Origin of the sequence: Sedimentibacter sp. zth1 (genome assembly GCF_017352195.1) — a bacterium.
Taxonomy (GTDB): Bacteria; Bacillota; Clostridia; order Tissierellales; family Sedimentibacteraceae; genus UBA1535.
In genome coordinates, this window is record NZ_CP071445.1 from 1,499,456 (window position 1) to 1,557,126 (window position 57,671).

The following is a 57,671-nucleotide window of genomic DNA, read 5'->3' on the forward strand; positions in this document are numbered from 1 at the left end:
ATATCATCAAAGTTCAAATTAGCTCTCCTGTGCTCCAAATATAATGCTCTTAAGGTTTTTAACCTGCGTATTTACTCCTGCATTAATAACATTATCCGGAGTTTCTATAATTAATTCTCCATTTTCACTATCAGTCAAAACTTCAAGTTTGACATGTTCTGAAATTTTCAATAGCTTTTCCATAATGTCTTTATCAGTTGAAATTGTAATGTAATCTTTACTTGACAAATATATTTTTAGCCACTCAATGTTTTTGTAGCTATTAATTGATTCAGTTAGAAGATTTTTTATTACATCTTCATTTTGATTAACTTCTGTTTTTATTATTTTCTCTGCCATATTTATTGCAAGTTCAGATAACCCATCTTTGTAATTTTTAATTACTTCCTCTTTACTGTCTTCTACTAAACATATTTGTTTTAATAGTTCAGCAACTAATTCTTCCTTCTTATTAAGCAGTTCTTTTTCAGCATCTGTATAACCCTGCTTTTTACCATCCTCATAGCCATCTTTTTTCCCAAGTTCAAATCCCTCAGTATAGGCCTCTTTTTTCATCTTTTGTATTTCTATAATAGCTTCTTTTTGTATTTGTATTTTAGACTCATTAGCTTTTTCAATAATCTCTTTAGCTTCTTGAACAGAATTTGAAATAATTTTTTCTTTTCTTGCATTTACTTCTTCTAAAACTGTTTCTTCATCAACTACATTTATATTCAAAGACTTTATTTCTCCATAATTATTACTATGAAAGCCTTTAATAACAACATCACTGGATTTAATTATACTAGACAATTATTTCATCCTTTCCGCCTTTTGTAATTACAATTTCGCCTTCTTCTTCCAATCTTCTAACAATTGAAACTATTCTTTGTTGTGCTTCTTCAACATCTCTTAATCTTACATTATGAGTATACTCTAATTCAGACTTAATTGTATCTTTCATTCTTTGAGACATATTAGCAAAGAACGCTTCAGCTACCTCTGTATTCGAACCCTTTAATGCTAAAACTAAATCTTTAGTATCAACTTCACGTACAAAACGTTGTATGTCTCTACCACTAAGACTAATAATATCTTCAAATACAAACATTCTTTTTCTAATTTCGTCTGTAAGCTTCATATCTTTTTTACTTAATTCATCAAATATATATTTTTCATTTCCTCTATCCATATTGTTCATTACATCAGCAATATAGTTAATACCACCAATTTCAGCAAAGTCAACTGAAACAACTGACATAAATTTCTTTTCCAAAGCACTTTCTACTTGCTTAATTACTTCTGGGGAAGTTCTATCCATCTTTGCAATTCTCTCTACTACTTGAAGACGTTTTTCTTTTGACAATTCTCCAATAACTGCAGCTGCTTGTTCTGACCTAGCATATGATAATATAAGAGCTATAGTTTGTGGATGTTCATTTTGTATAATAGAAAGCAAATTTTTATAATCAGCTTTTCTAATAAAATCGAAAGCTTTTGTTTTCATTGTTTTAGAAACTCGTTCTAAAAGATTTGCAGCTGTTTGTTGTCCGAATGCTTTTTCTAGAACGTCTTTAGCATATTCTACTCCGCCCTCAGTTATAAATTTTTGTGTTAAACATATACCATAAAAATCTTCCAAAATTCGTTCGTTGATTTCAGGAGATATTGGTGTGATTTGAGCAATTTCAAATGTTAATTGCTCAATCTCGTCTTCTTTTAAGTACTTGTAAACCTTTGAGGCATTTTCAGCACCTAACGCAATAATTATGGCTGCAGCTTTTTGTTTATTGGATAAATCTTCTCTAGCCATTAGTTATCTTCTCCTTTCAACCAAGTTCTAATAAGTTGTGCTGTTATTTCTGGGTTAGTAGATGAAAATTCGGAAATTTGTTTTTTAAGTGCAACCTCTTTAGTTTCTTTAACTTCAATATCATCTTTAATACTATCCCATGAATCCTCTGATGTATCTTGATTAGGATTTTCAATCATTTCTTTTTCTAACTTTTTAAGCTTTGCTTTTTTAATTTTTTTAGAAATAAGTATTATAATAAATAAAATCAATATAAGCGCTACTATACCTACTGCAATTATCATTTTTTCTTTGTCAGTCAATGCTTTTACATTACCTTTATCATCAAATACTTCAACAATAGGTTCATTGAACTTAATATTATGTAACGCAACATCTTTTATATCAATACCTGCTGCATATGCTATCAACTCTTTCATATTCGACTTTTCATCATCAGTCATTTTTTCTTTGTTGACAATAACAGCAACAGTCATTTTTTCAATACTTCCGGGTTCATGTTGTACTTGCTCTTTAATTTGACTTACTAAATAGTCAATTGTACTTTTATCTTTATAATATATATCATCGCCATTTATAGTAACTTCCGGATATACTGGAACTTCGGAATTGTTTTCTGTTCCTACTACTCCGCCTTTAGCTTCACCTTCACCTACTATTTCAGTGTCATTATCCTCTTTATTGACAACGCCTTTGTTAGTATCCTAGTTTGGTATGTACTGTAAATTTTCACTGATTTTTTTATCAAGATTAATATTGCACTTTGCTGAAACTTCAACATTATCTTTTCCATAGCCTTTAGTTAGCAATTTAGCAATATTACTTTCAACCTCATTTTGTATTTCTCTTTCTATTTCAAGTTTTAGTTTAAGCGTATCTGTTTGCATAAGCTCATTAGAAGTTGTTAAATCATTTCCATCTGTGTCCGTAATAGATATATTTTCTGTTTTCAATCCGACTATACTAGTTTTAATTAAATTTTGTATGCCGCTAACTTGTGATTTAGTTAGTGCATAGCCTGAAAACATGTTTATTTTTACATTTGCAGAAGATTCATCCTTGTTTGTGTCCCAAGCGTAATTATCGTTTTCTGGAATTGCTATATTGACAATTGCTTCTTTTACACCTTTAATTGTTTCAATTGAAGCACTAATTCTTTCCTGTAACTGGTACAAATCATATTTCCTTTTCTCATAATCAGTAGTCATAAAATCAATGTTTTTTGTGAAAATATCATAATTAAGCCCTGAATGAGGATAGCCCTCCTCAGAAAGTTGCATTCTCACTAAAGATTCGTTTTTTTCAGGAATTAAGATTTGTCCACTTTTTTCATATTTGTATTCTACATTTTTATCTTTTAGCTTTGCCATTACCTCTGTTACTTCTTCATCCTCTAAATCAGAAAACAATACTACATAATTAGTTTTATTCATAATTATAGTTAATATAATTGCTCCAATGATAAGTACAGATGTAGCAGAAATAATTATTATCTTTACTTTTTTACTGAGTTTTTTCACAAACTCTATTATGTTTTTACCTGAATTTTTTAGTTGCTCTTCCATATTTGCTCCCAATAAATTTTATCATATAATTAAATCCACATATAAGCCCTTATCCTATATCCCCATTCCAATCAATTCTTTATATGCTTCTAATGCTTTATTTCTTATTTGAATAAATAGGTCTAAAGACATTTCAGCTTTTTTAGTATTTATCATTAAGTTATGTAAATCATCGCTTTGACCAGTTGATAACTCATAAATATCATTATTAACTTGATTTTCAGCATCTTTATAGTCGTTTAAAGCACTTGAAAATATATCACTAAATGGTAATTTTGTATTGTCATTCAATGCTTTATTAGTTTTTGTTGATTGTCCTATCTTGCTAATTTCATCTAATCCATTTATTTTATTAATTGGTGTTATAATCATAAAAATACCTACCTTCCAATTTCTAATGCTTTAGAAGCCATTTCTTTTATAGCATTTAAAGCTGTAATATTTGATTGATATGCTCTTACTACTTCCATCATATCTATTGTTTCTTTTAAAGAATCTACATTCGGCATTTCAACATATCCATCTTCGTTTGCATCTGGATGAGTAGGATTATATACTAATTTAAATGGTTCTTCATCTTCAATAATTCCAGATACTTCAACACCTTTGTTTGTATTAGCATCTTTAATTCCATCTATACCTTTTATATTATTTAACATTTGGCTAAAGATAGTATTAGTTTGGTCTTTAGACTCAAAAACAACCATTTTTCTTTTATACGGCCCACCTTTTTGTGTACGTGTTGTATCTATATTTGCAATATTTTCAGAAATAATATCCATTCGTAATCTTTGTGCAGTTAGTGCTGAACCACTGATATTCATTGATTGTAAAAAGCTCATGCTATGATCCTCCTATAAACTATTTGTTATTATTTCAAACCAGAAATAGCCATTTTCATTCTTGTAAAATAAGAATTCAATTCGCTAACTGTATAATTATAATTCAGCTGTGTTTTTGCAAGCTCCATATTTTCCTTTTCAACGTCTACATTATTTCCATCTAGTCTTGATGTCTTATCATCATTTTCTCCTAGTAAAATTCTACTATCATTAAGTTTATTTTTAATTTCTGATACCTTATTTATTTCGTTTCTATTTATTAACGCAATTTTATTCTGTAATTCATGTTCAAAATCTACATACTTACTTTTATAGTTTGGTGTTGACTGGTTTGCAATATTTTCCATTGTAACCTGTTGCCTTAGCCACAAACCATCAAGGTTTTTATTTAACAACGTTGTTGTGATATTGTCAAAATAGCTCATAATTTCCCCCTATAATTTATTAAATCTTTACATTATTCTACTTATACTACTATTATTATATAATATCTTGTATATTATATCAAGTATATTTACCATATTTTTATAATTTTATTAATAATTATAACCATTCTATTTTTTACAATTATTTAACACAATACCCCATTATTGTTTCATACAAGGGATATATATTGATATTTAAATAAATTACTACTTTTTATTTTTTACAAAATATTCTATTTTGTATTTAAAAAAGCAGTTCTTATTTATATATATGCTTTGTGTTGTATATATATAAACGATTATGCAAAGTTATATAATTTTATAAAATAGGACAATTTAATATATTTTTTGACACAAAATAACCATTTAGCAGTTTTAATCATGTATTAATAGCAAAACATATACATTTATCAATTTTGATTTAATTTTTAATAATTATTACTGTATAACATATAATATAGTATTTAAAAATTATATTTCTACAAGGAGAATGTTATGAAAAATAGAATTAGCAATTATTACTGTCTAACATACAATTCAAAATGCGCTTATAATTTAATAGATTCAAATATAATACAACTAGACAAAATATATGCGTTAAGGTGCAAATCAACAACTATAACCACTTATTTGCAAAATAAATTCAAAAAATACTTTATAGAAAACGATCATGTAATAGAAATAATTCATAACCCATTAGACAATACACAAATTGATGGAATAATCAACATAACTTTAAATATTGGAATTATTTGCGAATACGCTATTGATAAAATATTCGGAACTACTGTTTTTATTGACTTAAATAAGTCTATCAAACAATTCGGTAAAAACTCAATTGAAGAAATTGAACACACCAAAAATATTAATACTCATTTAAATTCTGCTTGTGAATATTTTAGAAAAGCAAAAGTAATACATGATGATTGGGAAGAAGTATATCTTGAATCTATGGATTTTGAAAAAGCTGATGAAATAGCCGATGATGTTATTAATGCCATTTTTAAAACTAAAGATATGTATGATACTAATAAAAATAGAAATGAAAACAATCCACTTGTGAGAGTTAGATTTTTTGGCGCAATTTCTCCAAATGGTGCTACAAACTATGTTGAAGAAATTATTGAAAATATCGAAAATAGATATTATATAAAGGGAAAACCTGGTACTGGAAAATCAACTATGATGAAAAAGATAGCCAATAAAGCACAGGATTATGGATTTGATGTTGATATCTACAACTGTGCTTCTGATGTTGATAGTGTAGATATGGTTGTAATTGATGCATTAGATACATGCATATTTGATAGCACATTTCCTCATGAATTCTTTCCAACTAGAGACAATGATATAGTTATAGATCTATATGAAAAATTATTGCCTGAAAATTTTGATGAAAATAATTCCACAATTTTAAACAATATATCTTCAAAATACAAAAAACAAATAAATGCAGGTATTCTTAAGCTAAAAGAAGTTCGTACAACTCAAAAAAAACTAGATAGTTACTACTCAAGTAGTATTGACTTTGATGAAATTGAAAACATATACACAGATATAATTGAAGAACTATCAAATTAAACACCTATTATTTAAAACAAAAGCCACATTACTTTAAAATGTGGCTTAACCTTTATTGAGTTTTTGTAGTTTTTCTTTTTCTTTTTGTCTTAAATTTTAAATCTTCATCTTCAACAGTTACCCTTATAGTATCAGTTTTATTGATAGTCCCCTTTAGAATTTCCTCTGATAACCTATCTTCTATTTTTCTTCTTATCTCTCTTTGCAACGGTCTAGCTCCATATGTTTTATCAAAGCCTTCACTTGCTAATAGTTTTTTTGCTTCATTGCTAACTTCTATATTTATCCCTAACTCGTTTAATTTATCAGATAACTTATCAACCATAACCGAAACAATACTTTCTATATTTTTCTTATTTAATGAATGGAAAACAATTATTTCATCAATTCTATTTAAAAATTCAGGTTTAAAAGATTCCTTAAGCAGTGCCATAACGTTTTCTTTCATTTTTTCATACTCAGATTTTTCTTCCTCAGTTATATTGGTGCTAAATCCTAAAGTTCTTTGTTTTGAAATTGTATTAGCTCCAACATTTGATGTCATAATTATAACTGTATTTTTAAAATCTACTGTTCTACCCTTAGAATCTGTTAATCTACCATCATCAAGCATTTGTAGCAATATATTAAATACGTCTGGGTGAGCTTTTTCAATCTCATCAAATAATATTACACTATAAGGTTTTCTTCTAACTCTTTCAGTTAGTTGTCCTCCATCATCAAAACCAATATATCCTGGAGGTGCACCTACCATTTTAGAAACAGAGTGTTTTTCCATATACTCAGACATATCAATTCTAATTATAGCATTTTCATCTCCAAACATTACTTCAGCTAACGCCTTGCAAAGCTCAGTTTTTCCAACTCCTGTTGGTCCTAGAAAAATAAATGTTCCAATTGGTTTATTAGGATCTTTAAGTCCTACTCTAGCACGTCTTATAGCCTTTGAAACTGATTCAACAGCTAATTCCTGCCCTATAACTCTTTTATGGATTATTTTTTCCATATCGAGTAATCTCATAGATTCATCTTCCTGTAACCTTTTTACTGGAATGCCAGTCCATTTTGCTACTACATCCGCTACTTCCTCATATCCAATAGATTTATCCTTAGAATTTTGGTTTGATTTCCATTGATCTTTTTCGTTATTCAATTGCTCAACCAATGCTTTTTCTTCATCTCTAAATTTAGCAGCATCTTCATAGAGTTGATTTTTAATAGCATCTTCTTTTTGTTGCTTAATTTCTTTAATTTTTTCTTCAATAACCTTAAGGTTTTTAGGCGCTGTTACACTTTTTAGCCTTTCCTTAGATGCTGCTTCATCAATTAAATCTATTGCTTTGTCTGGCAAAAATCTGTCAGAAATATACCTATGGGATAATTTAGCAGCTGCATCTATTGCTTCATCAGTTATTACTATTTTATGATGAGCTTCATATTTGTCTCTAAGGCCTTTTAAAATCAATTTCGTATCTTCAACAGAAGGTTCTTCTACAATTATTGGCTGAAATCTTCTTTCCAATGCCGCATCCTTTTCAATGTGTTTTTTATATTCATCAATCGTTGTTGCACCTATAACCTGAATTTCACCTCTTGCTAACGAAGGTTTCAATATATTAGATGCATCAATCGAGCCTTCAGTTCCTCCTGCTCCTATAATTGTATGAAGCTCATCAATAAATAATATAATGTTACCATTATCTTTAATTTCCTTCATACAATTTTTTAATCTTTCTTCAAATTCTCCTCTGTATTTAGCACCTGCAACCATTCCTGCTATATCAAGTGTGATAATTCGTTTATTTCTTAATATTTCAGGCACATCCCCATTCACTATTTCTTGCGCAAGGCCCTCTGCAATCGCAGTTTTTCCTACGCCAGGCTCACCAATTAAGCAAGGATTATTTTTTGTTCTTCTAGATAATATTTGTATAATTCTTTCAATTTCACTACTTCTTCCAATAACAGGGTCAATTTTATCTAAAGATGCTTGCTTGTTTAAATCTACGCCATACTTGTTTAGAGTAATTGTATTTTTTTCATCAAAGTCACCTTCTATACTTGAGCCTGAATCAAATTTTAAATTTACTTTATTTCTTATAGTTTTTAACACCTCATTGTAAACATCCTTGATGCTTGTTAAATTAGAGAGTATTTGTACACCAATACCTTCACCCTCATTGATTAACGCTAACAATATAGATTCTGTACCAGTATAATTCAGCCCTATTTTTCTAGAATAGCTATTTGCCATTTCTATAATATTTTTTGTTCTTGGGCTTATTGCAATAAAATTAGGTATCTGATCACCTAAACCAGACTTTTTTTCTACAGATTTTCTAACATCATCTATACTAATCCTACGTCTTAATATTTCTCCTGCAATTCCGTCCTTTTCAATCATTAGCCCCAGTAGAATATGCTCTGTACCTAGAACTGAATGCTTAAATCTGACAGCTTCATCTTGAGCATATTTTAAAACACTCTTAGCTGAATTATTAAATTCATTTGCCATTTTTTCCTCCTACCAACATATCTATACAACTTCTTTTCTTAATATATCTGCTCTTTTTAAATTTCTTTCCTTTTGTGTAAACCCTGAATCAAGTTGCATTTGAACACTATTTTCCTGAACCTTAACCATAAGGTTATCTATATCTTTACTCTCTAGAGTATTCAAAATACCCATTTCTATTCCCATTTTAACCATTGACAAACGCTGCATTGCCTCTTGATTTTGAATAATTCTAGCATTTTTCAATATACCATAAGCTCTATATACTTCATCTTCAATATATATTCTATTGTTTGTCAACAGTTTGTTTCTTGTATCAATTTCTTTTTCCACAAGTTGCATAGTAATCTGTCTAATTCTTTCTACTAATGTCTCTTCTTGTGCTCCTAATGTACCTTGATTAGATATTTGATACAAGTTCCCCATTGACTTAGTACCTTCACCATAAACTCCTCTAACTGCCACCCCAATTTGAGATACTGCAATTAGCATTCTCTCTAATTGATTTGTCATTGCAAGTGCTGGTAAATGAAGCATGGTAGAGGATCTCATTCCTGTACCTAAATTTGTAGGACAAGATGATATATAACCTAATTTTTTATCAAAAGCAAACTCAAGTTTTTCCTCTAATATATCATCTATTTCATTGGCAATTTTCAAACAACCTTCAATATTAAAATTATCATTTATCACCTGAATTCGAATATGATCCTCCTCATTTATCATAATGATTATTTTTTTATTTTCGCTAATCAAATATGCTGATTTATTTTTATTATTTACTAGCTGAGCACTAATAATATGTTTTTCAACTAAAATATTTAATTCTATATCCGGTATATCTTTTAAATAATATAGTTTAAACCCAAACTTAGACATTGTTTCATTCGAATCAATTATCAATTTTACGTCATCTATTATTTTATAAGCATCCTCTTGGCTCATTTTATTTAAAAATTTAATGTTCTTTAAATTTCTTGCAAGTCTTACTCTAGAGCTAATAACAATATTATTTTGATTAATTATATTATTTTGTTCCATATTATCACCACCTATTCTTCAATTATTCTAGTTTCTAAATCTTTTATCTTATCTCTAATAACAGCTGCATCTTCATATCTCTCTTGATCTATCATACTTCGTAGATCTACTTTTAATTTTTCAATATCATTTTGGTTTCTATATTTTTGACCAGCTTTTTTAGGTATTTTACCTATATGAGAATCATAGCCTTGCAAATTTTTTATAGTTGGCATCAATCTATCTCTAAACATTGAAATGCAATCACTACATCCAAATTTTCCAATTTTTTTAAATTCATCGAAAGTCATACCACATGTTTTGCAAGGCATTGCATCCTTGTAACTTTCTGTAAATGCTTCATTTAGCATACCGGCTAATAAATTTTCCATTGAAAAATTATTATTAAAAAAAGCTTGTTGTTTTTTTGCACATTCCTCACAGAGATGTGTTTCTGTTTTAACTCCGTTTATTATTTTTGTCACATGAACTGTAGCAGTATTCTTTTCACATTCATTACATAACATTATAAATGCCTCCTTTAATTATTCACTTTCTTCATTAATTAATGCTAACAATACTTCTTTTAATACATCTGCTCTTAATCTATTTCTATCTTCATAAAATATTCTATTTAAGGCTCTATCATTTATAGCCGCCTTTATTATATTTTGCTCTTTCAATGTAATAATTCCCTTTTGATTAAATACATTTAAAATATCATTGGCTCTATTAAGTGTTATGCTATCTCCTATACTTTTATTAAGTATGTTTTCAAGGTGTTCATCAGAAGATGTATCCACCTTAAAAATTTTAACATATCCACCTCCACCACGTCTGCTTTCAATTATATACCCTTTATCACTATTAAATCTTGTAGATAAAACGTAATTAATTTGTGAAGGAGAGCAATCAAATTGTTGAGCTAACATATTTCTTTGAATTTCTATAAAAGAATTATTGGTACTTTCTATTAATTCATTTATAAAATCTTCAATTATATCACTTAAGTTTGACATTATTCCCTCCCATTAATAATTAATTTATCTCCATCATAATCGATTATTAAGCTATCTCCCTGCTTTACATCACCACTAACTATTATTCTTGCAATTAATGTTTCAATCTTGCTTTGAATAAATCTTTTTAGTGGTCTTGCACCATAAACTAAATCATAGCCTTCATCAACTATATATTCTTTAGCTTTATCAGTTATAGATACATTTATTTGTTTATCCTTAAGTCTTTTTTGTAAATCGTTAATCAATAAGTCAACTATACTGTAAGTTTCATGTTTATTTAGTGGTTTATAAAATACTATTTCGTCTAATCTATTTAAAAATTCTGGTCTAAACTGTTGTCTTAAAAGCATCATAACCTGTTTTTTGGCGTTTGCGCTAATTCGACCATCGTTACCAATCCCATCAAGTATATTTGGTGAACCTATATTTGAAGTCAATATAATTATTGTGTTTTTAAAATCTACAGTTCTACCTTGTGAATCAGTTATACGTCCATCATCTAAAACCTGTAGCAAAACATTAAATACATCTGAATGAGCCTTTTCAATTTCATCAAACAAAACGACTGAATATGGTTTTCTTCTAACAGCTTCTGTAAGTTGCCCACCTTCTTCATATCCTACATATCCTGGAGGTGCTCCTATAAGTCTAGAAACCGAGTATTTTTCCATATACTCACTCATGTCAATTCTGATCATATTTTTTTCGTCATCAAAAAGAACCTGAGATAATGTTTTAGCAAGCTCAGTTTTACCTACACCAGTAGGCCCTAAGAATAGAAACGAACCAATAGGTCTGTTTGGATCTTGTATACCAGCTCTTGAACGCATTATAGCTTCACTAACTTTTTCAACTGCTTCATTTTGACCAATAACTCTTTGGTGTAAAATACCTTCCAGTCCTAGAATTTTTTCTCGTTCACCTTCCATTAATTTTGAAACCGGAATTCCCGTCCATCTAGCAACTATCCGAGCTATTTCTTCTTCAGTAACTTTATCTCTTAAAAGTATTCTTGAATTTTCAACTTTTTCGGCTATTTGCTCTTCAACTTCTAATTCATGTTGCAACTGTGGAAGTTTTCCATACTTTAATTCTGCTGCTTTATTTAAATCATAGCTTCTTTCTGCTTTTTCAATATCTACATTAACTTTTTCTATTTCTTCCCTTAGCTTTTGAACCTTTGAAATGGCGTCCTTTTCATTTTCCCATTTAGCTTTCATCTCTTTAAACTTTGCTCTCATATCAGCCAATTCTTTTTGTATATCACTTAAATGTCCCTTTGATAAAGTATCATTTTCTTTTTTTAGTGCCGCTTCTTCAATTTCATGTTGCATAATTTTACGAGAAATTTCATCCAACTCAGTTGGCATAGAATCCATTTCGGTTTTAATTAATGCGCAAGCTTCATCAACTAAATCTATTGCTTTATCAGGTAAAAATCTATCTGATATATATCTGTTTGAAAGTGTAGTTGCAGCAATAAGTGCTTGATCTTGTATTTTAACACCATGATAAACCTCGTATCTTTCTTTCAATCCTCTTAAAATTGAAATTGTATCCTCTACAGTTGGTTCATCTACCATTACCGGTTGAAAACGTCTTTCAAGTGCTGCATCTTTTTCAATATATTGCCTATACTCATTTAATGTTGTTGCACCAATACAGTGTAGTTCGCCTCTTGCAAGCATTGGTTTCAACAAATTACCTGCATCCATTGCTCCATCAGTTTTACCAGCACCAACTATAGTGTGAAGCTCATCTATAAACAATATAATTTTACCTTCGCTTTTTTTAACCTCTAATAAAACTGATTTTAGTCTTTCTTCAAACTCACCTCTAAATTTCGCTCCAGCAACTAAAGAACCCATATCAAGTGAAAATATTTTTCTGTTCTTTAAGTTACTTGGTACATCACCTCGAACAATTCTAAGTGCAAGTCCTTCTGCAATTGCTGTTTTACCTACGCCAGGTTCACCTATTAAGACTGGATTATTTTTAGTTTTTCTAGACAAAATTCTAATAACATTTCTTATCTCCGAATCCCTGCCTATAACTGGATCTAATTTATGATTTTTAGCAAGTTCTACTAAATCACTACCATATTTATTAAGTACATCATATGTATCTTCTGGTGTATCATTTGTTACTGTTGTATTACCCCTAACAGACATTAAAACTTTTAAAAAATTTGCTCTTTTTATATCATATTGTTTAAGTATTTCCTTTGATTTACCATTTGCAGCTTCTATGAGGGACAGCATAATATGCTCTACAGAAACAAATTCATCCTTCATTCTACTAGCTTCATTTAATGACATATTTAAAACTTTATCTACATCCTGAGAAACATATACAGAAGATGCTTCTCTGGCACTACCTATCACATGTGGCAAGTTTTCAACGGCTTTCTTAACTGAATTAATAAAAAGCTCACTATTTATATTCATTTTTTTTATTAACTGTAAAATAAGTCCATTTTCTTGTATTAATAGTGAATAAAGCAAGTGCTCTTGTTCTATTTGTGCATTTTGATATTGTGTAGCAATGCTTTGTGCATCTTGTATCGCCTCTAATGATTTTTGCGTAAATTTTTGTGGATTCATAATTTACCTCCTAATAATACTATTTAAATTTGACTTTGACTTTGACTTTCTTTGACCTTTATAAGATTATTATAACTTATTTATTTTCAAATTCAAGCTATAATTTATTTGAAATTCATAAATATATCTAGTATTATTAGTAATTTAGCTAGGTTTTATGCCTTTTTTAAAGAATTTATTAAAATATCTTTAATTTAATCGTATTTGCTATAATTTTTAATTTAGAAAATAAAATTTTTAGAAAACACTAAATAATTGAACTTCTTAAAAGTCTAACTTTTATAATTTCATATTTACTATTTTTATACCGGATGATTTCATATCATAAAGTGCTAACAAGTGTTCCATCTGTCTATCATGATATCCTTCAATATCATAAGTTTCTACTAAATTTTCTATTAAAAATACGTTCGCATCAATATTTTTATCATCTAAATATTTATTAAATGTTTTTGAAAAATCTCTAACACATATATCTGTTACACATCCTACAACCAAAATATTTTTTATATTTCTATCAGCTAATTCTAATGGATTCTTTGCGATAAATGAGTTAGTTGAATTTTTCTCTACTTTCATAATGGATTTTATAGATTTCAGCTCATCAATAAGCTCAGCTTCATATGTATTTTTAACGCAATGCACAGGGAAACTTTTAAATTCCTTGCAATTACTATCATGTGTGTCTGCATAAGCTATAATAGGTATATTTAAATCTTCACAGTTTTTGGCAAATAAAGATAGTTTTTTAGATATATTATCAACAAAAGGACTACTTAATACTCCTTCCCTAACAAATCCATTGACCATATCTATTATGACTAACATTGTTTCTTCAGAATTAAAATCTTGTAAAGTTACTTTTTCAATATCGTTATTTACATAATCAATAAAATTACTAAAAGTTTTTTGTAAATTACTCAATGCTTTTTCTTTATCAATATACATATTTTCCTCCCAATTAAATTAATTATAACCTTTTGTCTAATTATAAGCGTTTTTGGTATATTTATCAACAAAATAAATAAGCTTATCAAATGACAAGCTTATTATTTATTTACTGATAAATATATATAAAACCTGCTATTATAATTAGTAATCCTAAAAGTCTGTAAACTTTAAATGCTACATCTGAAGGCTCTGCATTTTCATATTTCCACCCACACGATATATACCATCCAAAATTTGGAAACAGCAAATCTACTAATCCCACAATCACAATTAATATTCCCACAAATGTTTTCATAAATCCCCCATAATACTTATTATCACAAAATTTACATTTATTATATATCAAGTAAATTATTCTGTAAACCTTATCTTTATATTTTTATGTGTATTCAAAATTGTCTCTGTGCTTTCACATATTTTATAATATCTCTTGTCACTAGGTCTCTTATTAGTATCTAAACATATCAAAAATTTATCAATTAGTTTTCCAGCACGTTTTGCTATTAATTGCCAACTATAATCCAATTCTTGAGATATTTGGATAGCACTAAAGGATTTAGAAGAACCACTTTCATATAAAAAGTTTAATAGCTCATATTCCATATAGTCATCTAAATTGATTCCATTATTTTCGTAATCTAGCACATTTTCAGTAAATGCTCTATTGGATATTTGCACTTTGCATATTGAAAATATTTTTTCTTTTAAACACTCTGGACAAGTCATAGAAAATTTCTCTAATTCTGGGAGCATGTCGATACTAAATTCATGTCCTTTGTCACATATAATAATTTGTACTTCATCAAAATGTTCTCTAACAAGATCATTAAACATAAATTTATAGTCATTATAATATTTTCTTAGCTTGGAATCTTTAGGTCTTCCGAAATTTAAATTATACTTTTTGCAAAGCCCATAATCAAGTGCGTACAACGTAGACGGTTGATTATACTTGTCATTCAACTTATTATACGTACTAATATATCCATTGAGCTCTAATGTGTCTAAGAACTTAGTGATTTTATTATTAACTAAAAAATGGCTTGTAGGTGGATTAATTATATTAAATATTTTTGCCTCAGATTTAATTATAAAACTTTTATTTTCTACCTCTTTATTAATAATTTTATTTATTAATTCCTTTTGATTTTCAATTGAAACCCTATCATCAAAACTCCTAACAACATATTTATTAGATTCAAAATATTTTAAAATAATCTCTTCATAGTACCTTAGCGCAGCGTTGGCTATGCATGCTTTAGTAATTTTTTTTCCGCATGCTAAACTTGATTCATAGCAAAATGACAATATATATCCAAGTTTTCTTGGAATATTTAATGAAACATCAAATAATATTTCATATAACTCGTCCTCTTTTATATCGAAATAATCATCAATTGTGCAACCTCTCAAATATTTTTTGAACCTATTTTGGATAAGCCTTCTAGTATAGTTAATTGCTATATTCTCCATTTTAGCTATATTCCTGTACGTTGATAAAGCTCCAAAAAAATCTAGATTAATTTCATCAAATTTTTGATTGTCCATTTTTCCGGTATAAATTCTTCCTGGATATGCAGCTATTTTAAATATAATAAAATTTTCTGACAAGTTATTTAAAGGAGCAATAATCCAGTTCATAAATAATTCTTGAGCATTTTCATCTATTTCTGAGTAATCATCAAGATATATATACAAATATTTCACTTTCAATATATCTCTTATAATTATAAAGTTATCAATTAAGCATTTTTTTATATCCAAATATCTAAGCATTGTAGATTGAAATTCTGCCTTGAATGAATTTTGCATTTCATTTAATGTTCTAATATCTAAACTTGGATTAGTTGAAATTGCTAATGAAGCATTATCATTTGATTTCTTATTTGTTTCAATTGATTTTTTTATTGATTTACTGAGAGATAAATCAATATTTTTGTAAACATTATCTATAGATTCTTCTATTTTTTTAAACTCTTTTTCAACCTTTGTAACATCACCTGAAATGAAATGCGAAGTTTTTTTTATGAACCCCATTCCATGTATAGTTTTTGAAAAAGCTTCTTTTGTTTTTTTTATAACTTCAAGCAGAAAGTTTTTGTATACTAAATACTTTATTATTTCATTGCCTACATCAATTTGTTCATCACCAATTATTAGACTTGGGGTAGCACTGTCATACAGCGTCTTAACATCTATATACAAACCAACTTTTGATTCATCATTGGATATATCATATATAGATTTTTGCATAATTGTTGATTTTCCAGTACCCTTTCTGCCGATTAGTACTGAGGTTCTTGGTAAATTGAATTTTGACATAATCCCATTGTTAGGCAACAAATCTGTATATACTTCATTTATAACATTTATATTATTTATTTCAATGTCAGCTTTTCTAACTAACTTAAGCGACTCTGCAAATAAAAGAAATTTTTCATCCATTTTTATCCTCTTTTCATATATGTCTATATATAATCAATATACGCAAGAAAATAGAAGTTGGACATACATATTAATAAAAAACCTCTTATTTTTTTATAAGAGGTCTTCATAAATTATTCTTCTTTTATTCTATTCCTAATTTCCATCATTTTAGCATCAGTCTGATTAATAATTTTTGCACATTCCTTAAGTTCATCAACTATTTCTTCTGATTCTTGTACATTTTTTTTATACTTTAACTCATGTTCTAAGCTTGCCCAAAAGTCCATTGCTATTGTTCTAATCTGTATTTCAACTTTCATGGGTAGCTTTCTGTCAGAAAAAAACACTGGAATTTCTACAATCATATGATAGCTTCTATATCCATTTGGCTTTGGATTTTTTATGTAATCTTTAATCTGGATTATTTTTATATCATCCTGTATCGAAAGCATATGCGCTATATCATAAATATCGTCTATAAATGGGCAAACAACTCTTATACCTGCTACATCATTTAAATTATCTAAAATTGATTTCAAATTTATATCAAACCCATATCTTTCGAGTTTATCAGCAATACTCATAGGCTTTTTCACTCTTGATTTAATAAAATCTATAGGATTACGTTTATTTCTAATTGATAATTCATCATTGAGAACTTCTAATTTTGTTTTAACTTCCTTTATTGCACAATTATACATCATCATAAGTTCCTGAAATTTCATGGCGTGTTCAAAAACCTCTTCAACATCTTGTGGAACTATCGTATTTTTAACAAATACCTTTTGTAATTCATTTTCCATAATGTACCTCACTAATTTGTTATATTTTAATTATACGATAAGATTATTAACTCAAACATAATTTTGAAATATAAAATTAAATTAATTATGTTTTATATAATTTTTAAGTTCATTCATTTTTTTAATTGTATCAGATACTCCTAAATTATACACTCTTTTTAAAACATCCGTATTTCTCTCAAGCCTACTCATATTTAATGGTTCACTAGGACATAACACAAAGGCCTGCTCTTTATTTTCTAAATCACTTATAAAATCAAGTGTATCATTATAAGCAATATGCCTACCTGCTAGTGTTTTTATAAAATTAGGATATTTTCTATATTTTATTTTAGCATATCTACCCATCTTTGATTTTGACTTTCTATATCCTCTATGCTGTGTTAATACTATTACATTTTTTTCATTGCCATCACTTATTGATTTTTTTATCGGAATAGAATCAGACATTCCTCCATCTAAAAGTTTTTTACCATTGTATTCAACTATTTTTGATAAGAATGGAAGGGATGAAGAAGCATTTATTATATCATATTTTTCTCTTAATCCTTTAATTTCATAATAACAAGGTTCCCCAGTTTCAATATCTGTAACCCCTACAACCATTTTACAATTTGAACTTTCAAATGTATTATAATCAAATGGCAAAAGCTCATGAGGTATAATATCAAACATCATTTTAACACCAAAAATATTTCCAGTTGTTACTAAATTGTGTACTCCAAAATACCTTTTGTCATTAATGTAATTAATGTTAACATCTCTGTTTCTACCCTTCTGTTTAGAAATAAATGATACTGCGTTACAAGCTCCAGCTGAAACACCAATACAATAGTCAAATTCGATATTATTTTCCAATAAAACATCTAAAACACCCGCTGTATATACTCCTCTTAAGCCGCCACCTTCTAATACTAAACCTATACTGCTCATAAAACCACCTCTAAGTTAAGTTATATTTTATTAAATAAATTATATCATTTTACTTATTATAAGTAAAATATTATTGCAAGCTACATAAAACCATAGGAATACAAAAATGAAAAAAAGATGCTAATCGTAAAAAAGCATCTTTCCTATTTATCTATTTTACTAAATTAAGTAAAAGATATTATAAAATCTGTATTTCTCCCTTAAATCTTTTCTTCACATATTTTGGGCATTCAGGGCAACACTCACTGCAATGTCTCCTGCGTTCAGGTATACAAATATACCCATCAACAAATATTTTATCCCCTATCATGTCGCATTCATCAATGCAAAAATTATCATACTCTCTATGACATTCATTCTCTCTCAAATTTTCATAATCATCTCTATCACACTCATATTGATAGCACCGTTCTTTAAAATGATCGAAAAAACTATCTAATTTAGACATTTTATATCATCCTTTCATAATAATGTTTTAATGTTAGAATTAAGTGTTTATATATTATTATATGAATGCATAAGTTAGTTGATACATGCAATATAAACTGTAAATATTTAGGATAATGTGGTATAATTTATACATAAAATTATATAGGTGGTTAATATGAAAATAGCAATTTGCGAAGACAACAAGCTGCAACTTAATGAAATTGTAACACTTTGCAAAAATTATTTTACAACAAAAAAATTAAATTTTTCAATTGATACATTTAATAGTGGTGAATCCTTTCTATTCTCATATGAAGATAAAAAAGATTATGATGTACTCATACTTGACATACAAATGAAATCATTAACAGGAATTGACTTAGCAAAAAAATTAAGAGGACTTGGGGATAATATTTGCATCATATTTACAACTGCTATATCTGATTATGTATTTGAAGGTTATGGTGTTCAAGCCGTAGATTATATAATAAAGCCTATAAACAATGATAAATTATTTAAAGCACTCGATAGAGCACTTGAACATATAAATAAAAAGGATATTTATATAATTATAGAATCTCAAGGGGAAACTAAAAAAATAAAAGAAAAGAATATTTACTTTATCGAAAGTATTGGAAGAAATACTATTATCAACTTAAATACCTCTTCTTTTGAAACAAATATGGGAATAAGTCATATTGAAACAATATTAAATTCAAAAACATTTTATAAATGCCACCGTTCATACTTAGTAAATATTTATCATATTAACACAATACATAAAACAGAACTAACACTTGATAATGGGAAGACAACACCAATAGCAAGAGGAAAGTGGCAAGAATTAAACAAATTATTTATTCAATATTATAGGAGTAATAAATGCAATATTTAGTTAACAATCTTATATTTTTATTAATCTATACATACTATCTATACCAAATAGGTAACATTGAAAATGGAAAAACAAAGTTAGTTATTTTATCAGTGTTGAACGTATTATGGATTTTAATTTTTTACATATTAAAGTTAAACTCTGTTGGCTGGATTCTAATTTTTACTACTACAATACTTTACGACTTGTTTTATGATGAAATTTCCATCAAGCTTCAGTGGTATAAAATAATATTCTATCCGGCTTTGATTATTATAATGAATTTGATAGCAAAATACTTTATAGAAATACCTTGTAGCATTAGATTTATAGTAATAGCATTGTTTTTACTTTTAGTACTTTCATTAGAAAGAAAATACCTAAAACTTTCAAACGGTATATTTATTTTGATAACATATTTACTGTTAATAGCATTGGCAATAAATGCCCCGAAAATCATTTTTCAATATATAATATCAATATTGTCATTTAGTATTTTTTCAATATTAGAAATTTCATTTAAAGGTTATGAGGCTGGCTTTGAAAAAACATCTAGATTCTTTCAACAGGACGTTTTGCATAAACAATATGAAGAAATTAAAATTATTTATTTGAATATGCGAGGTTGGAGACATGATTATCATACACACATACAAACTGTAAAAGCATATCTTGCATTAAATCAAATAAAAGAAGCAAATAACTTTTTACAGGAACTCGAACAGGATTTAGTAAAAGTAGACAGTTATGTAAAATCAGGTAATTTAATGTTAGACGCAATACTCAACAGTAAAATATCCTTAGCTGATAATAAAAATATATATGTTAAATGCAAAGCAAATTTACCAGAAAATATTTCGATATCTGATATTGATTTGTGTGTTATATTAGGCAATATACTTGATAATGCAATTGAAGCTTGTGAAAAGATAGATGAAAATAAAAGGTTTATAAGAATATATATTTCAACACTTAAAAATCAGCTATACATATCCGTTCAAAATTCTGCAAAAGAAGAACTTGGTTTTAATGAAAAAAACTATATAACTACAAAACGTGGAAATCATGGTCTTGGAATGAAAAGAGTAAAAATATTGGTTGATAAATATGAAGGATACCTTAATTTGCAAAACGAACCGGGAATATTCGCAAGTGAAATAACAATTCCACTTCAATAAAAACACAAGCCCAATATCCATATTTTTAAAATAGATATTGGGCATTTTAAATATTTTAAGCAGTTTCTTTTTTCTTGTAATATTTAGCCTGTGCATTCCAAAGATGTGCATACAGTCCATTTTCATTAGTTAGTAACTTATCATGACTACCCCTTTGAATAATTTTTCCCCTGTCAAATACTATGATATCATCACAGAACCTACAACTACTCATACGGTGACTAATATATATACTCGTTTTATCCTCAACAAGTTCATCAAATTTAGAATATATTTCGTATTCGCTAATTGGGTCAAGAGCTGCTGTTGGTTCATCAAGTATTACAAAAGGTGCATCCTTATATAATGCCCTTGCTATTGCTATTTTTTGAGCCTCTCCACCACTTAATTCTATTCCTCCATCATCATACTTAAATAAAGGTGTTTTTTCTTTAAGCGGCATCTTTTCAACTCTGTTCTTTATACCTGCTAACTCAAGACAATTCCAAACTTTTTTATTATCAGGAGCAACACTTGCTGATACATTTTGTTCAAGTAAAAATGCAAATAAATTGAAATCTTGAAAAACAACACCAAATAAACTCAAATATTCTAAATAATCATATTTTTTAATATCAACACCATTTAATGTTATATACCCTTCTGTTGGATCATAAAGTCTGCATAAAAGTTTGATAAATGTTGATTTTCCGGCTCCATTACGTCCTACAACTGCCATTTTATTCTTAAGCGTTAGTTTACACGAAACATTATCAAGTATTAATTCATCATTAGAAGGATAATTGAAAGAAACATTATGAAACTCTATCTCATACTCATTGTCATCTCTTTTTTCTATTGGAATTGTTCCAGTATGTCTTACATTTTTAATTTCCATAAATTTATTGAAATTTTTCACATATGAGCATTGAATCCTAATATCATCATTGGCCTTAAACATAGCCACGACAGATGTATTTAACTGTGAAATAGCTCCTATATATTTGGTCATTGAACCTATAGTAATTGCTTTGGTAATAGCTTTTAAAATAACAAATAAATATGCAAACAATACCGAAAATCCACTCAAAAATGCTTGAACATAAGATTGGCTAATCATAATTTTAAACATTTTTACAGACAAGCCATTGAATGAAGCATCCATGTGAACTTTTTCTTCCTCAACTATTAATGGTGTTAAGTTAAAAAGTCTAATTATCTTACCTTTAGGTGTATCAAATATTAACTGACTTACAAAGTACATAAATCTTCTCTCGAATACCATTTGTTCATTAAATACTTTTAAATTTTCATTATTTAAATATTTTGTCAGTTTCAAATTAACAAAGGCATTTATTAAAACAAATATAGTAATAAACACAATAGAAAGCTGTGGAGAAGTTAAAATACTTAATGCGTCTGTACTATAAGATACTTTAAAACAGAGCCCTAATACTAAAATCAATGAAGCTATAATAGAAATTATAGATTGAATTATGTTTTTATAATTTTTCAGTAAAAACCCAAATCCACCATGATGGTTCATTGAAAATTCTGCACTTGTAACTAATTCAAGCACTTTTGGATCTTCAATAACCTCATAATCAAGTTCTAATGCATGTTCTCTGATTGCTATTTTAACTAACTCATGTATTTTAAAGGTTATTTGTCTAAACAAGTATTTTAAATAATCATTTACTATACCTATTATCAAATTTCCTAATATAAGTGCGCCTACCATATATAATGTAAACTTCAAGTCTTGATTAATAATTCCATCAATAATATAAGCTGGTAATATTATATTTATATATGGAAATAATGCATCAATTAAAGCATAAAGTATCGTTACTGGAATGGCAGAAGAATCGCATTTGTGAATTAACTTAAGTGTCTTAAGACCTTCCTTATGAAAAGAAAGATTACTAAAAAGCTTCTTCATCTTCTTTTACCTCCTTTTGATAGTAATGAGCTTGAATATTAAACATTTTTGCATACTCACCATTTAAGCTCATCAATTCATTATGGGTTCCTGATTCTATAATTTCACCATTTTTCATAAACAAAATTCTATCACAAAATCTTGTTGAACTTAATCTGTGTGAAATAAATATACTTGTCTTGCCTCTGATTAATGAATTATACTTCTCATACATTTCACTTTCTGCTATTGGATCTAAGGCTGCTGTCGGTTCATCTAAAACAACAAATTTACTGTCCTTATAAAGTGCTCTTGCAAGCATAAGCTTTTGAAGCTCTCCTCCTGAAAGAAGTATACCATCATCATTAAGCTCTTTTAATAAATGTGTGTTAATTCCTTTTTCAAGAGAATCTATTTTTTCCTTAAGTCCTGCTAACTCCAAACATCTATACACTTTTTCATTATCAATATCATCAACGATTTCACAAGCAACATTTTGAGCTATAGAAAACGCAAATGCAAATACATCCTGAAAAACTACAGAAAATTCATTATAATAATTTTTTATATTAAATTTATTTACATTTATTCCATCTAACAATATTTCTCCGCTATCGGGTTGATACAATCCGCACAAAAGCTTAACAAATGTTGTTTTACCTGCTCCATTTTCACCAACTATTGCAATTTTTTCACCTTTTTTGATAGACAGATTTATTTTATCAAATATAGGTTTATCTGTTTCTGGATATCTAAATGTCATGTTTTTGAATTCTAATTCATGAGTTACACCATGTGGTATTGGTATACCTTTATCCCTGTTAGTATTGTCCTTTATATTATAAAAATCCAAATAATCATTTACATATACATTGTTTTCACTTAAGTATACGTACTTATCAAATGTAACACTAATCAAGTTGCCAATACCAGAGATTACACCTATATACAACATAAATGCAGCTATGTTCATACCATTGAAAACCTTGTACAGTAGATATCCATAAACAACTATATTTTGTATTAATGTTACAATTCTACTTGTAATATCAACTAATAACTGATTTCTATATTCTTTTTTACTCCAATACAACCTTAATTCAAGTAAATTATTAAATAAATCACTAAACCAGTTTTGTATTTTATATAGTCTAATATCTTTTCCATTTTTCTGCATAATTGATTCGTCTTTTAGATATCTTAATTTAGTATCGTATTTATCCCAAATATACTTGTTTTTTTCAATCCACTTTATCTTTAAATTATTAGCAATGATATTTATTATTGGAGACAAAATCAATAAAAAAATTATAAATATATTTAAGCTTCCTGTTATAGCAGCATATAAAATTAAAGATAATCCACTAATAATAATATCTTTTGCACCAAATACCAATGCTGAAAAACCGATATCATAATTTTCATACACAGCTATAGATGCTTTACTAATTTTTACATGATTTTTAGGATTATCAATATTTAAATAATCTGTATCCATAATTTTATAATCCAACTCTCTGCCCTTTATCAATCTATACTTTATAAGCTTTAATTTATAAACTAAGCTAAGCTTTTGTATGATTAGATTAAAAATCATAATTATTAAAGCATACAAAGCTATATAAACTAATATATTTACTAAATCAAATTTATTTGTTAAAAGATATACCGCAAAACTTGGAAGTACAGTTGTAATAAAAGGCGTCACAATTGATAAAAAAATTAAAATTAACGACATAAATATAAATTTATATCCTTGAAACTTAACTACATCCTTACATACAATTATACAGTTTGTTAATATTCCATTTCGTTTGTTCACTATTCTCACCTCTATTATGAGTATATACATATTTTAACACTAAAAATAAATTATTGCATCAAATGTATGTTTTTTGTAACGAAATGCATTATAATAATACTATTAGGTAAATTCGAACTAAAAAGGAGAACATTATGAACATAGCTCTGATAAGACCATCAATTGAATTAAAAGATAAGGTCATAGAATACTGGGATGAATTCTATTCAAACGGAGAGAATTTCATTGATGATACCAAAGACTATGAACAAAAAGAAACCTATGAAGACTGGTTAACAAGGGTTACAAATGACACTAGTGAAAAAACAGTCAGCAAAGATTGGGTAGTAACTGATACTTTTTTTGCAATCAGAAAAAGTGATAATAAAATTATAGGCATGACAGAATTAAGGCACTCTACTGATGAAATCATAAAAGATTTTGGACAAGTTGGCTATGACGTACGCCCATCAGAAAGGAATAAAGGATATGCTACCGAAATGCTCAAAATGTTGATTGTTGTTGCAAAAGAAGCCCAAATGAACGAATTATACATATCTGTTAAAAAAACGAACCTACCCTCAATAAAGGTTATAACAAATAACGATGGAATCTTTGAAAAAAGTTTTGAATATTATAATCAAATAGTTTATGTTTATAAAATTTTATTATAATTTATATAGAAAAATTAAGATTAAATAAATGAATTATAAAGCCCTTAAGTTTTTTCTTAAGGGCTTTATTGTATTTGTAATCTACTATTTTATTTATTATAGATACTTACTCTCTATTTTTTTTATTGTTCCATCTAATACCATTTTTTCAACATTATCATCAAATATTTTTACATATTGATCAATACCAGGTTTTTTACAAAATGCCATTCTTTCATCTAAATTGCTTTCTGTAAAACAGTATTTTTGAACGTTTAAATACTCACCAAGTCCGCTGTCCTTAATATAATAATTAGCTGCATACTCGTTAGCAATAATCGTATCTATCTGACCTTTAAATAGCTTTTTAAATATTGTATCTAAATCAATAGCAGTATTATCTTTATTTAGTTTGTCGTCTGTATCAAACCTACTGTTGTATTTGAAATTCTGTACACCTATTTTATATTTATATAAATCATCATATGAATTAATTGAAACATCTGATTTTTTCAGTGAATAAAATAAATATTTTGATTTTTCTCTATACGGTTTTGAGAAATTCATATAGCTTTCTCTTTCCTTACTACAAGATACTGTAGTTATCATATCAATTAAATTATTTTTAAGAAGTTTAAGAGAACCATCCCAAGTACACATCATAAATTGCACTTTAATATCAGTGTCTTTAAAAGCTTCTTTTATTATATCACAATCAATACCTATCATATCTCCGTCTTTAGTACACATAGCGTATGGTGGATAAGGTGATATTCCCGCAATTATTATATTATTATCATGTTGTGAAACCTTATTTGTTAATTGCAATGATTCTATCATTTTATCTTCAACATTTTCAATAGTACTAGATAGTTTATCAAAATGCTCTAATTCGTGTTTAATAGATTTTGTTACATCGATAGTTGATTTTTTATTATCTTTAATTATTTCTGAAATACTATTTACCCTCTCTTTTATTTTATAAAATTTATCATTTAATTCTCTACTATTGCTTGCCAAATCCATATTGTTTTCCGAATATTCTCTTGTTGCATTTTCAATTTCATTAAATTCTGAAACAGCTTTTTTAAGCTTTGTAGATTGGTTAATTATCTTATCTATACTAATGCTCATTGCATTTTGCATATTTTCTGAGAGCTTACCTATTTCTTTGATAATGTCATCAACTTTTTTATTTACATTTGCAGTTTGCTCAGAAACTTTCATAATCTCTTCCGCAACTACACCAAAACCTTTGCCATGAACACCAGCTCTTGCTGCCTCTATAGATGCATTTACAGATAAAATTTTAGTTTGTTTTGTTATTCCTTCCACTGCTACTACCAAAGAATCTGCATATTCAACCTTCTTTTGAAGATCCTGAGCAACACTGCTAGTATTATTTATATCTTCTTTAACTTGATCAAATTCATTTATGGTATATTCTATCTCTTCTCTATTTTGTACAACTTTTTCATAAGTTAATTTTGAATTATTTGAGAGTTCAGTTGTTTTATTTAAAGTGTTATCAGCATAATCACAAATAGTGTCTAGTTCTGTAACTATACTAACAATATTTTCACTTTGTCTATCAGCACCACAAACTAAATTATCTGCCTTATTACTTATGTTGTTTATTTCTGTATTAATTTCACTTATTGTGTTAGATGTCTTACTTATTTTTTCAATACTTTTTCTAATAACCTTATCTGCATTGTTAGTAATTTTTATGATTTCTTCTTTTTTTCCGCTAGTGTCTTTAAATAATTTCATAATACTACCTCCCAAATTTTAGATAATCCTTATGATTATTTTAACACATTTTGAATATATTACAATATTAATGTTATTATATTACTATATTTGTTATAATTTGCTATTAAATCTTATACTTCTATTATATTAAATGCTTTCTTTTAGTTCATTTGTCGATTAATTATAGTTATTTGGGTAATAATAATTATATTACCAATAAAGTCATTAAATATAATTTTAAAGTGATTTTGCATAAAAATACAATATATTATAATTTTAAAAATATTATAACATTTATGCTTCAATATATGTTATAATATAGATGTAAATTTTTATGTACTAAAAAATCATATAGGAAGGTGAGATGTACATGAACTTAATTAATGAAAAAGTTAACCACAATAAGTTTGGTGAAGGTCAAATTATAGATCAAGTCAATAACCATATTTTAATTCAATTTTCCGAAGCTGAAGGTCAAAAAACTTTTTTGTACCCCGATGCATTTGATCATCATTTGAAGTTATTAAACAAAGCTGCTAAAGATTCTATAAAGAAAGATCTAGATGCAAGACTTAAAGAAATCGAAGAAGACAATGAGAGAAAAAGACTTATTAAATTAGAAATTGAAAAGAAAGAACAACTTCTAATTCAAGAACGTGCAGCAAAAGCTTCTACTAAAAAAACTACAGCAAAAAAAACAACTACAAAGAAAACTACAACCAAAAAAAAAGCTGCTGCGAAAGCAAAAAAAGTTGAAGAGGTCGATGAACTTAAAGAAAAATAATTATAATAATAGTAAAGGACAGTCTGTAATAATTCAAACTGTCCTTTTAGTTATTTTAAAAAATTTATTGTTTGCTATAGAATATTTATTATTAGGATTCATTTTAAATGCTATGTCATTATGATATTTTGATTTTTCTATATTTCCTATTGCATAATAACAAACGCAAAGTTGCACATGTGGAAGCCACGTATAATATTTGTTGTAAACAAATCCCCCTAATAAGAGACTTGGTTTAGATATGCTATCAATTATTTCATACCAGCTTATAGCTATCTCAAATCTTGACTCCAACTGGTAACTAAAAGCAAATCTATACAATGTTTCACCACGTAGTGGAGCTAAATCAAATGCTTTTGATAATATTTCTCTTCCATTTCTTATCATATTTTTGTAAAAATAAATGTCACACACACTATGAATACTGTCAAACTTTTGCTCAATAGAACTATCTTGAGAATTTATTACATTGTTTAGCACTTCTATTGCTTCATCATGAAAGCCATTATGAAATAACTCTTTTCCATAATAAAAAGTATCTCTAATTGATAACTTACAACCTTCTTTAATTTTCTTTTGATATATATCAAGATTTCTGCTACTACCATGATTTTTTGTATGAGTTATATGAACGTCACTTTCATAAGTATTGCCAGTTACACATATATATTCGTGAATAAAACCTAACCATTTATAATTTCTACTACGCTTTAAAAGTCTGTTCCGTTTAAATTGAATTTGTTCATTACTATCACCATAAAAGCCAAGGTCATAAACCATTGATATAGCATTATATTTTGTATCTAAATTTTCTTTTATATCTTTTAATTTTACACAATCATTTTTTAAAACTATATCATCTGCGTCAAGCCACATGATATATTCACAAGTCGCTTTTGAGAAAGAAAAATTTCTTGCAGCAGAAAAATCATATATCCACTCAAAGTCATATATTTTATCGGTAAAGTCTTTTGCTATTTCTTTTGTTTTATCCGTTGAACCTGTATCTACAATTATTATTTCATCAACTACATCTTTTATTGAATTCAAACAGTTGGCAAGATTTAATTCCTCATTTTTTACTATCATACACAAACTTATAGTTATCATATATATCCCCTTTAAAACAGAGATACCGTATAAGTATCCCTGCTATATTTTATTATATTATGTTAATACAAGAAATCAGCTACAAGTGAACTAATACTACAATATGGAGCAAACACCGATTTGTTTCCAGGGTATTCAAACGTTGCCATTCCAGATGTTATTGATAAAACTTTTTGACCATTCAAATCAAAGTTATAAAAATCTATAACATCAAATGCTAACACATCTATTACAACAGGTGGATCGCCTTCAGTAACCAATGATTCTTCCAATAGTGCCTTATACCCATTTAAAAAAGCACACTCGCTTGGTGGTGGAACATCAGCTACAGTTAATGTAATTGAGCCTGTAACCGGAGGTGGTAATACTGGCGCATTAATATATACAACTTTTGGAAATACTATTTCACGTATATTGCATATTCTAATAGATGTCTTGGTACTACCACTTGTTGTTAATAGCAAACCATCAACAATAGTATCAGTGCTCTTTATATCTACTGCAATACTATTATTTCCACTTCCTCCAATGGTAGTTATATCTACACTTACTGATTCATCATCAGGCAAATAGTCTATCAATGCTGTTATAAATGCAGTAACTCTTTCACAGCAATAATCACTACACGCTGCCCCACCCGCTGAACCTTGTGGACCTTGCGGGCCTTCTGAACCTTGTGGACCTTGTGGACCTTCTGAACCTTGTGGGCCTTGTGGGCCTTCTGAACCTTGTGGGCCTTGTGGGCCTTCTGAACCTTGTGGGCCTTGTGGGCCTTCTGAACCTTGTGGGCCTTGCGGGCCTTCTGAACCTTGTGGACCTTGCGGGCCTTCTGAACCTTGTGGACCTTGCGGACCTTCTGAACCTTGTGGGCCTTGTGGGCCTTCTGAACCTTGTGGGCCTTGCGGGCCTTCTGAACCTTGTGGACCTTGCGGGCCTTCTGAACCTTGTGGACCTTGCGGACCTTCTGAACCTTGTGGACCTTGTGGACCTTCTGAACCTTGTGGGCCTTGTGGGCCTTCTGAACCTTGTGCAGCTTGTGCAGTGCCTTCTGAACCTTGTGCAGCCTTGTGTGCCTTCTGAACCTTGTGCACCTTGTGCACCTTCTGAACCTTGCAGCCTTGTGGGCCTTCTGAACCTTGTGAACCTTGAACCTTGTGCAGCCTTCTGAAACTTGTGCAGTCCTTGTGAACCTTCTGAACCTTGTGCAGTCTTGTGCACCTTCTGAACCTTGTGACTTTTGCGCCTTCTGAGCCCTGTGCACCTTGTGCAGCCTTCTGAACCTTGTGCAGCCTTGCCCTTCTGAACCTTGTGCACCTTGCGACCTTCTGAACCTTGTGCAGCCTTGCACCTTCTGAACCTTGTGCAGCCTTGTGCAGCCTTCTGAACCTTGTGCAAGCCTTGTGCCTTCTGAACCTTGTGCCTTGTGCAGCCTTCTGAACCTTGTGCAGCCTTGTGCCTTCTGAACCTTGTGCAGTCTTGTGCACCTTCTGAACCTTGTGGGACCTTGCGCCTTCTGAGCCCCAGCACCTTGTGCAGCCTTCTGAGCCCTGTGCACCTTGTGCAGCCTTCTGAACCTTGTGCACCTTGCGACCTTCTGAACCTTGTGCACCTTGTGCACCTTCTGAACCTTGTGCAGCCTTGTGCAGCCTTCTGAACCTTGTGCAGCCTTGTGCCTTCTGAACCTTGTGCATGTGTTCTGAACCTTGTGGACCTTGTGGACCTTCTGAACCTTGTGGACCTTGCGGGCCTTCTGAACCTTGTGGACCTTGTGGGCCTTCTGAACCTTGTGGGCCTTGTGGGCCTTCTGAACCTTGTGGACCTTGTGGGCCTTCTGAGCCCTGTGGACCTTGCGGGCCTTCTGATCCTTGTGGGCCTTGTGGGCCTTCTGAACCTTGTGGACCTTGCGGGCCTTCTGAACCTTGTGGACCTTGCGGACCTTCTGAACCTTGGGGACCTTGCGGGCCTTCTGAACCTTGGGGACCTTGCGGGCCTTCTGAACCTTGTGGACCTTGTGGGCCTTCTGAGCCCTGTGGACCTTGTGGGCCTTCTGAGCCTTGTGGACCTCTTCGTCCTCTTGGTCCTCTTGGACCTCTTGGGCCTTGGCAGCAGCAATAAAAATGGTCGTCACAACAACAATCAGATGGTGTAAAGCAATAATCATTGTCATTTAAACAATAATTGTCATTATGACAATAATAGTTATTATGACAATAATGGTTATTATTAAAGAAATCATTAAGATTATCATTACAGCATTTGTTAGAGCTATTATTTATAAAATTATTCAATTGTTTTCACCTCTTATTATTACAAATATTAGCTGTCATACTATAATATATTTACAATTTAAGATAATGTTACAATATGTCGAAAAAAGAAAAAGAAAAAGGAAAAATAGCAATAAGCGAACCACATTAATATAGAATTAGTTCATAAAAAAATGGTTATAATATTTTAAACTTAGTTTAAAATATTATAACCATCTCTATAAGAGTATTATTTATCCTTTGGTTTAATTGGAATTAATAGGTCTAATTGAGTATAACTTATATGTTCTTTATTTAATAGATAATCGTAATACGCATTTAAATGTTCTTCTAGGCTTCCTTCCATTCCCAATGGTTCTCTTATATCCAAATCATACTCTTCATTATTAAGTGCCCAATTATATAATTTTTTCCACTCAGAAAAATCGCCCATTCTAATACTGTGTGCACCGTATAATCCACCTTCAAAGTGTTTTTTATTAAGTGGTGAAGGTACTTCTAAATCTGCTGGTATAGTAACCCAAAATTCATATCCATAAACATCATTTGCAGTTTGTGGTGAAGGATTATTAAAACCAAAAATCCTTAAATCAGGTTTTATGTTATGCAAATTTGTACTTCTAATAAAATTGTCGAGTATCTTATATGCATTGTCTTCTGGATTTTCACCAATAAAATGCGCCGATGCAACTGTTTGTGGTGGTAAATACAACTTTCTAACGTTTTTCAAAATATTTAATTCTTCACTTGCTTTGTTTAATTCTTCCATTGAATTTTTCTCCTTAAAATTTATCTTGGAAAGGCTTAACGATTCAACAATTTTCATTGTATCCTTATCGCTCAATAAATTAAAATCAGTTCTCATTTTAATGCTTTCGGATAAATCTAATGTCAGTTTTTGTAGAATTGAACGAATAGAACTTAGTGCCGTAATCTCACTATCAAGCTTTGAAATGTTATCTTGAAACACATCCACCATATGAGCTAAATTATCATTTTGAAATATTAAATCTATCTGTTTAAGTGGAATACGTAGCTTGCGCAATACAATAATCTGTTGCAGACGTCTTACAGCAGCTTCATCATATGTACGATATGCATAACCCTCTTTCTTTTGACTTTTCAAAATACCTAATTGCTCATAATACCTGAGTGTTCTTGTAGAAACTCCAAAACCTTTTGATACTTTACTAATTGTCATTAATTTCATACTATCATTTCTCCCTTCCATAATCAGTATAAAGTACGACGTGACGTCAAAGTCAATAGATTTACAAAAATATTTTCAAATTATCATTTTGGATAACTATATATCCTTTAACTCCGTTAAGCACCTAATCAAAACCTCTGGTTTATCAAGATATACCTCGTGGTCACTGCCCTCTGCTATAACTAGCTTGCCTCGTGTAGATAAATTAGACAGCTCAATCTGAAGCTCTCTCCATACGTCTTCGTATCTATTTGCTTCATCACGAGGCATATCATATTTTACAAATGCATTAGCTGAAATATCCTTATCCCTTGCGATAACTGTAAGCGGTACGTTAGGAAACTCATCTATGCTTTTAATATCATTTGCACTAGCTTCAAAATATTTAAATTCATTACCAATAGTAATTTTTCCATTTTTAAAATTTTCTTCTGCCATCTTATCTATAGAAATAGCTTCATTCATAACAGGATTATTAAGTTCATAAAGTTTTTTCCAATTAAAAGAGGTTGAATCAACAAGCACAACTGCTTTTATCATCTCTTTATACATCTTAGCAAACTGTATAGTACATAATCCACCAAATGAATGCCCTACCATAATAAAATTATTTATATTTAATTCAACCAATAAACTATGCAACTCCATAGCAATATTTCTAGTTGTTCTCTCTGATTGTGGTTTGCAACTATTCCCATAACCTAATCTTCGATATATAAATATTGTAAAATCATCCTTCAATTCATCAATAACATTTAACCAATCATTCCAACTACAACCTATACCAAGCTCAATGACCAAGGTATTAAAACCATTACCAAAAATTTTATATTCAAATTTGTTTTTCAATGTAATTTACCTTTCTTGCTTCATATTTAGTTACTAATTATTAATGCCCATAATCTTCATCTACAACTAAAAGCTTAATTCTTTCTTTATCAGTTTGTACTTCAATAATAACAAGACAGTTACAAACTCGTTCCTTAGATACACAGTCAACACACTTGCCTAACTTAACACATGGTGGATTATATCCTGCTCTTTTGGCATTTAGCGGACACGCAATGTTTTTAAATTATTTTATAATAAATTGGTTAATTTTAGTAAAGTGTTTTACAGTACTAAAGAAAGAAATTCATTCTTCTAACCATTCTATTAACTCCTAAATTTCTTTGGAATTTTAAAATATCAACAATTCTACCTGTTAACACTTACAAATTTTTAATAGAACACCTAATTTAAAATTACAAACAAAAAACACAAAACAATACTATTCAAAATAAGTGCTTTGTGTTTTCTATTTAATAACTTTACTTCATTACTTTTTACTTGATCAACAATTATCTTAATATGAAGGCTAATATTATAATTTCTTTATTTTACAAATTTATTATATTTAGTAGTTAAGTAAATAATAAAATCCTGTCGCATACTTGCAAAATTCTTAGAATAGATTAATTCAAAATCATCAGGATTATAAAACATTTCCATGTATTTTTCAATACCATAATTATCTATTAAATATCTTGTAAATATTGGTCCAAAAGTATATCTATAAAATTGCTCATCTCTAAATATTTCATGTTTTCTTTTTTGATATTCTTTATAGCAATTCATTTCCAGATAATCAAATATTCTGTTTTTATCACTAAAAAGCTCTTTATTAGGATTATCTATACCTATTGATTTAAGATATGAATCAAATAATTCTTTACTAACATTCATTCTATAGTAATTATATTTATTATTACTTAAACTATTACTTACATATGTAACTTGAAATCTATTTTCATCATAAATATTATATCTGTAAGCACAATATTGTGCTATTCCCTCATTAAAGAATCCCTTGTAATTTCTATTTTCTTTATCTATACCCATAGAAACTAAATGCGAATATTCATGAAGATATGCTGATATAGTATTACAACACATAGCATCATTATAATAATCACAATAGGAATAATCAAAATTATAAGCTATGCAATGAGTTTCTTTCACAAAATATGTTATAACATTTTTACTATCGTTTATTGTATATCCATTATTTAAAAAACTACGTACATCCTCCATTTCTTGCTCTGATAATTTCACAAAATCTTTTATTGATTTATATGAACAATCAAAAACATACCAATAATTGTATTGATCTTTAAAAGCAGGATGAAAACAATATTGCATCCATTCTGTGCACATGTCAACAGGAAAATATTTATCTCCAAATATTTTATATCTAATAGGTACAGTTTCTTCATCTTTTTTAACATCTACATCTATAGATTTAAGCCATTCGTTTATATATGTTGCATATAGTTTATCAAATTCTAATGTAAATTCAGATGATGACTCTAACAATTCAATAAATTTTTCTTCCCCATAGTTTTCCTTTATGTAACTAACCAAATTTGTTGCAATGCTTCTTGTATAATCAATATCTATTATATTGAAATAGTTATCAGAAAACACTGGCAATGTCAAATCAAGCATTTCATTGTGACGTGGTAGTTTTCTTTTTATGTAATCCATGTCAAGCTCTTTTAAATTATCGTCATACATATTTAATTTCTTTTGCAAATCTACTGTTTCACCATATATCAATCCATAATGACTTGTATCACCAAAAACATTAAACAAAGTTTGCATAATAAAATTAAACGAATCAAACTTGTCCTTATTATATTTGATATATATTTTGTTATCATCATTAAAGTTATAAACTTTATTGCTTATGTAGTATTCATAATTCTTTTCAGCACTATATCTTTTATTGACTAAATTAATTATATCTATACTTTTTAAAATATATTCTTTCCTTGACAGTAAATCAATGTTGCTGTCAAACCAAAATTTTGCTTTAGATAACTCTAGCAATTCCCATTTAATATCAACAGGTTCTTCTTCATTGAAATAGTCATCTCTTGGTTTAAATTTTTCATCAACTACAGTTTCACTCAAATATTTTCCATTCTCTAGTTCCTTGATAACTTTTTTATCCTGTGAACTCATATTAGATTCTGCACATCCTGTAAGTAACAAAATAACAATTAGAACAACTAATACTTTACTAACTTTCATAACAACACCCCTTTTCTAATATTACCTAAACATATTATACAAGGAATTATTACCTTTTACAACATTTGTTTACATTTTTTGATATTTTATATTTTAACTGCTATAACAAGACAAAAACACAAGACAAAGAAAATCTTAAAATATGGTATACCAAGACTACTAAAACTAACCCTAACAAAATAAAATCGACTTCTGCAAGGTTGACTTAGAAGAAAAAAGAATAATCTTGCTTTCAAAGCATTGTGGAGCATTGCTAAGAATTGTACAAATCAAAACGAACTTATTTCACACTAGCAAAATACATTAATTACCATCTTTGCTTTCTTGTATAATTTTTATTACTCGTTCTAAGCAATCTTTACTATTACACCAAATATCCGGTTCAAAACCTTCGCCTTCTTTAAAATTTTCATCCTCTATTACATGCAAATTATATCCCATATTGACTGATATATGAGAATTTGGTAAATACCAAGCTCCATCTACATTGGAAAGTAGCGCCCCACTTGAATTTGTACCAACAAATGTTACATTTTCTACATCGTTCAATGCTTCTATTAAACATTCTGCAGCTGAAGCAGTCGATTTGTTATATAATACATATATTTCAGTATTAATTTTTTCAACTGATATTTTTTTGTCTTCTTTTATCTCCATCTTGTCTTTACTTTCATTAATCATTTCATCTAAAGTTTCATATAAAGATGGGTAATAAAAACTATACTTGTTATATCTATACCCAGGATAATTTAGTATTTCAAATATGATTTCTATATACTGCTTACTACTTATTATATAACTGCTATTTTCTCTTACTGGCAATTGTCCTGTCAATTCTTCTATCCAGTAATCACAAAATTCACCTCTCCCTCCACTATTACCTCTTAAATCAACTATTGCATACTGTTTATCTTTAATTAAATTGGCTGATTTAATCCATTCAAGTGCAGACTTATCTAAAGGTACATTACTCATGCTTTTTATTGTTAATACAGGTATGCCTTCTAGTTCATTATACTCAAATATTTTGTTTGGTTTTTGAAAACAACAAACATCTTCATTTAGCTTAATTGTTATATATTTGATAGAATTATTATTATCTAATTCAATATCTCTATTGATAAAAAATTGTTTAGACTTGCCTTCTATGTAAATTGCATAACTCATTTGACCATTTGCATTTAAAGAGGGTTTTATATATTGGTCTATGTTTTCGTCATTATTGATTTTTAAAATTTTATATTTTTTATCGTCAACTTCCATATAGTAATTGTTTTTTTCATAAGAAATATTGTAGTCTTCATTGAAATAATATGTATTATAATCTCTACTATTACCAATAGTAAAATGTGAATCATGTACAAATTTTAAATTTTCACGAAGAATTTCCTCTAATTCATTTGTGCAAACTATTTCTTTTGTACTTAATGCATCAACAATATTGTTGTAGGCTGTTTCAAATTGCTCATCTCCACCCAAATAATTGTATGCACCATATGTAGCTTTAAGTAACTTAAAATACAAATTTACATCGTATATAGCTTCATCTTTATTTATTTTGTCTACAGAATTAATTTTTTTTAAATTAAAATATTTATCAAAATAAGAAAGCTGTATTAATTCTTCTTCTGTAATGCCATTTTCCAAACCATAAATATTCATTTTATCAACTAGGCTACAATTATTATTTAATTCATAGTGTATCCATTCTTTTCTCAGCTCATCTAAGGTTTTATTAAATATATTTAGATATTCAATATTATTCTTCATTTTTGATATTTCTACTATTTTATTAATAGTATACTTCTCATTTATATACTTAAAAAAACTATAATTTAAATAGTTGCAGGTTGTTTCTATATTTTTTTCTACATCAAAACTATTGATATCACCAATAAATTTTAAAGCACTTAATTTGTCACCATCCTGAAGATATTTGCATGCTGCATATTCATATACATAGTTTAAAAAGTTATCATCACCTTTATCGACACATATACTGTCACATATGTACAGAGCAAATACATCCTGCAAATATGAATTATTTATCCCTATATGTTTTTCTAAATACTTTAAAATTTTATATTCATATTCTATACTTCCTTTTGCGAACTCAGTCGTATTTAAATATATTTTTTTATTTTCTAATTCCTTAAGATCATCTATAAAAATTATATTTAGCTTTTTTTTCTAAGCCACTCAAGATTATCTATATTAAGATATTTAGAAGCCCTATTTATAAAATCGTCAGTATATTTTAAAAAACCTTCCTTGGTTTTAAACATTGTTTTATTCATATATACATCATCAATACTACTATGTACGTTCACATATTGTGATGAGTATTTATTATCACTTCTACATGAACATAAAGAAAATAAAAATAACATTATTAACACTAGTAATTTAAATTTTTTTAACTTATTCATATGGTCACCTCTTCTTTTAGCTTTATAAACGTTTACCATATTTTGTAATATGACTGAAATTTTAATGTATAATTACTGTACTATTTTCACCATCAGTTGTCTTATTTCTAATTAGATTTGATTCATTTTGAGCAAACTCATTTAAATATTCATAATAATTTTTATAAGCCTTTGGATATGTATATAAACTACATGGAGTGTGGTTTCTTCTAAAAACTTTATCTGTAAGCATATAATAATCCTATCTTATTCTACCTCTAACATCTGGTATAGGATCATCCCAAGTAACATTAAGATTAAACCAGTACCCTCCTAAATTGACCATATTCCATGAATGACTTGCAATTTTGTTACCAGTATCAGCCTTACCTATAACAAATTTAACAGACACATTAGCTAAACTTAACATCCAATAGGTCAATAAGGAATATGCTTGGCAAACACCAGTACCTTCGTCTAACGTTTCTGAGTTCACGACGTTTCTGAATCAGACATATAAGTTGTCCGTCTTAGCGATGATCGTACCCGGCGAAGGAATGTGGTGCTAACTTTCTTACTTGACATTCCAACTAAGACCCTTGCGTGAACATGTTGTTAGAAGATGTATTTTCGATTGGCTTTTAAGATACTCTATTATTTAATATTTAATTTTTACTTCACTAAATTTCCAATCACCTTTTTTTAGTTCCATCATTACTAAATCATGTATTTTATTTGTTTCATCAGTCCAAAACTTCTTTAATATCTCTACTTCTTTGAAACCTATTCTCATATATAAATTATATGCTCTTTCATTTTCAGGAAATGAATCAATCTCTATTAACTGCATTTTCAGTTTATTAAACAAATATTGTATAAAACAGATTAATGCTTCCTTACCATTTCCTTTACCCTGAGCATCTAACTCGCCTATTTTAATACCTAACCTACATTTCTTTTTATCCATATCAGCTTCACCATATTGTAATTCTCCAATAGGTTTTTTCATCTCTTTAGAGTAAATTATGTATATTCTAGTATTAAGTATTTTATTTTTCTCTTCAATCTGTTCTTTGAATCTATGGTGTAATTTTTCTTTTGTTACTTTCATTCCATTTGGAAATCCCATATGTTTAGTAACTCTTCCATCATTCCACCATTTATGTATTAATTCTAAATCACTTTCTTCCAACATTTTTATAGATATCCTTGATGTTTCGGCTATAATATTCATTCAATTTTCCTTTCATATCATATTTAAAAATAATATTTTTAACATTCATTACCTGTCTTATATAAAATTATCTATATCAAAATTATTTAGTGCTATAATAATTAATATTAGGCTTATATCAGTAAAAATATTTCATCTAACGTCTCTGGTATAATAAAGTCATAGCAAAAAACTATGCTAATTCATATCTAATTCATGTTCTAGCTGAATAAAGAAAATCATTCTTGTATACAATCATTCAACCATTGAGTCATGAATAAACTCATAAGTTATTGTATAGAAATTCAACTCTCGACTTTGTCTAAGTCATAAGGTATTATATTTATTGAATAGGATGGTAGATGTTAACGTCCTTGGGAGCCTTTTATAAGGCAATACCTGTAACTACAGACAATCAATCCATTCAATGAGGATTTATGATTTTAGCTGGTTGGGAGCTGATAAGCTATACCCGAATAACGTGCCAGGTTGTGTACTCATTGCTATTTATGGATACCTATTCGAAAGGAGCTTTCTATGTTTAATTTTAATAATCGTAACTATATCTCCGTTGGTATTGATGTTGGTTCAACTTTTAGTTTTATGTCTATTGTTGATAACAACGGAAACATTATTTTGAAACCTTTTAAAATACTACATAACAGTATAGATTCTCTTGAACGTGCTATTTCTGCAATAAAAAAAGCAGAAGAGTCACATTCCATGAAATCACACATTTTCCTGGAATCTACCGGAATCTATCACTTTCCGCTCTTCTGCTTCCTGAATGAATCAGGATTTGAGGCCCATATTATTAACCCTCTCATCACTCATTCTATCAAAAATTCAGGAATAAGGAAAGTAAAAAATGATAAATTAGATTCTATTGGCATCGCTAGACTTGGTTTATCTAACAATTTAAAAACCTCTGTTATGCCTGTTAAGCTTGTTTTAGAGCTTCGTAGCTTAGTTCGTAAACATTATGACATTATGGATCAACGCTCAGCTCATATTAATAAACTAAAAGCGGATTTACATACTGTTTTTCCTCAATACCTTAATATTTTCTCAGATGTTTGTGGTGTTACATCTCGCATGATTTTAAAGAATTATTGTACTCCTGATAAAATATTAAGAGCGCATAAATCATCTTTGATTGAAAAAATATCTAAATCTTCTAGAAAAGGTATTTCAAAAGCTACTCAATGCTACGAAAAACTTTCTAACGCAGCAAATGCAGCCAAAACCTTTGGTTGTAATATTGATAGTGTGTATTTCAATATTTCTTTAACTATTGACTTAATCGAATATTTAGATACTGTTATTGAATCTATTTTAAATCAAATAAATTTGCTTGTTGATAAGCATAAATCCGAAAAGTTTATTAATCAAATTCATTTGCTAGATTCAATTTCTGGTGTTGGTTTTTTATCTGCTGTTACCATAATGTGTGAAATTGGTGATTTTAGTGCTTTTAAGAACCCTAAACAGCTGTTTGCTTATTTTGGTATGGATCCTGAAGTTAACCAATCAGGCAAATTCAATGCTACTGAAATGCATATGTCTAAGCGTGGTTCACGTATCGCTAGACGTGTTGTTTTTGCTATTGCTTTGTCTAATATACGTTCTACAAGTAATGGTAAAGCTATTAATCCCTATTTACAAGCTTATTACCGAAAGAAAACTGAATCTAAACCTAAAAAGGTTGCTATTGGTGCTGTTATGCACAAAATCTGTAATATCATTTTTGCAGTGCTACGTGATGAAAAATCTTTTGAACTCCGTTCTCCAGAAACTCATATTAGTAACTACAAACAATCATTACAGCTACTTGCTGCATAATTATTAAGTCCTTACATAAAGTTTTAATTGTTTTTCAAGCAATTCATTGTTTGGGTTTATTAAGGTTACACTTTTTTAGCTAAACAATATTACTAAACTTTTTTATTTTTCTTGTTGACTTTTACTAGCTGGTCTGCGTTCATGAAGTTTCATCATCGGACATCAGAGATTGTCTGTAAAACACGATGATAAAATGTGGTGCTGACTTGCACAAAACGCTTATCTATAAAAATCTTTCTATCATCTGATTTTATCCATATTCACATGTTATTAAATAATTATTAATTAATTAAAAATATATTTTATATACTTCGTATTATGCTCATAATCTCTATTTATTCTTTTTTTCAATAACTATATATGCTTGGCCTAAATTTGAAGAATCTCCCATTGCACAGGCTGAAATCATTTTCACACTCCATCCCTGTTCTAAATAGGCATTAACTTCATCTAAACCATCATTGGGTTTCAGTCCTGACCAACTCTTTACCCATACTATTTTTTCCATCTAGTATCCTCAAATTATATAAATAATCTTTCCATTTTGCATATCTATAATTATCACCTTGCTACATTGCTAAGATTAAAGTGCTCCAGTAGCTTGGAATTTTACTGCCTACTTTACAATTCAATTATTTCTTACAGATGATAAGAAACACACTAGACTCATCCACTTCTTGGACATGATAGGGGTATCCCGACTGCTCACCAATTTTCTGAAAATCCTCGGGCGAATGGGTCATTGCCTTGAAACCATCTTGACAGACAATCACACCATTTTGGGTCTTGGTATAATCGATTTGTCGAGTAGACGAACCCGACACCCTTTCTTTTTAAGGTTTTCTTAAAGTAAATAGTAGTTATAGTGTCCCATCAGTTTTCTTTTCAAGCTTTTCATTATTGTATCAATAGGTTTGTGCATTCCTTCTTTTAGCCAACTTTTCGCATTTTGCCTTTTTACTTTTAGCTTTTTCTTGCTTGTGTTGATATGCACACGATATTTACCATTTTTTGTTTTTCCATTTACAAATGTAAATCCGAGAAAATCAAAATTTTCTTTTGTTCCTCTATGTTTTCCGAATGGTATTATCCTTGTCTTTTCTATTGCTACTTCTAATCCAAATGTTTTCAATCTCTCTATTAGCATCTTGTATACTTTTTCCGCTTCGCTTTCTGCTTGAAACAGTATTGCAAAGTCATCTGCATATCTCACCAGATACGCTTCTCCATGCAGTTTTGGTTTCACCGACTTTTCAAACCATATATCTAATACATAGTGTAGGTATACATTTGCCAGTACTGGTGATATATTTCCACCCTGAATTGTTCCTTTGTCACTTTCTACGTATTTCATGTCTTCCCATATTCCTGCTTTTAGAAATCTTACTATATATCTAAGAAAATTCTTATCTTGTATATCGTGTTCTAAAAATTTCATTAGCCATCCTTGGTCTACATTGTCGAAAAAGCCTTTTATATCACAGTCTAGTATATAGTTTACGTTTTTGTGCATTATCGTATTGTTTATCATTTTTATTGCTTGATGGCAATTTCTGTTTGGTCTAAATCCATATGATATGTCCATAAATCTTGGTTCATATACTCCATTCAGTATTTCTGCCATTATTGTCTGTACTAGCTTATCTTCATATGACAGTATTCCCAATGGTCGCATTTTTCCATCGCTTTTGGGTATCATTACTCTTCTTGTGGGTTTTGGTTTGTAGCAGAACTTCTTCATTCTTTCTAGCAGATTTTTTATATTCTCTTCTAGTTGTTCTGAATATTGTTCTTTTGTTATCCCGTCCACTCCTACTGCTTTTTTCTTGTCCTGTTTTTCATGCACCTGTTTTAAATTTTCTTCATTTACATAGTGCATTAGTGTTTGCAATTTTGCGTGTTTTATTGATAGTTCTTTTATTTCTTCTTGTATCTTTTCCATGTGTTTATTTAACCTCTAGTGTCTTTCATGTGTTACTTTCCGAATTGTCTTACATGCTAATCCCTTTGCTCCACAGACTTTCATCTGCTTCTTCACTACTATGAATTAGTCCGACTTCTTGTAGCTCTTAAGACTTCTTTGGTTTTCTACACCTTATGCCATCCTTATCTGTTTTCTTTATTTCAGAAAACTACAAGACCTCCCAGGTACGCTTAATATACCTTGTTTGCTCGCCATGCTCTCAGACCCCGGTGAATTCTCCATAACCTTTCCTTTATCGGTTATTTCTTTTTGTCTGCTGTCAGAGGGATGACATCGACTTTCACTTATCGGACTAACGAGGCTCTATCACTTCACGCTTTCGCATTACGGCTCTCAAACTTTCTTGCCTACGCTTAAACCTTACGTCACCGCTTCGGCTCCAAGGCTAGATACTGGCTGTTGGCTAAACTTTACCAGGCTAGGAGTTTCACCTAGCTATATATTAAACGCCGAACTGGCGCACCCCGCTAAGACCCTTGCATGAACATGTTGTTATAGGATGTTTGCTACTTCTACACGCATTACTTATATTAAACTATAAATTTAATTAACAATTTTATGAGCTAACCATTTTATCAGTTCTTTCTAAAATCTTAGTTAACGTAATACTTTTCTTGTGTACTCAAATTATAATTATATAAAAAACTTTAATCGATTAGTTTTTCTGCTCTCATTCCGTTTAATGATGCTTCTATTGATTTTTCAAATTCATCTTCAATATTGTAATATACTACTAACTGCATTAAGGCTACAACAGCTTGTCTAACTTCATTTGCTAATTTATCTTTATTTGGCTCACCATATTTAAGCCTTTTTATTCCTGAATCCTCAAAATGATTAACCTCTTTCGCAACTTCTCCACATTCTTCTAATATTCTTGTAGCCATTTGATATGGTTCAACACCTTTTGGAAATCTCTTAAAATATCCTTCTACTATTTTATACAATCTATCCATTATTCTTATCCTTTCTAATCTATGATTTATTACTATAAAATACCCATATAACTATTCTCTGATATAGTAAATGTCCTATAACGGTCTTGTGTTCACGACGTCGCTGAACCGGACACCATAGATAGACCGTCTTGGCGGTGGTCACACCCGGTGAAGGGATGTGGTCTGACTTTCTTCCTCTGACCATTCCTCTAAGACCCGAAGCGTGAACATGTTGTTATAGGATGAAAATACATTGACCAGTATTAGTAATAATATTACTCAACTATAAGTGTTAGTTTGTTTTCGGATATTTTATCAAGTTTTAATGTAATATCAAAAATACCTTGCCATTCATTTTTTACTATAAATTCTATAAACACTTCACCGTCATCATTTTCATAAATGTTTTCTTTTAAGTTAGTTAAATTTTCTATTGATAATTTATTAGAAAACCTTTCATAATACTGTTTATCAATATATTTTTTAAATTTTTCATCTTTATTTGCACTTAATTTTATATTACCTGAAATAATATTATGATGTTCTAAAAATTTAAATTCGCTTTTTTCTAATAATCTAGCTCCTATTGGATCAATTATAACATCATAATTTTCCAGCTCATTTGTATGATTATTTAACTTAATATATAAATCAATCCTTATAGCACTCCCTACATCTGTATCTGCAACTTTTAATTCATAAATAGTGCTATACTTAATTTTTCCATCTTTTTGTGTAATTCCTATTAGTTCAGATGATTCACCTAATCCATAATATACACATTTTGCATCGTCATTAGTACTGACTAACGATTTAGATAGTCCATCTGATTTCTGATTTTTATTTTCTACATAAAAATTATTTACATAAGATAATATTAAAACAACTAATATTACAATACTACAAACTGTTATAATTTTTTTCATTCTTAACCTCTTTTAACTAACACTAAAATACAAGTTTATTACTATTACAAATAATCCCATCTATATACACTGTTATAAAAGAGACCCATTAACTAATGTATTTTTTTTATATATCGGCTCTGTGTTCACGACGTCACTGAACCGGACATCCCTGGCTTTCCCGCCTGGCGGTGGTCACACCCGGTGAAGTGATGTGGTCTGACTTGCTTCCTTGACCGTTCCCACTAAGACCCGAAGCGTGAACATGTTGTTATGTGTAGGACTAATATAAGCTACTTGACTATCTGTCAAAATTTTAATTTATAATGATTTTAGCAACTTCGTATAATGCTCATTTGACGAAGTTGATAAGAGCTTGTATAAATTCATTCTTCTTCTCAATATGAATTCCGTGCCCACAATCAAATCTAACAAGCTCACAGTTGTCCATTAGTTCTTGTACCAAGTTTGCATCTTCTTCACTCATTGCCGCAAGCAAAACTTTTTTGCTATCATAATTTGTTTTTGCTTTCATTAAAAGAGTTTTGCAAGAGATGCTTTTTAATATTTCTGCGTGTAAAACGATTCCATTAAAGGTATCATTATAAAAGGCATCTCCAAAATACGGGTCATATTCATTCATACCACGATAAGCCTCTAATGCACTTTTAGGGAAGAATGGCACTTTTAAAGGTTTATGTGGGTGTTTTATTCTATATTTTCTTGCACAGCTTAATAGTTTGAGCTTTATTTTTTCTCTTGATTTATTAGGAAAAAATTCCCACATTTTTTGGCGTTCAAAATAATAAATTACAAAATCTTCTTGAACATTTTGCTCAATGTAGTTATGGCAAACAGTTGATAGATCTAAATAATTAAATGTTTTATATCGGCGTTGACCTTGACATGAAAATAAAGGAGGGTCTTCCAAAATCAATCCAGAACACATTTCTGTTTTTGATGCAACATAAGCTGCAATTAATCCACCAGATGAATGACCGACGATATAAAAAGGGTTGCCAACAAGATTTTCTGCGAAATCAACAATGGCATTACCTATAGAAACTATATTGTAATGGCTTTTATCCTTATCACTTGATCCATGACCGGGGCAGTCCACCGAAAATATATGAAATATCTTTGATAAAGCATTGAATGTATTATTGAAACTTGTTGCATCTGTACCCTGTGCATGTAACATAACTAACACAGGCAGGTTGTTTTCAACTTCATAATAATTTAGTTTTATTCCCTTAGCAATATATTGATTTTGCAATATATTTTTCAATCCCATATCTTACACCACCTAATATAAATAATCTTTACTAACTTAATAGCAATTTTAAATACTCTAAACTATGTTTAATTCATCCCTAAAAATACACTCTGAAATTATATTAGTCTTTCACATAACGGTCTTGTGTTCACGACGTCTCTGAACCGGACATCAGAGCTAGACCGTCTTGGCGGTGGTCACACCCGGTGAAGGGATGTGGTCTGACTTACCCTCCTGAATGTTCCCTCTAAGACCCTTGCGTGAACATGTTGTTAGAAGATGTTATTCTATTAAAATTACTTAATTAATTTATTTATCTAAAAGTTGAATTTTTCTCGGCATTTTATTATTACTTTTGTTTGCAATTATATGAATTACAGAAAATGAAATAAAAAATATACCAAATATAAGTAGAAATATTCTATTAAAAGTTTGGCTTGAATCAAATAACCATTTGGGTAATGATTTTATGTTTATAGCCCCATATATAGATAACACGCCTACTACAAAATCTATAAAAGTTACAATACTAAAATTATTAATCAAAAACTTAGGATCTTTTTTCCTATATGTGGGTAAAATATAACCATAGTTTTGTATTCCATCTGGAATACTCTTAATAATTCCTGTGAAATTAAATTTACTCTTTTCAAACGTATGTAAAACTTCTATTACTACTCCATCATTAGGATCAAGAAAATCGAAATTAAAACTTATTTCTCTCCTATCATCACTAGATACCATAACATTAAAATCACAAACTTTTCGAGAATATTTTAATACTTTTGCTAATAATATTCTGCCATTTTTATCTTCAAAAACTATTTTTAGTCCTTCAGTTTTAACTATATCCTCTCCTTTAATTGTTTTATTTCCACTATTCCAAAAATATATATGTGTTTTATTTAATCTTTTAATATTGTATTCACTATAGTAAACTTTTAAATTTTCTTCTTTATCATTATTACTAATATCAATTATATTTTGATTACTATATTGAAAAACAGGTTTAGCTATGCTTATAGATTTTTTATAGAAAATAAAACTAATTATTCCTCCACCTAATAACCCTATTAAACATAACACTATTCCTACCAAATTAGTTAAAATAAAATCTTTCATCTATATTTGTTTCTCCTTCCTAATAACAATATCTTTATAAAACTTTTGTATTATTCTACCATATAAATAATTTCTTCTAACGTCCCTTTGTTACTGACGTTTCTCAGCGTTACAGGTGTTCTGCGACCCTAGATAACTCCTATCTTGGGTTGCAGGACACCGACTCGGTTAGCTGAGGAATGTGGTGCTGACTTGCCCTCTGCTGGCTTGTCTGCTTTGACTAGCTGTACCAGCTGACGTTCCCTCTAAGCACCCGTAGCTGTAACATATTGTTATCTGTAGGTCAATATAAATCTTTACTATTTATTCACGTACCTTAATTCTCTATCTTATTCATCATAATTTTATTTTATATAAGACATATCGCTCATCTTTCTTATTAACCTTTTTCCTGAATCATTTAATATTAAATACGAAACTCCACCTGCTAAACCAAATACTTCAGCTTTATTTAGCACTTCAATTTCCAATCCCAAAAACATCGTGTTAAATACACTTAATAAATCTCCATGCGATACAATGATTATTACTTCATCTTCACTTTGCATAATTTCTGTAAAGAAAGGTTCTAATCTGTTCCATTCATCTCTACGACTTTCTGCGTCTGAAAATAACCTATCATCAACAGTCTTTTCTTGTACTTCTACATTTTCTTTTAACCATTTTACAGATTTGCCACAACATTTCCCTAGGTTTCTCTCTCTTAATTCCTTTTTTAATATAGGAGTTACTTCTATGTGTTGTCCAACTATTTCAGCTGTTTGCTTTGCCCTAGTTAAGTCTGATGAATACATTTTAATTTTCTGATTTTTTAATTCTTCTTTTAAATTTTCACCTATTTTATGTGCTTGTTTTACTCCTAATTCTGATAATTCCCAATCTGTCCATGAACCAACCATACCGTTTGTATGATGTATTGATTGTGTGTGTTGCACCGTAATAATTTTTTTCATATGCATCTCCTCATATTAAATTTTCTACATAACATTTATTACTGTTTATGTAGCTGTTGTACTATCAAATTGCTATTAATATTAATTCTCTGAAATTATATTGTTCTTTCAGATAACGGTTCTTGTGTTCACGACGTTTCATCAAATTATATTATTACAAGGATGGAATGTGGTGCTGACTTTCCACCTCTGACCATTCCCCTATGCACCCTTGCGTGAACACGTTGTTAGAGGATGGTATTGTATCACTCTTCAGAGACTATCACTTTAATTTATTTATAAAATAACTATTAGGTTTGATAATATTTACTTATTGTGATAATTAAACTGTTACGGTTATTGCATCTGCAAATTTTATAAATCCTACTTTTTCTGCTAACTTTTGAGAGGCTATATTATCTGCACTTGTAGACCATAGCGGACATTTTTCATTCTTAATTATCTCTTTGGCACAAGTAATACACACATCTGTTGCATATCCATTCCCTATATATTCTTCTAAAGTATTTATCCCAATTTCTTGAACACATTCTTGCATATAAGGCATATCTGGCGCATCTGAACAACTTATCAACGTATTATTGACAAACAAACCATAGCATAAATGTTCATTAACCATTTTAATAAAATACTCTTTAATCCAATCTGTATTCTCACAGTTAGGATTATTTTTTATGAAAAATTCTAAATACTGTAAATATTCTTCATCAATAAGAGGTCTTGAATTTAATTTTTGATTAGGTATTTGATTAAAAACATATTTTATATCATGATTAAAACAATCACCAAATAATTGCTTAATAATTATTAATACTCTATCAATAGGCATAATAGACTCAAAATATTTTTGTACCTCTTTAATTTCATCAATCAACTTATTACCATAGGAAACAATTATTTTATCAGATTGACTAAATATGTATAAATCTAATTGTTTACCATATCCATGTTGAATTTTATTTCGTTCCGAAGAGTATATAAACTTAACACCTTTAAAATTATTGTTAAGAATATTGTCTTTTCCAATCCATTTTGAATAATATTCATTGGTTTTAGTTAAATAATCCATAAGTCACCTCACTTTATTAAATATAAATAATCTCTACATATAAAATTCTATTTTTATATTAATTAAACTCCAGATATTGGTGTATTAGCTGTTTACTATTACTCTGAAATGATATCATACTTTCCTCTAACGCCCCGGTGTTCACGACGTCCCCCAGCGTTACAGGTAGTTCTCAAAGCTTAGATAGCTCTTATCTTAGCTTTGAGGACTGCCGACTCGGTTAGTTGGGGAATGTGGTGCTGACTTTCCTACTCTGACCGTTCACACTACGCACCCTTGCGTGAACATGTTGTTATAGGAAGTATCCATTAACAGTATAATATTCACTTAAATTAATTATACTTTTTCAAAATACTATGTAAATTTCTTACCACAATATGATTTCTACATGTAAGTTTATAATATATGTATTCCCTTAATTCTCTACATATAAGGTAAGTTTTTACTCCTAATTTTTTTGCTCCATCACAATTTCTAACACTATCATCAATAAAAATTGCTTCTTCTGGCAATATATTTAAATCATTTAATGCAGTTTCATACATTAAATGATTTGGTTTAGCTACTCCTAACAAAGATGATACAACAAATGATGAAAAGTAATCCCTAAATCCTGCTTTAATAAAAACATTCTCTAATGAAGGCCACGCATCAGATACTACTGCTAATTTATATTTATTCTTTAAAATTGGTAAAGTATCGTAAACATCTTTAAAAAACTGATATTTATCATAGTTATATACTAAATCTTTCGCAATATATTCTATATCTTCATCATTAACATTAAGTTCAGGTACATTTTCAAAGAAAATTCTATAAAATTTTAAGAAATGTTTATATTCGTCTTCTTCTGTTTCAATTAAAAATTGTTTAGATATATATTCACCAGCTTTTAAAAATGCTTCTTTCGTTTTTTTTGATAATTGATTAAATATTTTTTTATCTACCTTGGTAAAAAAGTTTGGTGTAATAAACCAATGACCAGTTCTTGGCCTATTTAATACTCTACCAGAATCAATTAAAATACCTTTAATAATCATTTAATTCCCCTTCATAAATGTTTATCTCAAAAATATCTTATTAAGAACCCGAAAGTTAAACCCTAAAAATGGATATTTCCTATAACGGTCCTGTGTTCACGATGTTTCATCATCGGACCCCCAGCGGCATTGTCCTCTGGTCGATGATGAAATGTGGTGCTGACTTTTTCTATCAACGTTCCTCTAGGCACCTTTACGTGAACATTTTGTTAGGCGAAGTTATTAAAATGTTATATCTATGTATTCTATATTTGTATAATTCTTTAACTCTTCTTCGAATATTTGCCACCATGGATGACTATAATCATAACATATTTCTATTTCAACATTTGTTATTACAAATTCATCTTTTGATTTTAGACCCTTTCTTATATACTCCTTAAGAGAATAATACAATTCATTTCTATTAATATGTACTAATGAATCCCAAAAATATTCTTTAACGTACTCTTTTTCCATAGCTTCATCGCTTTCAAGTTTTTCAACTAACAACCTTGACCATTTCTCAGTATCACTAAAATGATTAAAATGCTCATTATCAATCCAAGTAGCTAAAGCTCCTTCGATACAACAATTGTCTTCTTTGTTATATTTACCATTCTTGATATCTTCATATAATAAATTTTCAATTCTTAATCTAGCTACCTTATCTACTTTATACCAATACTTTGGATCAAATATTTTTAAAATAGTACTTATTTCTATATGAGATGAAGCATATATTAATTCTTGACTAATCACTTTATATAATCTATCAATTTCATCTTCCTCTAAATTTTCTTGCAAAGAATGCATAAACCATGACAAATTATAAATATCTCCTTTATCTCTATCTAAAACTATAGAAATAGCAATATTTATACGTTGTCTTTTTGGTATTTCTTTAACTAATAAATCACAATATTCTTTACTTTTAACAAAATGTTTATCATATACTTTCTTTAGAAAATCTTTTTCTTCGAAACTTAATTTTGACTTATCAATCAACTTTAATAAATAATCAATAAAAAATATTATTGTATCTGCTACTTTCTTTGAATCATTATATTTATCATGACTTCTTGGATTTCTTATTGCAATATATAAACCTCTAATTATATCTTGAATTCCCTTTTGTTCATTTTTTTCAGAATCTGTTTGTAGTTTGTTTATTTTAATGCGAGGATTATCACCACCAAATGCTTGTCCAACTAAAGTTACTCCATCACCCTCTAATCCTGTTTTATTTCTTATTATTTCAGTAAGTACGTGCATAGAATCTAATATTGCACTAGAATAACTTTCATTATAATAATTTTTTTCTATTGCTTCTTTTAAATCTATACCTAAATCAGTATCTATGTTCATATTATATCACCTTTCAAATAATAATTTCGCCTAACGTCCTGGTGTTAACGACGTTTCATAATCGGACCGTATAAGGTTGTCCCCAAAGTACGATGATGAAATGTGGTGCTGACTTGCCCTATCAACGTTCCCCTTAGCACCCTTGCGTGAACACGTTGTTATGTGATGGATTCCATGGAAACTTCCTTATAATTCTTGAAGTTTTTTACAATCCTCTTTACATCAGATTTGTTTTTTATATAAGTATTCATAATTTGACTCCTCTGAATAAATTTATCTATTCTAGGAATATTCAAATTACACAATAATATTATTCTAAATTTCAAATAACTTCTCATACTATCATCTATTGTCTTTTTAAAACTTAAACGGATAAACATTACTTCATATCTAGCATAAATAACATATAAATAATTAAATACTATTAACGCTATGGAAAGCAACGGTGGTAACATCAATTCTTTAACCAAAGAAGTAATATCAATCTCTTTCCAATTTACAATTATAAGATTTATTGAATTATATATGTATATAACACCTATTATTACAATAATAATTTCTAGAAATTTCTTAGTATTCTGATAACTAGGCTCATTAAATTCAGGTTTAACATCTATCAATGCAATCATACTACTAATTAAAAAAACAAAAAGTAGAAATATAACCTCTACCCAAAAGGATAATGCATATAAGTTTGTTACAAATTGCAGTACTACTACTATCTTTATATTATCTTTTACTACATTAATGAAAAAAGATAAATCTTTTGCTTTATCCATAGCTCTAAAAGACGCTATTATTGCTACAGTAAAAAACCAAATAACTGTAGATTTAAGTAAACTTACATTCCAAAAACCCAATAAATATAATAGGTATACAATAAAACAAGAATATGCAACCATTTGTAATAGCATAAATATTAATTTCTTAGCAAATAATGCCTTAACTACACTACCAAAAGATTTTCGTATATTTTTTGAAGAAAATATAATAACTAACAAAATAAATATCCAAAAAATAATTGCTAATTCTCTATTATTGAAAATTTCGTTGATATTAGAGTACTCTTCTCTAATGCTATTTAAACATACTACAATAAATTTATTTATCCTTCCAATAACTATCATAAACCTACTTATATAATCAAGAATAAACTCTTTAGTCCTGTAATAATAAAAAAACAAGCAAAATGATAAACTACTCAAAATAAAAATTATAAAAAATTCAAGAATAGCTACCCTTTTGAAAAATTTAATTTTATTCGAATTCAAATTATCACCTCTTAAAATAGTGTAATCTTTCACATAACGTTTCTGTGTTCACGACGTTTCTCCACCTTTAGAAGGAGTTGCTCATGCCCTGTTAAGGGCTAATGCTACGACTGGCGCGACGCGCTTAGGTTGAGGAATGTGGTGCTGACTTTCTTCTTGCTGGAGCTTTCTTCTTTTGACTTACTATCCAGCTGACTTTCCCCTAGCACCCTTGCGGGAACACGTTGTTATGTGTTTGAATGGTATCACTCTTCAATGACTATCATTCGAAATTATGTTTTTCTCGTAAATTATTAAATATATCAATACATGAAACTTCTAATTAATTTCTCGTTTTCTTTACATACTAAATATCCTTTTTCCATAAATTCATGTATTTCCATCTCAGTGTACATTTTATATAATATGTCTATCAAATATTTATCACCTATCTTTATCTTATAAAAATAGTCATAAATGCAACCATGTTCAAAGTATGGATTTATAACACTTAATCTTTTATCACGCATTATCAATTCAGGTATTATTTCACTAAATATCCATTTCAAATGTGGTGATTCATAATCCACTTTTTCATCATTAAAATATTCGTTCCATATCTCAAACCAAATAAAGTGTACTATTTCATGTAGTGCAACACCTAAAGCTCCTCTTTCGCTATTCAAATAACACACCTCAAAATTATGTGTATCTAAAAATCTTGGACAGATTGGATTCATATTTAAATAACCAATCATATCATTTAATTTATCTTTTAATTTAATTCTAAAATTTTCTTCTAATGCTTCAGTTATAATTTCTTTATTAGTTTGCCAATGACTATTATACAAATTCTTTTTCTCTTCAAATAGATTAGTGTTATTGTTATATACTTCTTTGAAAAGAGTTGATATATAATTTCTCTTTTCCAATTCATCTTTTAAATTATCATACATTCGAACATCTATTTGAGGATATAACCTAAATATTGAATTTTTAAAAAAATCTCCAGTTCCTTCATTTAAAAAACTAAAAATAGAATTAATCATATAATCAAAACTTGGAACTTCAAATTTTAATTTCATACCATTACCCCCTAAATATATTTACCATAAATCTATTCTCTGAAATGATACCATTCTTTCACATAACGTCCCTTTGTTCCCGACGTTTCTCAACCTTTAGAAGGAGTCGCTCATGCCCTGTTAAGGGCTAATGCGACGACTGTCGCGACGCGCTTAGGTTGGGGAATGTGGTGCTGACTTGCTTCATGCTGGCTCGTCCTTTTTTAACTTGCTCTCCAGCTGACTTTCCCCTAGCACCCTTGTGGGAACATATTGTTAGGTGTTATTTTCCCCATGCCCCATTAGCAACGCTTCCAACCTTTATTTTCTCTCCAACTAGCTAATATGAACTCTGATATTGTTTTAGCAGAATTTACTGCTAGAATAGCATGTCTTTTAGCAGCTTTATATCTATGGTTTTTACCTTTACCATGTGCATCACTCATATTATTCCTCATTCCTGAAAGACCACCTACTATACTAAAAAAACCTGAGCAAATTTGTTTAATAGCGTCATCCTCATAACAACTTGGTGACATATTTAGAACCTTTGATACACTTTTATATAATTTTATTAAGTTTCCATCCTCTTTGTAGTTTTCATTACATTCATCAAGAATATGAATACATACAGTTTCAATTAATGTACGAGCATTAGTAATTGCACCATCATAATCTCCATCTCTTACCTTATCATTACATTTTTCTATTTGCTGATTTATGTATTCATTGTTTTGATTGCTTAATTCTTTATCGCTAACAAAACTAATTTTTTCTTTTAAGCCAATATCTTCAGCAATTCTCAACAAAATACTTTCATTACTAATATCACTTAATATTTCCTTGACATATATTCTTTTACTACTTACTCCCTCACAAGGATTAAAATCTACATCATAACCTTTTAATAATACATTTATATCACTAGTGGTCATCTCTTCCTGTAATCTACATGCAATAGACTCGATAACGTCCAGACGTTCAAGAGGGTTAAGATTCTCCCCTTCATGTACATTTGATGGACTATTAAAATAATCTTCTAACTCTCCTATAATGTTACCTAAATCACTATAAAGATCAAATGCTTCATAGATAGTTTCAATTCTGTCATCCAATGCTTGTAATTTATCTCTTAACGCAATATCGTTAATATGCTTAGAATTAAACTTACATTTTTTTACTAAATCTTTAAGTGAATAGACAACGCTTGTCTGTATATCAGGGTCATCACTAGGACCGCATAATTTAAAATCTTTATACATGGATATTATGTTTAAAAATTTATCTTTATCATACATTACATTACCTCCTGGTATAGTGCATAAAACTTTGCTTTAAACATGGGGAATATTTCCCCTAACGGTCTTGTGTTCACGATGTAACTGAACCGGACACAATAGCTAGACCGTCTTGGCGGTGGTCACACCCGGTGAAGTGATGTGGTCTGACTTGCCTACTTGACGCTACTTCTAAGACCCTTGCGTGAACATGTTGTTATATGTAGTTAAAAACTCACACTTAAAAACTTTCAGCAACTTTAATTGAATCTTTTTATATATTTGTTACCACTCAATATTAATTTTTCCTTTAGCGTTATCCCCTGTTAAAACAACTTTTATCTGGTTATCACTACTTGTTAAGTTTAAAGTAGTACCAAAAGTATGTATTTGAATATTCCCTGACTTTGGATTTTCCTTCTTTAGTTTTTCAAGTTCGCTTTTGTATTCTTCTTCCGTTATTACTATTTCTTCTAGCTTATTGTTTTTCGAATCTCTAAATTCTAATGTTAATGTACCTTCTGTAATAATATATTCAATATCAAATTTATACGTTTTATTCTTTTTAACTACAAAACTTCTTATATCTTCACCATCTAGTAATTCAAATTCCATCTTTATACTTCCATACTTTAGTTCTTCTTTAATTTCTTTATGGTTAGCTATACTTTCTATTTTAATTTCTTTATCAATTATACTACAACCAGTTACTAATACACTTATCAATAAAATATATAATATATATTTCATTCTTTTCAATCTAAACATCACCTTTCATTATACATACTACATTTTTATTCTATAAAATTTAATATATCTACTTAGAAATACTCTGATATGAGTTTTCAATTTCATATAACGTCCCTTTGTTACTGACGTTTCTCAGCGTTACAGGTGTTCTGCGACCCTAGATAACTCCTATCTTGGGTTGCAGGACACCGACTCGGTTAGCTGAGGAATGTGGTGCTGGCTTGTCTGCTTTGACTAACTGTACCAGCTGACGTTCCCTCTAAGCACCCGTAGCTGTAACATATTGTTATCTGTAGGTCAATATAAATCTTTACTATTTATTCACGTACCTTAATTCTCTATCTTATTCATCATAATTTTATTTTATATAAGACATATCGCTCATCTTTCTTATTAACCTTTTTCCTGAATCATTTAATATTAAATACGAAACTCCACCTGCTAAACCAAATACTTCAGCTTTATTTAGCACTTCAATTTCCAATCCCAAAAACATCGTGTTAAATACACTTAATAAATCTCCATGCGATACAATGATTATTACTTCATCTTCACTTTGCATAATTTCTGTAAAGAAAGGTTCTAATCTGTTCCATTCATCTCTACGACTTTCTGCGTCTGAAAATAACCTATCATCAACAGTCTTTTCTTGTACTTCTACATTTTCTTTTAACCATTTTACAGATTTGCCACAACATTTCCCTAGGTTTCTCTCTCTTAATTCCTTTTTTAATATAGGAGTTACTTCTATGTGTTGTCCAACTATTTCAGCTGTTTGCTTTGCCCTAGTTAAGTCTGATGAATACATTTTAATTTTCTGATTTTTTAATTCTTCTTTTAAATTTTCACCTATTTTATGTGCTTGTTTTACTCCTAATTCTGATAATTCCCAATCTGTCCATGAACCAACCATACCGTTTGTATGATGTATTGATTGTGTGTGTTGCACCGTAATAATTTTTTTCATATGCATCTCCTCATATTAAATTTTCTACATAACATTTATTACTGTTTATGTAGCTGTTGTACTATCAAATTGCTATTAATATTAATTCTCTGAAATTATATTGTTCTTTCAGATAACGGTCTGGTGTTCACGACGTTTCCCAGCGTTACAGGTAGTTTTCAAAGCTTAGATAGCTCTTATCTTAGCTTTGAGGACTACCGACTCGGTTAGCTGGGGAATGTGGTGCTGACTTTCCCTATCAACGTTCCTCTAGGCACCCTTGCGTGAACATGTTGTTAGGCGTAGTTAAACATAACTAAAAACATCGTTATACATCTTTTTTTATGTAAAATTCCATTTTATTTATATACTCATCAAGAGTAATTTTATCGTATACTTTTTTTAATGCAATTGAAATAGGAATAGTTGCAGACGCTAATACATTATGATTGTCATCAACGATACATACTTTAACTTTATTAAACTTATCTCTAACATAATCATCATCATAAAGAGCACATGACAGTTTATCTAAACACTGCGATGCATGTGCTAATGATGATTCTACATCACTATTATATTTACCTTTCACATTTAATCCAAAAGTGTCATCTGCCTCTTCACATGATATATACTGAAAACCTACAATTTGCATGTTCTGAATAATACTTAACAATGAGGATTCAAATCTAATGTTTATGTTATCAGTTCCACCTAACTCCGTAACTATATCTTCTATGTAATTTAAAGTAAACAATACTTGTGCAAGTCG

The 57,671-nt window shown here is 29.2% G+C and carries 54 protein-coding genes (1 of these 54 cut by a window edge); 6 read left to right on the forward strand and 48 right to left on the reverse strand.

Annotation, left to right across the window (positions count from 1 at the left end; all coding sequences use genetic code 11):
* Positions 1-18: 18 nt before the first annotated feature.
* The 7 genes from JYG23_RS07610 to flgB are packed head-to-tail and all read right to left on the reverse strand — an operon-like array spanning position 19 to position 4,624.
* A complete protein-coding gene (locus JYG23_RS07610) occupies positions 19-792 on the reverse strand; it encodes a FliH/SctL family protein (protein WP_207237843.1) in 774 nt (257 codons plus the stop codon).
* Positions 785-1,792, reverse strand: coding sequence for a flagellar motor switch protein FliG (gene fliG / locus JYG23_RS07615; RefSeq protein ID WP_207237844.1), 1,008 nt, complete (start codon positions 1,790-1,792; stop codon positions 785-787). The genes JYG23_RS07610 and fliG overlap by 8 nt, the downstream gene beginning before the upstream one ends.
* A complete protein-coding gene (locus JYG23_RS07620; RefSeq protein ID WP_207237979.1) occupies positions 1,792-2,451 on the reverse strand; it encodes a flagellar M-ring protein FliF C-terminal domain-containing protein in 660 nt (219 codons plus the stop codon). The genes fliG and JYG23_RS07620 overlap by 1 nt, the downstream gene beginning before the upstream one ends.
* Positions 2,452-2,496: 45 nt before the next feature.
* Positions 2,497-3,357 (reverse strand): flagellar basal-body MS-ring/collar protein FliF, encoded by an 861-nt coding sequence (gene fliF, locus JYG23_RS07625; protein ID WP_207237845.1) that lies wholly within the window; start codon positions 3,355-3,357, stop codon positions 2,497-2,499.
* A 54-nt stretch (positions 3,358-3,411) separates the two neighbouring features.
* A complete protein-coding gene (gene fliE, locus JYG23_RS07630; RefSeq protein ID WP_207237846.1) occupies positions 3,412-3,729 on the reverse strand; it encodes a flagellar hook-basal body complex protein FliE in 318 nt (105 codons plus the stop codon).
* Between the two features lie 8 nt (positions 3,730-3,737).
* Positions 3,738-4,199, reverse strand: a complete 462-nt coding sequence (gene flgC, locus JYG23_RS07635; protein ID WP_207237847.1) for a flagellar basal body rod protein FlgC — start codon at positions 4,197-4,199, stop codon at positions 3,738-3,740.
* Between the two features lie 29 nt (positions 4,200-4,228).
* Complete coding sequence (gene flgB, locus JYG23_RS07640; RefSeq protein WP_207237848.1) at positions 4,229-4,624, reverse strand: flagellar basal body rod protein FlgB; 396 nt, start codon at positions 4,622-4,624, stop codon at positions 4,229-4,231.
* 495 nt (positions 4,625-5,119) lie between these two features.
* On the opposite strand from flgB, the gene JYG23_RS07645 reads away from it, so the two are divergent.
* Complete coding sequence (locus JYG23_RS07645; protein ID WP_207237849.1) at positions 5,120-6,205, forward strand: hypothetical protein; 1,086 nt, start codon at positions 5,120-5,122, stop codon at positions 6,203-6,205.
* A gap of 52 nt (positions 6,206-6,257) precedes the next feature.
* Here JYG23_RS07645 and JYG23_RS07650 read toward each other — a convergent pair whose 3' ends face one another.
* The 11 genes from JYG23_RS07650 to JYG23_RS07700 form a co-directional block, all read right to left on the reverse strand.
* Entirely contained in the window at positions 6,258-8,720 is a 2,463-nt protein-coding gene (locus tag JYG23_RS07650) for an ATP-dependent Clp protease ATP-binding subunit (protein ID WP_207237850.1), read from the reverse strand.
* Positions 8,721-8,741: 21 nt separating this feature from the next.
* Complete coding sequence (locus tag JYG23_RS07655; RefSeq protein WP_207237851.1) at positions 8,742-9,761, reverse strand: protein arginine kinase; 1,020 nt, start codon at positions 9,759-9,761, stop codon at positions 8,742-8,744.
* An 11-nt stretch (positions 9,762-9,772) separates the two neighbouring features.
* Entirely contained in the window at positions 9,773-10,267 is a 495-nt protein-coding gene (locus JYG23_RS07660; RefSeq protein WP_207237852.1) for a UvrB/UvrC motif-containing protein, read from the reverse strand.
* Between the two features lie 18 nt (positions 10,268-10,285).
* Positions 10,286-10,759 carry a CtsR family transcriptional regulator gene (locus tag JYG23_RS07665; RefSeq protein WP_207237853.1) on the reverse strand — a complete coding sequence of 158 codons (474 nt, stop codon included), beginning with the start codon at positions 10,757-10,759 and terminating at the stop codon, positions 10,286-10,288.
* Positions 10,759-13,365, reverse strand: coding sequence for an ATP-dependent chaperone ClpB (clpB, locus tag JYG23_RS07670; RefSeq protein ID WP_207237854.1), 2,607 nt, complete (start codon positions 13,363-13,365; stop codon positions 10,759-10,761). The genes JYG23_RS07665 and clpB overlap by 1 nt, the downstream gene beginning before the upstream one ends.
* Before the next feature lie 279 nt (positions 13,366-13,644).
* Positions 13,645-14,313, reverse strand: a complete 669-nt coding sequence (locus JYG23_RS07675) for a cysteine hydrolase family protein (protein WP_207237855.1) — start codon at positions 14,311-14,313, stop codon at positions 13,645-13,647.
* A 109-nt stretch (positions 14,314-14,422) separates the two neighbouring features.
* Positions 14,423-14,611, reverse strand: a complete 189-nt coding sequence (locus tag JYG23_RS07680) for a DUF6199 family natural product biosynthesis protein (protein ID WP_207237856.1) — start codon at positions 14,609-14,611, stop codon at positions 14,423-14,425.
* A gap of 56 nt (positions 14,612-14,667) precedes the next feature.
* Positions 14,668-16,761: a hypothetical protein gene (locus JYG23_RS07685; RefSeq protein ID WP_207237857.1), complete on the reverse strand. Its 2,094-nt coding sequence runs from the start codon at positions 16,759-16,761 to the stop codon at positions 14,668-14,670.
* Positions 16,762-16,874: 113 nt separating this feature from the next.
* Positions 16,875-17,546, reverse strand: a complete 672-nt coding sequence (locus JYG23_RS07690) for a GTP pyrophosphokinase family protein (RefSeq protein WP_207237858.1) — start codon at positions 17,544-17,546, stop codon at positions 16,875-16,877.
* Between the two features lie 81 nt (positions 17,547-17,627).
* The gene (locus JYG23_RS07695; protein WP_207237859.1) at positions 17,628-18,479 is read right to left on the reverse strand and encodes a patatin family protein; all 852 of its coding nucleotides are present in this window, start codon (positions 18,477-18,479) and stop codon (positions 17,628-17,630) included.
* 178 nt (positions 18,480-18,657) lie between these two features.
* Positions 18,658-18,927 carry a hypothetical protein gene (locus JYG23_RS07700; RefSeq protein ID WP_207237860.1) on the reverse strand — a complete coding sequence of 90 codons (270 nt, stop codon included), beginning with the start codon at positions 18,925-18,927 and terminating at the stop codon, positions 18,658-18,660.
* Between the two features lie 156 nt (positions 18,928-19,083).
* Here JYG23_RS07700 and JYG23_RS07705 point away from each other — a divergent pair, with 156 nt between their 5' ends.
* Positions 19,084-19,803, forward strand: a complete 720-nt coding sequence (locus tag JYG23_RS07705; protein WP_207237861.1) for a LytTR family DNA-binding domain-containing protein — start codon at positions 19,084-19,086, stop codon at positions 19,801-19,803.
* Positions 19,791-20,960, forward strand: coding sequence for a sensor histidine kinase (locus tag JYG23_RS14835; RefSeq protein WP_242631654.1), 1,170 nt, complete (start codon positions 19,791-19,793; stop codon positions 20,958-20,960). Before JYG23_RS07705 ends, JYG23_RS14835 begins: the two co-directional genes overlap by 13 nt.
* Before the next feature lie 55 nt (positions 20,961-21,015).
* On the opposite strand, the gene JYG23_RS07715 is transcribed toward JYG23_RS14835, so the two are convergent.
* Both JYG23_RS07715 and JYG23_RS07720 read right to left on the reverse strand, forming a co-directional pair.
* Positions 21,016-22,881, reverse strand: coding sequence for an ABC transporter ATP-binding protein (locus JYG23_RS07715; protein WP_207237862.1), 1,866 nt, complete (start codon positions 22,879-22,881; stop codon positions 21,016-21,018).
* Positions 22,865-24,682: an ABC transporter ATP-binding protein gene (locus JYG23_RS07720; RefSeq protein WP_207237863.1), complete on the reverse strand. Its 1,818-nt coding sequence runs from the start codon at positions 24,680-24,682 to the stop codon at positions 22,865-22,867. The genes JYG23_RS07715 and JYG23_RS07720 overlap by 17 nt, the downstream gene beginning before the upstream one ends.
* A gap of 134 nt (positions 24,683-24,816) precedes the next feature.
* Here JYG23_RS07720 and JYG23_RS07725 point away from each other — a divergent pair, with 134 nt between their 5' ends.
* Positions 24,817-25,335, forward strand: coding sequence for a GNAT family N-acetyltransferase (locus JYG23_RS07725; protein ID WP_207237864.1), 519 nt, complete (start codon positions 24,817-24,819; stop codon positions 25,333-25,335).
* Between the two features lie 96 nt (positions 25,336-25,431).
* On the opposite strand, the gene JYG23_RS07730 is transcribed toward JYG23_RS07725, so the two are convergent.
* Positions 25,432-27,087, reverse strand: a complete 1,656-nt coding sequence (locus tag JYG23_RS07730; RefSeq protein ID WP_207237865.1) for a methyl-accepting chemotaxis protein — start codon at positions 27,085-27,087, stop codon at positions 25,432-25,434.
* Positions 27,088-27,439: 352 nt separating this feature from the next.
* On the opposite strand from JYG23_RS07730, the gene JYG23_RS07735 reads away from it, so the two are divergent.
* A complete protein-coding gene (locus JYG23_RS07735; protein ID WP_207237866.1) occupies positions 27,440-27,853 on the forward strand; it encodes a hypothetical protein in 414 nt (137 codons plus the stop codon).
* Between the two features lie 33 nt (positions 27,854-27,886).
* Here JYG23_RS07735 and JYG23_RS07740 read toward each other — a convergent pair whose 3' ends face one another.
* The 11 genes from JYG23_RS07740 to JYG23_RS07785 all read right to left on the reverse strand — a co-directional run bounded on the left by JYG23_RS07740 (position 27,887) and on the right by JYG23_RS07785 (position 39,157).
* Positions 27,887-28,963 (reverse strand): glycosyltransferase family 2 protein, encoded by a 1,077-nt coding sequence (locus JYG23_RS07740; protein ID WP_207237867.1) that lies wholly within the window; start codon positions 28,961-28,963, stop codon positions 27,887-27,889.
* Between the two features lie 62 nt (positions 28,964-29,025).
* Positions 29,026-29,544: a hypothetical protein gene (locus JYG23_RS14840; RefSeq protein WP_242631655.1), complete on the reverse strand. Its 519-nt coding sequence runs from the start codon at positions 29,542-29,544 to the stop codon at positions 29,026-29,028.
* A 5-nt stretch (positions 29,545-29,549) separates the two neighbouring features.
* The gene (locus tag JYG23_RS07745) at positions 29,550-31,124 is read right to left on the reverse strand and encodes a hypothetical protein (RefSeq protein WP_242631656.1); all 1,575 of its coding nucleotides are present in this window, start codon (positions 31,122-31,124) and stop codon (positions 29,550-29,552) included.
* Between the two features lie 335 nt (positions 31,125-31,459).
* Complete coding sequence (locus JYG23_RS07750; protein ID WP_207237869.1) at positions 31,460-32,440, reverse strand: effector binding domain-containing protein; 981 nt, start codon at positions 32,438-32,440, stop codon at positions 31,460-31,462.
* 96 nt (positions 32,441-32,536) lie between these two features.
* Positions 32,537-33,289 (reverse strand): alpha/beta fold hydrolase, encoded by a 753-nt coding sequence (locus JYG23_RS07755; RefSeq protein ID WP_207237870.1) that lies wholly within the window; start codon positions 33,287-33,289, stop codon positions 32,537-32,539.
* A gap of 525 nt (positions 33,290-33,814) precedes the next feature.
* Positions 33,815-35,515 carry a hypothetical protein gene (locus tag JYG23_RS07760; protein WP_207237871.1) on the reverse strand — a complete coding sequence of 567 codons (1,701 nt, stop codon included), beginning with the start codon at positions 35,513-35,515 and terminating at the stop codon, positions 33,815-33,817.
* A 303-nt stretch (positions 35,516-35,818) separates the two neighbouring features.
* Positions 35,819-37,549 carry a S41 family peptidase gene (locus JYG23_RS07765; protein ID WP_207237872.1) on the reverse strand — a complete coding sequence of 577 codons (1,731 nt, stop codon included), beginning with the start codon at positions 37,547-37,549 and terminating at the stop codon, positions 35,819-35,821.
* 143 nt (positions 37,550-37,692) lie between these two features.
* Complete coding sequence (locus JYG23_RS07770) at positions 37,693-37,944, reverse strand: hypothetical protein (protein WP_207237873.1); 252 nt, start codon at positions 37,942-37,944, stop codon at positions 37,693-37,695.
* 61 nt (positions 37,945-38,005) lie between these two features.
* A complete protein-coding gene (locus JYG23_RS07775; protein WP_207237874.1) occupies positions 38,006-38,176 on the reverse strand; it encodes a hypothetical protein in 171 nt (56 codons plus the stop codon).
* Positions 38,177-38,185: 9 nt separating this feature from the next.
* A complete protein-coding gene (locus JYG23_RS07780) occupies positions 38,186-38,353 on the reverse strand; it encodes a hypothetical protein (protein WP_242631657.1) in 168 nt (55 codons plus the stop codon).
* Positions 38,354-38,581: 228 nt separating this feature from the next.
* Positions 38,582-39,157: a GNAT family N-acetyltransferase gene (locus tag JYG23_RS07785; protein WP_207237876.1), complete on the reverse strand. Its 576-nt coding sequence runs from the start codon at positions 39,155-39,157 to the stop codon at positions 38,582-38,584.
* A gap of 516 nt (positions 39,158-39,673) precedes the next feature.
* Here JYG23_RS07785 and JYG23_RS07790 point away from each other — a divergent pair.
* Positions 39,674-40,978 carry an IS110 family transposase gene (locus JYG23_RS07790; protein WP_207236171.1) on the forward strand — a complete coding sequence of 435 codons (1,305 nt, stop codon included), beginning with the start codon at positions 39,674-39,676 and terminating at the stop codon, positions 40,976-40,978.
* Positions 40,979-41,309: 331 nt separating this feature from the next.
* On the opposite strand, the gene JYG23_RS07795 is transcribed toward JYG23_RS07790, so the two are convergent.
* The 16 genes from JYG23_RS07795 to JYG23_RS14845 all read right to left on the reverse strand — a co-directional run.
* A complete protein-coding gene (locus JYG23_RS07795) occupies positions 41,310-41,486 on the reverse strand; it encodes a hypothetical protein (RefSeq protein WP_207237877.1) in 177 nt (58 codons plus the stop codon).
* A gap of 336 nt (positions 41,487-41,822) precedes the next feature.
* Positions 41,823-42,920, reverse strand: coding sequence for a group II intron reverse transcriptase/maturase (gene ltrA / locus JYG23_RS07800; protein ID WP_207237878.1), 1,098 nt, complete (start codon positions 42,918-42,920; stop codon positions 41,823-41,825).
* A 689-nt stretch (positions 42,921-43,609) separates the two neighbouring features.
* Positions 43,610-43,918: a hypothetical protein gene (locus JYG23_RS07805; protein ID WP_207237879.1), complete on the reverse strand. Its 309-nt coding sequence runs from the start codon at positions 43,916-43,918 to the stop codon at positions 43,610-43,612.
* A 257-nt stretch (positions 43,919-44,175) separates the two neighbouring features.
* Positions 44,176-44,826: a hypothetical protein gene (locus JYG23_RS07810; RefSeq protein ID WP_207237880.1), complete on the reverse strand. Its 651-nt coding sequence runs from the start codon at positions 44,824-44,826 to the stop codon at positions 44,176-44,178.
* Between the two features lie 331 nt (positions 44,827-45,157).
* Positions 45,158-46,099 (reverse strand): alpha/beta fold hydrolase, encoded by a 942-nt coding sequence (locus tag JYG23_RS07815; RefSeq protein WP_207236457.1) that lies wholly within the window; start codon positions 46,097-46,099, stop codon positions 45,158-45,160.
* A gap of 291 nt (positions 46,100-46,390) precedes the next feature.
* The gene (locus JYG23_RS07820) at positions 46,391-47,203 is read right to left on the reverse strand and encodes a hypothetical protein (RefSeq protein WP_207237881.1); all 813 of its coding nucleotides are present in this window, start codon (positions 47,201-47,203) and stop codon (positions 46,391-46,393) included.
* A 344-nt stretch (positions 47,204-47,547) separates the two neighbouring features.
* Positions 47,548-48,156, reverse strand: a complete 609-nt coding sequence (locus JYG23_RS07825) for a histidine phosphatase family protein (protein ID WP_207235119.1) — start codon at positions 48,154-48,156, stop codon at positions 47,548-47,550.
* A 322-nt stretch (positions 48,157-48,478) separates the two neighbouring features.
* Positions 48,479-49,225: a GNAT family N-acetyltransferase gene (locus JYG23_RS07830; protein WP_207237882.1), complete on the reverse strand. Its 747-nt coding sequence runs from the start codon at positions 49,223-49,225 to the stop codon at positions 48,479-48,481.
* Positions 49,226-49,557: 332 nt separating this feature from the next.
* Entirely contained in the window at positions 49,558-50,265 is a 708-nt protein-coding gene (locus JYG23_RS07835) for an HAD-IA family hydrolase (protein ID WP_207236444.1), read from the reverse strand.
* 222 nt (positions 50,266-50,487) lie between these two features.
* On the reverse strand, positions 50,488-51,612 hold the full coding sequence (locus tag JYG23_RS07840) for a TIGR02391 family protein (RefSeq protein WP_207237883.1): 1,125 nt from the start codon (positions 51,610-51,612) through the stop codon (positions 50,488-50,490).
* Between the two features lie 158 nt (positions 51,613-51,770).
* Positions 51,771-52,817 (reverse strand): hypothetical protein, encoded by a 1,047-nt coding sequence (locus JYG23_RS07845; protein WP_207237884.1) that lies wholly within the window; start codon positions 52,815-52,817, stop codon positions 51,771-51,773.
* 368 nt (positions 52,818-53,185) lie between these two features.
* The gene (locus tag JYG23_RS07850) at positions 53,186-53,947 is read right to left on the reverse strand and encodes a hypothetical protein (protein WP_207237885.1); all 762 of its coding nucleotides are present in this window, start codon (positions 53,945-53,947) and stop codon (positions 53,186-53,188) included.
* A 281-nt stretch (positions 53,948-54,228) separates the two neighbouring features.
* Positions 54,229-55,224, reverse strand: a complete 996-nt coding sequence (locus tag JYG23_RS07855; protein WP_207237886.1) for an abortive infection family protein — start codon at positions 55,222-55,224, stop codon at positions 54,229-54,231.
* 264 nt (positions 55,225-55,488) lie between these two features.
* On the reverse strand, positions 55,489-55,962 hold the full coding sequence (locus JYG23_RS07860; RefSeq protein WP_207237887.1) for a hypothetical protein: 474 nt from the start codon (positions 55,960-55,962) through the stop codon (positions 55,489-55,491).
* A 349-nt stretch (positions 55,963-56,311) separates the two neighbouring features.
* Positions 56,312-56,920 (reverse strand): histidine phosphatase family protein, encoded by a 609-nt coding sequence (locus tag JYG23_RS07865; RefSeq protein WP_207235119.1) that lies wholly within the window; start codon positions 56,918-56,920, stop codon positions 56,312-56,314.
* Positions 56,921-57,227: 307 nt separating this feature from the next.
* A protein-coding gene (locus tag JYG23_RS14845; RefSeq protein ID WP_242631658.1) for a hypothetical protein crosses the window boundary here: on the reverse strand, positions 57,228-57,671 show its 3' portion. 93 nt of this gene lie beyond the right edge of the window; only the last 444 of its 537 coding nucleotides appear in the window; the start codon falls outside the window, past its right edge; it ends in the stop codon at positions 57,228-57,230.

Bases quoted from the DNA above. Each gene is read 5' to 3' on its own strand.
- fliG (WP_207237844.1), bottom strand. From the start codon at position 1,792: ATGGCTAGAGAAGATTTATCCAATAAACAAAAAGCTGCAGCCATAATT.
- fliF (WP_207237845.1), bottom strand. From the start codon at position 3,357: ATGGAAGAGCAACTAAAAAATTCAGGTAAAAACATAATAGAGTTTGTG.
- fliE (WP_207237846.1), bottom strand. From the start codon at position 3,729: ATGATTATAACACCAATTAATAAAATAAATGGATTAGATGAAATTAGC.
- flgC (WP_207237847.1), bottom strand. From the start codon at position 4,199: ATGAGCTTTTTACAATCAATGAATATCAGTGGTTCAGCACTAACTGCA.
- flgB (WP_207237848.1), bottom strand. From the start codon at position 4,624: ATGAGCTATTTTGACAATATCACAACAACGTTGTTAAATAAAAACCTT.
- JYG23_RS07645 (WP_207237849.1), top strand. From the start codon at position 5,120: ATGAAAAATAGAATTAGCAATTATTACTGTCTAACATACAATTCAAAA.
- JYG23_RS07650 (WP_207237850.1), bottom strand. From the start codon at position 8,720: ATGGCAAATGAATTTAATAATTCAGCTAAGAGTGTTTTAAAATATGCT.
- JYG23_RS07655 (WP_207237851.1), bottom strand. From the start codon at position 9,761: ATGGAACAAAATAATATAATTAATCAAAATAATATTGTTATTAGCTCT.
- JYG23_RS07660 (WP_207237852.1), bottom strand. From the start codon at position 10,267: ATGTTATGTAATGAATGTGAAAAGAATACTGCTACAGTTCATGTGACA.
- JYG23_RS07665 (WP_207237853.1), bottom strand. From the start codon at position 10,759: ATGTCAAACTTAAGTGATATAATTGAAGATTTTATAAATGAATTAATA.
- clpB (WP_207237854.1), bottom strand. From the start codon at position 13,365: ATGAATCCACAAAAATTTACGCAAAAATCATTAGAGGCGATACAAGAT.
- JYG23_RS07675 (WP_207237855.1), bottom strand. From the start codon at position 14,313: ATGTATATTGATAAAGAAAAAGCATTGAGTAATTTACAAAAAACTTTT.
- JYG23_RS07680 (WP_207237856.1), bottom strand. From the start codon at position 14,611: ATGAAAACATTTGTGGGAATATTAATTGTGATTGTGGGATTAGTAGAT.
- JYG23_RS07685 (WP_207237857.1), bottom strand. From the start codon at position 16,761: ATGGATGAAAAATTTCTTTTATTTGCAGAGTCGCTTAAGTTAGTTAGA.
- JYG23_RS07690 (WP_207237858.1), bottom strand. From the start codon at position 17,546: ATGGAAAATGAATTACAAAAGGTATTTGTTAAAAATACGATAGTTCCA.
- JYG23_RS07695 (WP_207237859.1), bottom strand. From the start codon at position 18,479: ATGAGCAGTATAGGTTTAGTATTAGAAGGTGGCGGCTTAAGAGGAGTA.
- JYG23_RS07700 (WP_207237860.1), bottom strand. From the start codon at position 18,927: ATGTCTAAATTAGATAGTTTTTTCGATCATTTTAAAGAACGGTGCTAT.
- JYG23_RS07705 (WP_207237861.1), top strand. From the start codon at position 19,084: ATGAAAATAGCAATTTGCGAAGACAACAAGCTGCAACTTAATGAAATT.
- JYG23_RS14835 (WP_242631654.1), top strand. From the start codon at position 19,791: ATGCAATATTTAGTTAACAATCTTATATTTTTATTAATCTATACATAC.
- JYG23_RS07715 (WP_207237862.1), bottom strand. From the start codon at position 22,881: ATGAAGAAGCTTTTTAGTAATCTTTCTTTTCATAAGGAAGGTCTTAAG.
- JYG23_RS07725 (WP_207237864.1), top strand. From the start codon at position 24,817: ATGAACATAGCTCTGATAAGACCATCAATTGAATTAAAAGATAAGGTC.
- JYG23_RS07730 (WP_207237865.1), bottom strand. From the start codon at position 27,087: ATGAAATTATTTAAAGACACTAGCGGAAAAAAAGAAGAAATCATAAAA.
- JYG23_RS07735 (WP_207237866.1), top strand. From the start codon at position 27,440: ATGAACTTAATTAATGAAAAAGTTAACCACAATAAGTTTGGTGAAGGT.
- JYG23_RS07740 (WP_207237867.1), bottom strand. From the start codon at position 28,963: ATGATAACTATAAGTTTGTGTATGATAGTAAAAAATGAGGAATTAAAT.
- JYG23_RS07745 (WP_242631656.1), bottom strand. From the start codon at position 31,124: ATGATTATTGCTTTACACCATCTGATTGTTGTTGTGACGACCATTTTT.
- JYG23_RS07750 (WP_207237869.1), bottom strand. From the start codon at position 32,440: ATGAAATTAATGACAATTAGTAAAGTATCAAAAGGTTTTGGAGTTTCT.
- JYG23_RS07760 (WP_207237871.1), bottom strand. From the start codon at position 35,515: ATGAAAGTTAGTAAAGTATTAGTTGTTCTAATTGTTATTTTGTTACTT.
- JYG23_RS07770 (WP_207237873.1), bottom strand. From the start codon at position 37,944: ATGAATAAGTTAAAAAAATTTAAATTACTAGTGTTAATAATGTTATTT.
- JYG23_RS07775 (WP_207237874.1), bottom strand. From the start codon at position 38,176: ATGCTTACAGATAAAGTTTTTAGAAGAAACCACACTCCATGTAGTTTA.
- JYG23_RS07780 (WP_242631657.1), bottom strand. From the start codon at position 38,353: ATGTTAAGTTTAGCTAATGTGTCTGTTAAATTTGTTATAGGTAAGGCT.
- JYG23_RS07785 (WP_207237876.1), bottom strand. From the start codon at position 39,157: ATGAATATTATAGCCGAAACATCAAGGATATCTATAAAAATGTTGGAA.
- JYG23_RS07790 (WP_207236171.1), top strand. From the start codon at position 39,674: ATGTTTAATTTTAATAATCGTAACTATATCTCCGTTGGTATTGATGTT.
- JYG23_RS07795 (WP_207237877.1), bottom strand. From the start codon at position 41,486: ATGGAAAAAATAGTATGGGTAAAGAGTTGGTCAGGACTGAAACCCAAT.
- ltrA (WP_207237878.1), bottom strand. From the start codon at position 42,920: ATGGAAAAGATACAAGAAGAAATAAAAGAACTATCAATAAAACACGCA.
- JYG23_RS07805 (WP_207237879.1), bottom strand. From the start codon at position 43,918: ATGGATAGATTGTATAAAATAGTAGAAGGATATTTTAAGAGATTTCCA.
- JYG23_RS07810 (WP_207237880.1), bottom strand. From the start codon at position 44,826: ATGAAAAAAATTATAACAGTTTGTAGTATTGTAATATTAGTTGTTTTA.
- JYG23_RS07815 (WP_207236457.1), bottom strand. From the start codon at position 46,099: ATGGGATTGAAAAATATATTGCAAAATCAATATATTGCTAAGGGAATA.
- JYG23_RS07820 (WP_207237881.1), bottom strand. From the start codon at position 47,203: ATGAAAGATTTTATTTTAACTAATTTGGTAGGAATAGTGTTATGTTTA.
- JYG23_RS07825 (WP_207235119.1), bottom strand. From the start codon at position 48,156: ATGAAAAAAATTATTACGGTGCAACACACACAATCAATACATCATACA.
- JYG23_RS07830 (WP_207237882.1), bottom strand. From the start codon at position 49,225: ATGGATTATTTAACTAAAACCAATGAATATTATTCAAAATGGATTGGA.
- JYG23_RS07835 (WP_207236444.1), bottom strand. From the start codon at position 50,265: ATGATTATTAAAGGTATTTTAATTGATTCTGGTAGAGTATTAAATAGG.
- JYG23_RS07840 (WP_207237883.1), bottom strand. From the start codon at position 51,612: ATGAACATAGATACTGATTTAGGTATAGATTTAAAAGAAGCAATAGAA.
- JYG23_RS07850 (WP_207237885.1), bottom strand. From the start codon at position 53,947: ATGAAATTAAAATTTGAAGTTCCAAGTTTTGATTATATGATTAATTCT.
- JYG23_RS07855 (WP_207237886.1), bottom strand. From the start codon at position 55,224: ATGTATGATAAAGATAAATTTTTAAACATAATATCCATGTATAAAGAT.
- JYG23_RS07865 (WP_207235119.1), bottom strand. From the start codon at position 56,920: ATGAAAAAAATTATTACGGTGCAACACACACAATCAATACATCATACA.